The sequence below is a fragment of the Roseibium sp. MMSF_3412 genome (genome assembly GCF_030733265.1).
GTDB lineage: Bacteria > Pseudomonadota > Alphaproteobacteria > Rhizobiales > Stappiaceae > Roseibium.
Map to the genome: position 1 here is coordinate 115,344 of NZ_JASHJI010000008.1, position 57,671 is coordinate 173,014.

A 57,671-nucleotide genomic window follows, 5' to 3' on the forward strand; every position below is an offset into this window, starting at 1 on the left:
GCCGGCATGGTCCAGGGCAATGATGCCATCAAGAACGCAACGTCGATCCTCGACTATGTGTTCCGCGAACTCGCCGTCTCTTATCTCGGCCGTCACGACCTGGCTCACGTTCCGCCGGAAGTCTTCGGCACCACGGGCGAAGGCACGTCTTCCGGCGAAGACCGCGGCCAGAGCGGACAGATCGTTTCCCACGGCCTCGTCCGCGGCCAGACCGAGCGGTTCCGCCTGGTTTCCAGCGCCGGAGAACCGGCCGGTGAAACCACGGAAGCCATCTCGGTCCAGACGGCGAACACGCCGGCGGCTCAGGTCTCGGCTGTTGCAACGGCCTTTGCCCGCGGCACGGAAGCTGCGGCAGCGGTGGAAATCGCAACCACGGCCCCTGCCCCGCAGGTCGCCACGGCTGCCCAGCAGATCGCCCAGGCCCGCATGAAGGGGTATGAGGGAGAAAGCTGCGGCGAATGCGGCAACTTCACCATGGTCCGCAACGGCACCTGCCTGAAATGCGACACCTGCGGCGCGACCAGCGGCTGCAGCTGACGGTTCAGTCGGAAGACCGCCAAGGCCGGCCAACCACCGGCCACAGCGCGGCTTCCGGCGCTCAGACCAAAGGACCCGCCCATCGGAAACGATCGGGCGGGTCTTTCTTTATGTCTGCGTGTTGAGGTCTGCTGTGGGGACGGGAGGGGACTGGCGGGTGTTTGTCGTCGCAACAGTAAAGCGGACATTATCGCTGCGCCTACGTGCGGGCAAAAACGGCCCAGCCCGGTCATTGGTTCGAAGCCTTTTGAACGTCCGAACTGCTTAATCAGGCGACTTTGAGCGCACGGTTTTTCGTGATCAGAAATGAAGCTGTCTGAGTTAAGTGGCATCTTTGGAGTGCCGGGACACTACTCCAAGGAGATCTGGAAAGCGGTCTATCGTTACCGAGCAAGCGGGCCAAACCGCTAATTCGGCGTTCAGTACACGCAGGAAAAACTTCCTGCAGCTGACGAGCAAGTGGCCCTTTTTTGATTAGATCGGACACAAGCGCCGTCTCGTTCTGCAAAACCGTTTTTACAAATTAACCTGCAAGAATTTTCAGGATGCTGTCTTGCCAAAGCCAAGAGCTGACTATCGGGCCGTAAAGAGGATATCTTTAGGCCTTTTACATTGAACAGTTTCCTCAGTGCTGTCCGGCTCTTTTCCCCCCAGATCCCATCGACGGTACCGGCTTTACATCCTGCTCTGTTGAGTTCTTCCTGCAGCCGCCTTGCAAGATCCCGACCGGCGAGGCCGTAATCCGGATCATCCTGCTCCATCGTGAGATCGTAGTCACCGAACGGGTCTTTCTTTGATGCGGTCTGATGTTCTTTGATCAAATCCATGGATGAACCCGGGAGCATCGCCACATCCATATCCACGACACTTCGCGCTTTTCTTGCCTCTTCAAGTTTCTCGATCAACCGTTTGGCTTCCAATTCACGCGCTTTGATCGCCGCCTCCAGGTCCTCGACCTGAGAGTATAAAGCGTCATCCCTGTTCAGTAGCCCCTCCAAGTCCGAGCCCACCGTGCGGTCGGGCGTGCTGGCGGCAACCGGATTGTGATCCTGAGGTATCACTGTCTGACCCTCCAGTTTTGCAATCATGGCCGTGTTTGCTTCGGCCTCCTTCTCGGCGCTCTCAAGAGCCGCCCGATTTGCCGCCGCAAGATTCTCCGTCTCGGTTTGAAGGCGTGCTTTTTCAACTTTCAGGCGCTCGACTTCAGCAGCATTTTCCCGCGAAAGCGCGATTGCCTCTGCAAGGGTCTTCTTTTGCGCTTCGGACAGTTCTTGCGATTGCTGCGCCAACTCGGCCTTTTCCTGTTCTAGCCGAACCAGTTGTTTGAGTTGATCAGCGGCATCTCTTCGAGCGGCCTCCAGAGCATTTTCCTGGAGTGCCAAGGCCGCCTGCGCCTCTTCTTCCAGCAAGGCCTTTTCCCGGTTCAGAAGCGCGATTTGTTCCTCGCGCCGCTTGGCTTCCTCGTTGGCCGCTGCCAATGCGGCGGCCTGTCGTTCGGCATCCTGATTGCGTTCCTCAAGCAGCCTCTGTCTTTCAGCTTCCAGTTCTTCCAAAGCGGAGGCCTGGCGACGCGACCTCTCCTGAAGCTCCTGCAAAAGGTCCACGCGTTCGATTTCCTTCTTGCGAATGGAGGAAATTTTCAGTTTCGCCAAATCTGCAAACTGACCTTGCGGAAATCGTTCCAGATAATTCTCGAAGAAAGACAGATCCTCAGATCCCTGGATGCTCTCCCAGTACGCAAGATCAAATTTGCGCTGTTCGACTATCGGATCTATCTCAGCAGCCCGTAGAACAACCGGGCCTGTCAAAGAAGAGTTGCTCCACGGCACCTGGCGCCCGTCGGTTTCCTGCAAGACCTTCTGGCGCACCTTTCGAAGTATGACGGCAATATCGTCGCCCGGTGCTTCCAGATGTTCCAGCAAGGCACCGGTAAAGGGACTGTGTCTGCCGGTGCCATCATAGGCCACATTGCCCGGTTGGGTCGAATAAGCGACCAGCGTTCCGACCCCGGTCTCTACCGGTGCGAGACCGCGATCGGGTCCGAGCGATCGTGTGCCCATTGTTTGCGCAAGGTTCAAGGTGAGAGGATTGTCTCGGCAGGCATCAAGAAACACAAGATTTGTGCGCCGTTCACGTTCCATCTGCGACATGATCGCTTCCAGACGGATGGTCTCAAATTCGAGGTCGGCTTCGTCGAACAACTCGGTGTCAATCGGTGCCAGATAGTTCTTGCCACGCACCTGAAGGCCATGTCCCGCATAGTAGAGCAACGCGATATCCGCCCCACGGATTGCTCTCGTATACTCCTTGATCTTGGCCACGAAACCGGCGTGATCGAGATCGATCCCGCGAATGACCTTAAAATCCAGTCGTTCGAGCGCATCAGAAATGGCTTCCGCATCATTCTTGGGATTGGGGAGGCCCGGTACGTGTTCGTAAGCCGAATTGCCGATGACAAGTGCCACGCGCTCATCTGCCTGCGCCGGCGAAAACGCCAAAATGAAAAAGGAAACCAATAACCCGCCGAATTGAAGCACATGGGCATGGCACCAGTTGACAATTTTGGCCGTCAGCACAAAGAGCATTTCAATAGCCGTAAGCAAAAAATCTCTCGGCCATCACTATCTTCAGTTTTCATCAACCCGTCAATTTCCGAGGTGTAAATCCTGTTGCTTCAAAATGCTGAATGCAACACATTGGCTCGCCCGCTATTTTCAAGCAATCAAACCTCAAGTTTCGCAAAGTAAGTATGGGCAAGAATGGCCTCGAGCCGCCCTTGATGCCACTTACCGCGAACGTCGGCTCCGAGCCCAGACTTACGAATTTGGCGTCTCGCGCCATGGCCTGAGACGCAGGCAAAACCCGTGGCAACGGATATTCAAACCCACCTTAGCCCGCACAGTTACGAGTGCGGATCATAAGCTCTGACTTGACCTTTTCGCTTTCTTGAACACCTGCAACGTCGTCGAGCAGATCGCGGAAATTGTTCCCGGCGACGTCTTCGAGCGCCGGATTGGCAAGGAGGAGCAAGTCTTTCGCAGGCCAGGGCTCAAGCGGTGTGAAGCTCCAGATTTGTTCTGCCTCTTTGACGTCTATCTCACCTCTAATGGCATCGCTCGTCTCGGTCTCTACACGAAGCGCCTGCGTCAGAAGGTGTCGGTCGAAGGGGCGGTCAAACGTGATGGTCAATGGTTCTCGCACTCCGGCGCAAGGCGAATTGGCTGTCCAGAGGCGTGTGTCTGGACGCGTGCGTAGCGCATCAGAGATTTGGAACGTCTTTCGGAAGGTTGATAGAGCCGACGTTCCGTCGGCGGAGGACCAGCCGGCCTCTACCGTGAGCGCATATTGCTGACCGGCAAGCAAGGCGGGGCCGAGTTCTAAATTTGTCGCGACTTCTCGCTTGATGCGACCGGGATCAATCAAAACCGTCAGCCGCGTCCTGTCTTCATTCCAAAGCTCTTGCTTGAACCGCATGAAGGCGGCCTCATCGACTGCTCCGGACGCATTACGCAGTTTGATATGGTCAAAAGCGACCTGTGGCTGCATCGGCACGGTGAAGTGGATGTAAAATCGGAGTGTGTTCTCGGGCAGCGTGTCCCCGCTTGGATAGATCTCTGTCACCGCAGCGGGAGTTATCTCGGCTTCAGCAGGAATGCGGAACGCGACCTGGGCCTCTTTGCCATTCGTCAATATTTGCGCGACGTAGTCCTGACCCGGTTCAAAGGCGAAAGCAGGGGCAAATGTGAGAGAGCCCCTGTCCGGCGTATAGCGACCCGCAATTGGCGTCTCGGCACCGCGTACATAGACCCTCAGCATCTCTGCATGCGGCGTTTCATCTGTCAGATGCAGCGTCACGGGATCAGTACCCTGTTCCGGAAGTGTCAGATCTTGTGCCTGTGTTATCGGAGCGAGGGTGCTTAGCAATAGGGTCGCCAAAAACGTGGCGACCCCTTTTTTTGTACCCGGAGCCATGACCGTCACTGCATCCGCGACGGATCGGGCTGGTATTGCGGAAAATCCATCTCCGCGAGCATGTCGTGAATGCGGTTCGGAAACCAGGTCGGATTGGTGTCAAGGTTCAGGTCACCCGTATACGGATCCCGCGTGACAGAGGTGAAAAAGCCACCGCCAACAAGGGTCGTATGGAGGGGGACGCCATTAAACATAACGGCTTTCCCGACTGGCCCGTAAGGCATAAGCGGATGCATATCGAGCTTGGGGCCACGTGGAAGCACATCATGCGTCACGACCTGCGCATCCTGCAGCCCACTGATCGGGATGACTTGGGGAGACCGGCTGTCACTGGTGACGAACAGCATTGGCTCCGCATCGCCTCCGAAGGGAGACTGATGGATGAAGGAGATCATGTCGAGCGGCTGCCCATTGCCATAGTCCATCAACGTTCGGGCGGAAATTTTCGCGCCGTCGGTGATCTCGTCCAGCGGGACAAGGACAATCGGGCTGCAGGTATAGGCGGCGACCAGCTGTGGCTTTCCGTCAATCTCCTGCACTGACATAGCCCGGATCGGTGCGCGGCTTTCATATTGGTCATGGGTGATGTGATACATCTCGACGCTGGCGATGCCTTGCGTACCGTCGAACGGGTAAGAGATGCGACGGAGGGAGGACAGGAAGTTGTCATGCGCAACACCGGAGACAAACAACTCGCCCCTGAAATACTCGATATCCATGATCGCCAGCGTGTTCAACGGGATGTCACCCTTCGCGATGTCCCGTGGAAGGGGTGGGAATGGCCCCATGCCGCGCACCCCGAATGTGGGTTCGCCTTCGGGGTAGGCCGTCAGTTCCTGCCTTTGGAAAGGAAGGGCGTCGATATCCAGCAACGCCAGCTGCTGGTCCCGCGAGATGGTGATAATTGCCGGTTGGGAGGCAAGATTACCAATCCGGGTGACCGAGATGTAAATATCGTTGGAGACCGGATGGGCGGCTATGTCGTTGATTTCGATCGCTCCCGCATTGACCCCCAGCAACTCGGCGATTTTGGCGTCGATGTTGGCAATTGAGCTGGGCTTGATTTGCTGATCGTTCGCTTCCTCGGGGATTTCGAACGCAAAGATTGCACCGTTGTGGTTGTCGCCGACGAAAAGCGTGCCATCCTCGGAAAACTCAAGCGCACCTGCGAATTTGATATCGAGCGATGTCTCAGCAAGCGCGGACGTGCCGATTGCGAGCGCGGCGACGACTGAAATGGTCAACTTGGCGCGTTTGAGCATTGAATGGTCTCCCCTTGTTTAAAACGTCAAGTGGCTCGTGTGGTTCGCAGAACGGTGACGAAGGTCGCGTTCTCCAGCTGAGTTGCATCTTTGTCGCCTGTCAATTAAGGTGAATCAAATGAAGAATATTCTCTTTCGATGAATCACATTCACTATGAGTGCCCCGCCCCTTTCCAAGATCGACTTGAACCTTCTGGTCGTGCTTGACGTCCTTCTGCGCGAGAAGAGCGTGGGGCGGACGGCTGATCGGTTGAACCTGACCTCTTCTGCCGTCAGCCATGCGCTCAAACGTTTGCGCCTGCTCTTTGACAATGAACTGCTTGTACGGGACGGGCGGCGCATGGTACCGACCGCGCGAGGGCAAAGCCTCGCCGAAACACTACCTTCACTTCTGGCGCAGGTTGAACACACGCTTGCAGCGCCCGGGCCTTTCGCCCCTGCTTCCTCGACCCGCAGCTTTCGCCTGGCCGCTCCGGACTTTATCTCGCCATTGCTGCCGCACTTACTGAAGGTGATTACAGACGAGGCCCCTGGGGTCAGCGTGGAGCTGGCAGCGTATTCGCCCACCGCCGCTTTGGACATGCACCAAGGTCGCTACGATGCGCTCATTGCGCCGAGCTTCAAGCTGACCGATGATCTGCGCGGCGTCGAATTGGGATCGTGGCCATGGGTAACCTTCGGCCGCAAAGACCACCCTGGCTTCGTCAATTGGTCGCTGGAAACTTGGGCACGGTTTCCGCACCTTCTGGTCAGTGCGTCCTCACCGTCAGGGCGCAATCCAATTGATCTCGCAGCTTCAAAGCTTGGCGCAGCGCGAAACATTGGAGCTGTGGTGCCGCATTTTTCCATGGCCGCACCTATTCTTTCAGGGACCAACATGCTTCTGACGGTGCCGTCTATCGCAATGCACGACAGCGCAGTGGTCTACGGGCTCGTGCAACGTAACCTGCCTTTAGAGATACCTCCGCTCAAGTTATCACTCTTCCACAGTGCACAGAGCGGTGATGAACCCGAAATCCGATGGTTCCGAACCCATATTGCCGATGCTGCCCGAGCACTGGTCAGTTTAGCGTAGCGCCTTCTGTTTCCAGGTGCGTTGGTCATAGCTGGCTTGGTCAACGAACGTCCGCTTCTGCCGGAGACCGCCTTTTGTTGTGCAGGGCTCCTGTGGCAGCTTTGTCCACTCAACCGTCGTTCGTTGATACCTCAGTTTACGTTCGCTTCCAGCCCATCCCTTGAATTCGCTGCGCCTCACATGAATGTCTGCTTTCGAGCGCAGGCTTCAACGCCGTGAACGACCGACTTGGGGGCGCAAAGAAGTCGCAAATGACTCACCATCATCTATCACGATGCGGAGGGAGCCGACCTTTGCAGCATTACCAGCCGATGACATTTTTGATGGTCTGCAAAACAGAGCTAACCGATTCTCGATGAGGCTAAGGTAGAACGGCGCCGGTCAGGCTTACTTTTGTCCGGTTCGGTCGGAAGACCGCCAAGGCCGGCCAACCACCGGCCACGGCGCGGCTTCCGGCGCCCAGACAAAAAGACCCGCCCATAGGAAACGATCGGGCGGGTCTTTCTTGTGACAATCCGAACGCTTGCCAGCCTGAGCAGTGAATGGGGCCGTGTTGCAGCTCAGTTGAAGGCCGGTCAGGACATCGCGACCATCTCAGATCGGCCAGTTTTCAAGATCTTCGGCCAGACCAGCCACCGCCGCCTCGAGAAGCGCCTTGCCGTGCTCTGGCGTTGCCAGCGCGGAGTGAGATCCCACGCGTCCGTCCGGGAAGCTGCGGCGGTGTTCGTCAGGGGGGCCGTGGCGGTCGCCGGCATGGCGCCTGATGTAGTCAGGCGAGAGTTTTCGCGGCGGTTCCGCTGCCGCTCCGGGGGGCAGGATCCGATGCGTCGCCTGGGTTATCGCGACTTCCGACGGCGTCGCATGCATGCCTTCCCAATCACCGTAGAGCTCCTTGCGAAGTGTGCCCACGGCTTCAAAATCCCACCACGACCGGACCCGTATTTCCAGGTTTTTGCGGGCCTCGGCCTCATCGGCGATCTGCAGGACCGGTTCCAGGTTCGCACCGTGACCGTTGAGGAAAAAGATCCTTTGAAATCCCTGGCCATGCAGGCAGGCGACAATCTCCGAAACCATGGCCTTGAATGTCTCCACCGACACTGAAATCGTGCCGGGGAAAGCAGTGTTGAAGGGAGCCGGTGTCAATGCGAGCGTAGGCGCAACTAGGGTCGCGGCGCGCTCTCCGGCAAGCCGGGCAATGGTTTGGGCGCAAAGGGCGTCCGTGCCGATAAGACCCATCGGACCGTGCTGTTCCGTTGAGCCCATCGGCAGAATGATGGTTCTGCTGCGTTTGAGATAGGCTTCGACCTCAAGCCAACTGCAAAGGTCAAGCCTCATTTGGAGGCCATCCAGGTCTTGAGACGGGGTGTGTATTGCAAAAGCTCGGTGCTCACCGCGCCATGTGCGTTCAAACTCTCGAGATAGGCCTGCATGCGCCGGCTCAGGATGGGATCCTTCCGGAAGTGCGTTGTCAATTCACCGATCCAAAGGCAGGTTACCGGCAAACCGCAATCCGCCAGCGTCAAACACCGCGTCGTCTCCGGCAGCAGCGTTTCCATTTGCGTCAGTCTTTCGCTCAAGGTGCTCCATTTCCCGGCAACTGCCTCAGCGTCCCGCTCGCCCCCGATCATCGGAAAGAGCGCACGCAAGGCCGGTTCAAGCCTGGTGTCGTGAAACCGTGAACGCTCTCGAATTCGCGCCCTTTCCAGGCTGTCACCCGGCAGCATGTCGGGTTCGGGCCGCAGCTCGTTGAGATATTCGGCGATAGCCTCGGAATCGCTCAGAAGTTGCCCGTCATGTTCGAGCGCGGGCAGACTGCCGCCCGGTACGAGATCCTTGTAGGTTTCAGAGCCGTAACCGCCCGGAGGCGGCACCTCTTCCCACGTCAGGTTCTTGTGGCGGAGCACGATCCGAAGCTTGGCGCAGTAAAGGCTTACGGGGATCGCATAGAGTTTCATCATCAAGTCGGCGGGGCATCCCTGATCGGGTGCCCCGCTCCTTCCCTGGTCGGTCCGGACCTATTCCTTCAAGCGCCACTTCTTGCCCAGAGCGTCGAAGAACCCGCGCTCTTCTTTGAGCGCGATCCAGGTGTTGACGTAGTTGATCCAGACCTGATCATCCTGCGGCAGCAGCATGGCGATCGGCGTCGGCGCCTTCGGCGCGCTCACCGGCACGATCATCATCTGCGGGTACTTTTCAACGAGCTTGAGCGCTTCAACATTGGACGTGATATGCGCGTCTGCACGTCCTGCCAGCACTTCCTGAAAGTCACGGGCCGGTGCTTCGACGATCTGGTGCGTGGCATCAGGAAAGAAGTCCTTGACCTGCTTTTCCTGCGTCGTGCCAAGCGTTGCCGCGACGGTCACATCGCTCTTGTTGAGGTCGTCCCAATCCTTGAACTTGTCCGCATTCGTTTCCAGGATGAGCGGAACGGTTGCCAGCGAGAAATAGGATGTCGAGTACCCGGCCGCCTTCGCTCTTGCCGGAGAAACGGAGGCGGAACCGGTAATGTGATACTTGCCTGCCGTGACGCCGCTGACCAGCGTTTTCCAATCCGTCGGAACGAACTCGACCTCGACATTGAGGTCCTTGGCCAGCTCGGTCATGACGTCGATGTCGTAACCTGTATAGGTGTTGTTCGCGACGTCCTTCATCGTCATCGGGTTCCAGTCGCCGGTCGTTCCGACCTTCATAACACCGGCGTTCAGAATGTCGTTAAGCGCCGATTGGGCCGATGCGGGAAGGCTGGCAAGTGCCAGGAAGCAAAGCGTGGCTGTTGTCTTGATCAGTTTCATGCCGTTCTCCTCTCAGGATGAGGTGATGGTTCGTTGTGCACCGCAGTTTTGCCGGGTGATAAATTTATTGCACTACACTCAAATACATGACTAACTAATGGTCAAGACTTCCTTTTGAGCAATATCGAATTTGTCTGCGAAGGCCATGATCACAGTCGAGAATGTTTCAAAGACCTTCGGAGATTTCCACGCCCTGAAAAACGTTTCCCTGGAGGTACTTACAGGGGAGAAGGTCGTGGTCTGCGGACCGTCGGGCTCGGGCAAGTCCACGCTGATCCGGTGCATAAACGGTCTTGAACGGCACGATCAGGGCCTGATCGAGGTGGCCGGCAACGCGCTGACCCATACCAACGCCAGCCTGCGTGCAGTGCGGTCATCCGTCGGCATGGTGTTTCAGCAGTTCAACCTGTTTCCGCACCTTACCGTGAAGCAGAACCTGACCCTGGGCCCGCTCAGGACCCGGAAGCTGTCGCAATCGGATGCCGACAAACTGGCGATGTCCTATCTGGACCGCGTGCGCATACCCGAACAGGCCGACAAGTTTCCCCGGCAGCTTTCCGGCGGACAGCAGCAGCGCGTCGCAATCGCGCGGTCCTTGTGCATGGAACCGCAGATCATGCTTTTCGACGAACCCACATCCGCGCTCGACCCGGAAATGATCAATGAGGTCCTCGACGTCATGACCGAGCTCGCCGGTAGCGGCATGACGATGATCTGCGTCACCCACGAAATGGGTTTCGCGAAACGCGTTGCGGACACGATGGTCTTCATGGATCACGGCGAGATTGTCGAAAAAGCACCACCGGAAGACTTCTTCAGCAACCCCGGAACGGAACGGTGCCGGGACTTTCTCTCAAAAATCCTTGCGCACTGAGACAGGGAGAGCCGGATGACATTCTACCGACTTCTGGGCCTTTGCTGCCTCGCCTTGCTGCTCGGCGGCTGTTCCGGCAACTGGGGCTGGTATGTTGTCGACCCGACCGTTCCGGCAGGATGGAACAATCTCAAGTTCCTTCTGAGCGGCCTTTATTACACGCTCCTGCTGTCCTTCACTGCCATCGTGATTTCCATCGTTCTCGGCCTCGCCGTGGCCTTGCCCGGCCTGTCTTCCAACCCAATCCTGAGACGGTTCAACAGGATCTATGTCGAACTGGTCAGGGCCGTGCCTATCCTTGTCCTGATCCTGTGGGTCTACTACGGGCTGCCGCAGATGACGGGGCTCACGATCACGGTTTTCTGGGCCGGTGTGATCGCACTCGCCCTGTCCGACAGTGCCTTTGAAGCGGAGATTTTTCGCGCCGGCATACAATCCATCGACAAGGGCCAGTACGAGGCCGCGCACTCCATCTCCCTCAGCTACTCCGACATGATGATCTATGTGATCCTTCCGCAGGCTGTGCGGCGGATCCTGCCGGCGCTCGGCAACCAGCTTGTCTACATGCTGAAGATGTCGTCGCTCGTCTCCGTGATCGGAATGCAGGAGTTGACCCGCAAGGCAAACGAACTCGTTGTCGTGGAATACAGACCCCTGGAAATCTACACGGTGCTTGTCCTTGAGTACCTGGTGCTGATTTTGATCGTGTCAGCCGGCGTCCGCTGGCTGGAACGGAAACTGCAGTCAGATCAACGTGGTTAGGAAATGAAATGGCAGCCTGGATCGAGATGATCTCCGACGAGGAAGCAGATGCTGAACTGACGGAAGTGCTTCAACTCGCCCGAACGCCGCATGGGACGGTCGACAATGTGATGCGGGTGCATTCCCTGCGACCGAACACCATGCGCGGGCACGTCATCCTCTATCGGGCCGCTCTTCATGATGACGCAAACACGCTCCCCGAATGGCTTCAGGAAACGATTTCCTCATATGTGTCGATCCTGAATGGCTGCCCGTATTCGCTTGCCAATCACTGGGCGAATGCGCGCCATCTCATTGGCGATCAGGCGCGGGCAGATCTGATAGAAAACGCACTCAACGCCCGGCGGCCGCAAGACGCTTTTGCGGGCCTGGAACTGGAATTGCTGCGCTATGCAGAAAAGCTCACGCTTCGTCCCGCCGACATGACCCAATCCGATGTCGACGCTTTGCGAAACGCCGGCGCGGATGACGGTGAGATCCTCGAGGCAAACCAGATCATCGGTTACTTCAACTACGTGAACAGGCATCTCAATGGTCTCGGCGTCACGACGGACGGAGACATTGTCGGATATTACGCGTCAGAATAGTTGCGTGTTGATAAATTATTTGCATAAAATGCAATTCCACGATCCATAGATAGGCAACAAGATGGTCTATGCTGAAGCCAAACCGATGGACTCGAACGAGATCCCGGTGATCGACATCACTGCTCTGCGTGACGGAACCGACCCGCTTGCGGTGGCAAAGGATCTGCATGCGGCCAGCACTGGCCTCGGCTTCATTTACATCAGCGGACACGGTATCCCCGAGCGCAGTATTTCGGCAGCCCGCAACCTTGCCTTCGACTTCTTTCGCAGCCCCACGGAAATGAAGGAAACCGTCCGGGTGTCGTCCAGTCACAGGGGCTGGCTGGCCTCGGGCGGAGCCAGGATGGGCGACAAGTTGAAGTCGGATCTGAAGGAAAGCTTCGTCTGGGGCATGCAGGACGAGAACGGCGACACCGTTGCCGATCATCCGCTCCGTGGACGGAACCAGTGGCCCGAATTCCTGCCGGAACTCGAAGTGGCCGCAATGGACTATTTCCGCCAGGCGCACGAGGTTGCACATCATCTGATGCGGGGGTTCGCGCTCGGCCTCGGACTTGACGAAACCTTTTTCCTCAAAACGGCATCGCGCCCCCTGAGCCGGGCCTCGTTCGTCTACTATCCGGCGCAGCCGGAAGACATGGGCGCCGACCAGTTCGGCGTCGGGCCTCATACCGATTTTGGCGTTCTGACCGTGTTGTGCCAGGACGCGGTCGGCGGACTTCAGGTCGAGGATGTCAACGGTGACTGGCTGCAGGCCCCGCCCATAGAGGGGACATTGGTCGTGAACGTTGCCGACCTGCTTGCCCGATGGACGGACGGTGCCTACAAGTCAACGCCCCACAGGGTCGTCAACAGTTCGGGAAAGGAACGTCTGTCGCTGGTTCTGGCCTTTGACCCCAATCCGGAAACCATGATTGACGCCAACGACATTTTCGGAGTTGATCATGCGCCCGCTGAAGAAGCCATAACCTGTGGCGACTATCTGCAATGGCGCTTCGACCGCGCCTTTGCGTATCGGAAGACCGAGTGAGCATGGAAAATGATATCGACGGCGCGATCGGTGCCGCGCTCAAGGATTTCAGAAACAGGAACGGCTATTCCGCAAGGCATCTGGCCGAGCTGTCCGGCGTCTCGGGCGCAATGATAAGCCGCATCGAAAGCGGTCAGGTGTCACCGTCGATCTCGACACTGAGTGCCCTGGCCGCGGCGTTGAAAATCCCGCTGGTCAGTCTTTTCCGGGAAACGACATCCGATCACACGGACTACACCTATGTCGAAAGCGGTGCCGGGCTCAAGTCGACACGGATCGTGGACGAACATGTGCATGAATTTGAAAATCTGGCCGTGCACCTGCGCCGCGATCTTCAGTTCGGTGCCCGCATCGTGACGCTCAAGCGGCAGGAGGCCGTTCCGCCTGTCTATATCGGCAGCGGCGTCGTCTTTGTGCACGCTCTCGAGGGCGAAGCGGTTTACGGATATGGCAAACAGGAATTTCTTTTGCGGGCGGGAGACAGCATTTGCGTCGACGCTGAGATGCGCCATGGTATTCTCACGGTGAAGACGCCTGAATTCAGGTTTCTCACGGTGCAGGCTGAGGTGCAGCGATGAACGGGCCTCTCAAACCTGAGGACGGTGTCGACAACCTTCTGAAGAAGTGCATGAAGGTGAAGGCGGGTGAGACCGCATTGATCGTGTGCGAAGATCCGGCTCACGGCTGGTACGACACCGCAGCTTCCGGAATTGTCCGCACTGCGCTTGAAAAGCTTGGATGCCAGGTCTCGACTCTTCAGGTCAATGGCCCCGACCAACCGCTCCCCGCTCACTATGAAAGCGATTTGACCGCGCACGATGTAATCGTCTATCTCGCACGAGTGGGCGACCAGGACAGGTTCATCGACAAGCTGCCCGGCAAGAACGTCGCGATGCTCTATGTACGCGATGAGAAATCGCTGACGTCCGCCTACGCGGCGACAGATCACAATGCAATGGTGGCGCTCAAGACATCCGTCGACGCTGTTTCCAGAGCCTCGGAGCGCGTGACCATCAGCTGTCCCATGGGCACCCGTCTGGAAGGGCTGGTCGAGATGGAAGATGACGCCGGTGGTGAAGTCGCGGTCAAACGCTTCCCTCTGTGCGTGCCACAGCCTGTGCTCACGCGCGCGATCAGCGGCCAGGTGGCACTGGTGCGCTGGCTCACCCCCACCGGCTCGCGTTCCTATTCGCCGGCGGCTGCGCGCATAGACGGGATTGTCATGGCCCAGGTCGAACACGGCAGAATTGCCGGGTTCGAGGGCGACGCGAACAGCGTCAGGGCAATCGAACAGCACTACAAAATGGTCTCGGGCCGGTTTGACCTCGACAAGGATGCCATCCACTCGTGGCATGCCGGCATTCACCCGGCCTGCTTTTTCGACGGCAACATCGACGACGACCCAGACCGCTGGTCGAACAATATTTTCGGTAGTCCGCGGTTTCTGCACTTTCACACCTGCGGCAGCTCGCCGCCCGGAGAGATTTGCTGGATGGTGCTGGACCCGACGATCTCATTCGACGGCACACCGTTGTGGCTCGACGGACGCTTGCAGCCGCAAAACTTCGAGCAGACCGACACCGCTGTCCGGCGCTGGCCGGAATTGTCCGCACTTTTGTCGGATGCCCCTCGTCCAGTGGGCCTTTAGCGATACCGCTGCATGGCGCACGCACACGTATCAGCAACCTGCTGCGGTGCCTTCCCGACCGAAACCAGTCAAACGGTCAGGAACTGCCCGGCTGCCTTTGCGGCTCGTCACCTCTGAAGAACAGAGATCAGACGGCGCACCGCGGAAATCAACAAACACCTCAACAAAAAAGAAACTTCAAGACATTCTGGTTGCCTGGCAAAAATCAGAGTAAAAATCTTGCATTTAATGCAAAAAATAAACAAATATCGTGGAAGTTAAAATTTTACCTTGTTATTATTACAATACTTTAATTCTAATTCATAGAAAAAACGCATTTGCGACACGTTTCGCAAAAATTCGTCACCATATCTATTTCATGAAATTCAATATTATTGGAGGATAAAGTGATGAATGCATATTCTCATTCCAATCAGCATAAAGGCCTTAAGAAGCGTTCCGTTTCCAGCCTCGCAAGAACATTCGGAGTATCTGCGATCGCCCTGGCCTTGCTTGCCGGCACTGCTCTTGTCCCGGCAGCGGCAGGAGGAAATACGACCGCCCAGGGAACATCAACACTTTCGCCAGAGGTCAGAAGTTACCTGAAGACCGAGTTGGCGAACGTCGACAACCTGGTCTGGACCGGGCACCTCAACCCGGACACTGATGCCATCGGCGCAAGTCTGATCGCTGCCCATATCTACGGCGGCACACCGGGCAGTGCCGGGCCGCCAAACCCGGAATCGCGTTTTGCCATTGATTTATGCAAGGCCGAAACGCCCGAATTGATTGAGGACTTCACGGGCAAGAGCGTCGGTATCGTCGACTTCAATCAGACCACACAGCTACCGCCGTCAATTGAGGCGGATCAGATTGTTGCAATTGTAGATCATCACGCAATTGCCGGATCACCGGTCAATCTTGCCCATGTGGTCAATCTCGACATCCGACCCTGGGGGTCAACGGCAACAATTCTTGCCGACCGCGCAGACGTGCTCGGCGTCGACATCCCTGCCCCGCTGGCATGCATGGGAATGGCGGCGATCCTGTCCGATACGCTCAATCTCACATCCACGACAACGACCGACTATGACCGCTACTATGCAGGCAGGCTTGCCGAGGTGGCCGGGATCGACGATATGAATGCGTTTGCGGAGAACATGCTGCTGGCCAAGTCGGATCTGAGTTCCATGTCGGCTCTGGACATCGTCCTTCTCGATTACAAGGATTTCGAATTTGGCGGCAAGGATGTCGGCATCGGCGTTGCCGAGACGCTTACGCCGCAAGATCTCATTGACCGGAAGCAGGAACTGAGAACAGCTATTCTCGACCAGAAACAGAAAAGCAATCTCGATCACCTGTTTTTCGCCATCGTCGACGCACGCGACCAGAAGTCTTACCTTCTGTGGGGCGATGATATCGACAAAGACATCGCCATCTCGGCATTCGGCGAGGACGCCAAAGACGATATGCTTGAAGTCGACAACGTGGTCTCCCGCAAGAACCAGATTGCGCCAGCCATCCAGAGTGCGGTGACGAAGACAACCACGCACTGACCGCGAACAGGCGCCCGGCAGTAATACGAGCCCGCGCACGGCAAAAACCGGTGTGGGCTCATGCTGACGATGGAAGACGAAAGACTGGCCCAATTCGGGTCACCGGTGGTCGCGTAACCGTGCTGCCGTCCAAAAAGTTGACGGAACTTACCAGAAAACCAATCGGCCCGGTTCCGTACGCTCCCTTAACTTCAGAAGATATCGGGTTCGGCAACAGGCTTGCCAAAATCGGTTCGCAGAAAATCGAAGTCACAGCCTTTGTCGGCCTGTTCCACGTGTTTGGAGAACATGTGGCCATAACCGCGTTCATAGCGGGGTTCAGGCGCTGTCCACTTGGCTTTGCGCGCAGCAAGAACGTCGTCTGCGAGATCAACGCGGAGCGTTCTGTTCGGCACATCCAGTTCAATCATGTCCCCGGTTTCGATCAGGGCCAAAGGTCCGCCTACGAAAGCTTCCGGTGCAACATGCAGGACACAGGCACCGTAGGACGTCCCGGACATCCGCGCATCGGAGAGCCGCACCATGTCGCGGTGCCCGTCTTTAAGCAGCGCTTGCGGCATCGGGATCATGCCCCACTCCGGCATCCCCGGGCCGCCCTGTGGTCCGGCGTTTCGCAGAACAAGAACATGATCGGGGGACATTGGATAATCCGGATCGTTGATGATCTCCTTAAGCTCCGGATAACTGTCGGCCACGATCGCAGGCCCCCTGTGCCGGTGAAACTTCGGATCACAGGCCGCAGGTTTGATCACCGCGCCATCGGGAGCGAGATTGCCGCGCAGCACGGCGAGCGAGCCTTCATGATAGACAGGGTTGCCCAGTGGCCGGATGACGTCTGGATTGTAGTTTTCGGCAGGTTCAATGTTTTCACCCAGCGTCTTTCCATTCACGGTCAGTGCCGAGAGGTCCAGCTTGCCGGCCATTTCTTTCATCAACGCGGGAAGACCACCTGCGTAGAAAAAATCCTCCATGAGATACTCAGTGCCGGAGGGGCGGATGTTGGCGATGACCGGAACCTCGTGACCAATCCGGTCCAGGTCGTCGAGGCCCCAGTTCACGCCTGCCCGCCGGGCCATGGCGATCAGGTGAATGACGGCATTCGTGGAACAGCCGGTCGCCATCGCGACTGCAGTTGCGTTGGCCGTGGAAACGTCCGTCACGATCTTGTCCGGTGTCAGGTCCTCCCAGACCATCTCAACGGCGCGGCGCCCACAGGCGGCGGCCATGCGCTTGTGCGCGGCATCCGGTGCCGGAATGGACGACGCTCCGGGAAGGGTCAAACCGAACGCCTCGGCAATCGACATCATTGTAGACGCCGTGCCCATTGTCATGCAGGTGCCGTAGCTGCGGGCAATGCCGCCCTGAACACCCACCCATTCATCCTTGCCGATGGTGCCTGCACGTCTTTCGTCCCAGTATTTCCACACATCCGTGCCCGAGCCCAGCTTGCGGCCGGCATAGTTTCCGCGAAGCATGGCTCCCGCAGGCATGAAGATGAACGGAAGCCCCATGCTGAGCGCGCCCATGATCAAGGCCGGTGTGGACTTGTCGCAACCGCCCAAAAGAACAACGCCGTCAATCGGGTGGGATCGGAGCGTCTCCTCCACCTCCATCGCCCCCATGTTTCGGTAAAGCATCGATGTCGGCTTCAGGAACTGCTCGGAAAAGGAATGCACGGGCATTTCGACGGGCATGCCGCCGGCCTGGTAGACGCCTTTCCTGACGAATTCCGCCCGATCGCGCAGGTGATGATGACACGGCGAGAGATCCGACCAGGTGTTGATGATCGCGATCACGGGCTTCCCCTGCCAGTCCGCATGATCGAGACCCATCTGCATCGCGCGCGACCGGTGCCCCATGGAGCGAAGATCATCGGGGGCAAACCAGCGGGCTGAACGAAGATCCTCGGGGCGTTTGGTCATGGGTTATACTCTCTTTCAGGGCGCCGGCACGACAATTGAGGCAAGTGATGGAATGCCTGCTTCCTTTAGCACGGGCTCATTTTCAAAGATGCGGCACAAACTGGTGGGATGCATCTGTATGTGCGCACAAAGACGCGACAACTACCCGAAACGCTGTTCCATCTCGCGCCGGATCCTGACGGCTTCGATGGTCTCGTCAATCTCGACATCCCTCCAGGTGACGATCTGTCCGGCGGCAATCCTGTTCTTCAGGCGTACGCCGTGGGCAAGGCCGATCGGCAACGCGCTGCACTCAAGAGAAGCCTTGGCCGGCAAAAGCTTGCCCCAGACGGTTGCGCCGCCCTCTCCGTCCAGTACTTCACTGGCAGCAAGGTCGCGTTTCGCCGTTGCCGCGACATCGCCCTCAAAAGACCGGGTCGATCCGGTCGGTTTGCCGAGAAGCGCGGCGGACAGGATCGAGATGTTCAATTCCAGCCCGATCAGGTGGAACGGCTTGTACATCGCCGAGTAGCGTCCGGTGGCGTCCGTGTTCATGCCGTATTGCCTGAAGCAGGCAGCTGCGTATGGGTTCGGGGCCTCGATGACCACGTAGACGCCCCAGCGCAGATCGCGGCAGACCGGGCGGCCGTCACGTTCAAGGGAAGACACGACTTCCACCATGCCCTTGCCGGCAAGCTGACCGCCCTCGGCAACAGGCCGCAGAACATGTGCCAGATCGTCCATGCCGGCCGGTGGAAACAGCAGCCCGCTTGCCGGCGGGGTCAGGCCCGTCGCATTGGCGATGGCAGCCATTTCGAGCGCGGACTTGGTGCCATCGAGGAAGCTGTTGAACATCTGGGCGTTCATCCCGGCCTCGGCCGCCTCTTCGGCGGTCAGACCGTAGTGATCCCAGACGGTGTCCGGTGTCGACGCATGGTAGCTGGGCAGGTATTTCGTGCCCTTGCCTGCCGCAACAACGTTGAACCCGCAGGACCGCGCCCATTCCACCATCTCGCAGGTCAAAGCCGGCTGATCACCGTAGGCCATCGAATAGACCACACCCGCCGTACGCGCTTCTTCCGCCAGCAGCGCCCCAGCCAGAACATCGGCCTCGACATTGACCATAACGACGTGCAGGCCCTGCCTGATGGATTCGCGCGCATGAACCAGACCGACGACCGGGTTGCCGGTGGCTTCGACGATCACATCCACGTCGCCCGTCGCCATCATTGACATGGCGTCGTCGGTGAAAGTGACTTCGCTGATCAGGTCCTCGGGCCAGCCGACCTCGGCACAGGCCTTGCGCGCAGCGTCGGGACGCAGATCCGCAATGGCTGAGACCTTCAGGCCAGGCGTTGTCGGGACCTGACTTAAAAACATCGACCCGAACTTGCCGGCGCCGATCAAACCGACCCGTACCGGTTTGTGCGCAGCCGCGCGTGCAAGCAGTTCCTGATAAACGAACATGCACCTCCCCTTTTGGCCTTTGGTCCCCCGGAACCAACCCCTCTTAAGGAGCAGAATTCAAAGATTGTGAAACCGATGTCAACTCGGCCCGGGCAGATCCGGGCTCTCAGTTGCCTTGGCCATGGTCCCGCGGGCGGACGAAAAATTCCGTATGCTTGGCGCAAGTCTGTGCTTCCCTTGACGCCTCTGAACTGTCACGGTGCGCCGATGAGCAGACTGTTTGAGGAACTTGATTACGCACCGACCCCAATCGGTGCGATCTCATTGAGGCGGCGGCATATTTTGTCGCTCAAAACCGATGTTTTTGAAATTCTGCTCGGTGAAGAGCACCTGATGTCGAGCCTCTTCACCGCGTCTGAAATCGCACTCGCCGAAAAAGGCCTCGCTGCCCTGAAGGGCAACAGGCTGGATGTGCTGGTCGGCGGCCTCGGGCTCGGATACACAGCCAGGGCCGTTCTGCAGGACGAGCGCCTGAATGCGCTTGATGTCGTGGACCTTCTCGAACCGGTGATCCGTTGGCACCGGGAGGGTTTGGTGCCAATGAAAACCGAACTCGCGGACGATCCGCGATGCCGGCTTGTGCACGGAGATTTCTTTGCCCTGGCGGCGTCGCAGGATGGGTTCGATCGCGAACGACCCGGACGACGCTATGACGCCGTTCTGATCGACATCGACCACACACCGGAACGGCTTCTCCATGGCGGGTCGAAAGGGTTCTACACACCTCTAGGGTTCGAATCTGTGCAGCGCTTCCTGAAACCCGGCGGGATCATGGGTCTGTGGTCGGATGAAGCGCCGGACGACGCCATCACGGACCTGCTTGCGGGTGCCTTTGACGAGGCCTGGGCGGAACCCGTGGTGTTTCAAAATCCTCTGCAGGATGGGCGTGAGGTCACCCAGGCCGTCTACCTTGGTCGCAAGACCTGACCGTCACGGGATCGCGAAAGTCAGAAGAAGGTTGTTTGCCGGCATCGCATCATTTGCATGCGGGATGAACCCGCAAGCTTCAGCCAGTTCCGAAACGGCCTCGACCGATTTGTACCCGATCGCCGGGTCGCGGGCCTGCAAGGAGGCGTCAAACGAACGATCGCCGTCCGACGCATAGGAAGATCCGCGCAAGAACGGGCCATAGACAATCACCCGGCCACCCTTGCTCAAAGTCGCTCGCGCGCCTTCAAAGAACTGGGAAACAAACGAAACCGGCACGAGATGAAGAAGATTGATGGTTAGGACCGCCTTTGCAAACCCTCGCTCAACCGGCCAGGGTTCCGAAATGTTGATGGCAAGCGGTTCGGCTAGGTTCTTCAAACCGCTTTCCCGCCGCCATGCTGCGATGCTTTGCCTTTGTCCGGGATCAACGTCCGACGGTACCCACTCGAGCGCCGGAAACGCCTGCGCGAACGCGGCCGCGTGCTGGCCTGTTCCGCTTGCGACTTCCAGAACCCGCCCTTCTGCGGGCAACCGGTGCCGGAGCGCGTCGATCAGGGGGCCGGCGTTGCGCAGGGCTGCCGGCGCGGTTCGCCGTCCGTCTGGGGCTTCGTTCGCCTGTTGAATGATGTGTCTTGCCATGGGGCATTGATGCCAGTTGAAGACGGGTGCGTCCAGCCCGCAAAACGCGGTGCCGTGTGTCAGCGAACCGCCCGGTTCATCCCTCCGTCCGACAGAATGTTTTGGCCATTGATGTAGCGCGCTCCCTCGGATGCCAGGAACACACAGGCCTGACCGATCTCTGAAAATGTGGCCGGACGCTGTGCCGGGATGGACGTTCGAGCATGCTCCGACAGGTTCACGTTTTCACAAAAGCCAGGCATCAGATTGTTCATGTTGATGTTGTGGCGGGCATAGCGGTCACCGTAGAGCTTTGCGAAACTGTGCAGCGCGCCGCGCAACATGGTCATGGGATAAGGTGCCCGCGGCTCAACCGCGTTCATGGAGGAGATGTTCACGAAGGAACCCCCACCTTGCTTGATCATGATAGGTGTCACCAGACGCGCCAGCTTCACAACGTTCAGCACATACATGTCGAGGCTTTCGTGCCAAAGCTCATCGGACAGGTCCAGCAAGGGGCCTTCGAAATCCGGATCGAAGCCGACAGTCTTGATTGTGTCCGGTACACTGCCGCCATGCCCCATATTGCTGACGACGGCGTCGATGCGGCCGTATGTGGCCATCGTCTCTGCCACCATCGCCTCCAGATCATTCCCGTTGAGGACCGATCCGCTGCGGCCAAGCCCGCCGAGTTCCTCTGCCAGCTTTTTGGATCTGTCCGAGGGAGACATCAGCGAGACCACATAACCTGCCTTCGCCATTTCAATCGCGCATCCTTTGCCAATGCCCTGTCCTGCACCTGTCATGATTGCTACTTTGGATGTCGACATGATTGCGTTCCTGGACCGGGCAGCCGAACGACAGGGCCGCATTGCTGCTGATGTGAGTTTTCTGGACACTTCGTCAAAGATAGAACTATGTTTCCTTGCGAAAAAGCGAGTTTATCGAACAACGCTGTGAGGAAATCTGATGGCAAAGAGACACCACGTCCGGCACTTGCGTGCGCTGCAGGCGTTCGACGTCGCCGCCAGCCTTTCCAGCGTCAGCAGGGCGGCCGCTGAGCTCGGCGTCACGCATGGTGCGATCAGCCGTCAGATCAAGCAGCTAGAAGATCACCTGGGTGTTGCGGTGTTGCATCGCAGGCCAAACGGCGTGGAAAAGACCGAGCAGGGAGAACGGCTGCACCAGGCGACACGGCAGGCATTTACGGCGTTGCGCGACGGTGTCCGCGAGGTCAGCCGTATCGAAGACACTCAGTCGATCACCATTTCGCTGTCGACGTCTCTGGCAACCAAGTGGCTGGTTCCCAGACTTGCTGCGTTCCGCACCGCCCACCCGAGACTGTCCGTGTTTCTTGATACCAATGACGATATCGTCGATCTGCACACCAGCCAGATTGATGTCGCCTTGCGCTATGGCACACCGGATTGGGGAAATCTCCACTACGAACTGCTCAGCAGCGAAGAGCTGATCGTGGTTGCCGCACCAAAACTCGTCACTGGTCGCGAACTGCCGCTGCCTGCGGAGGCCGTAACAGCGCTTCCGCTGTTGAATGACGAGTTCAATTCCGGCTGGGAACGGTGGGCCGCAGGCCATGGGCTGGACCCGGCTGACCTTTCTGCCCCGGCCGTCAGATTTGCTGATTCCGCAGTCCTCATTACAGCCGCTTGTGATGGCCAGGGCGTTGCCCTCGCACGCCGGCGCCTCGTGGAAGACGATCTGGATGCAGGAAGGCTCGTCCGTCTGGACAGGTCCGCGACCAGGCTGGAAAGAGCGCTCTATTTCGTGTGCAGGCCAATGGACCGTGAGCGCTTGCCCATTCGCCGGTTCAGGACCTGGTTGAAGTCGTTAGATCTCTAGCAACATCGCCATTCCCCTGCTTCGAGAAGCATAAGCCGAGTGTGTGACAATCGTCCGGTCAGTGATACTTCGGTGCGTCTTTCGCTTAGCCATCAGAGTTTGCCTGAGCTTCCACCGGCACTTGACGGTCTTGAACCAAACGCTCTTCTACCCAGGCTCCAGGCATCGGTCCTGCTAAACCGGAAGCTCAGATTCACGCCGCAGAGTGTTCGTGGCAAAGCTGGCCGGCCTGCTCAGGCGAGAGGTCGACCTGCAGCAACGTGCAATACAGCCCACTCTTGTCCGGCCTGTGGTACTTGCAGGTTTTGCACAGTCCGAAGGAACGGAAACCGCGTGCCGCAAGCTGATTCCTGATCAGTTCGGAAAGCGTTTCCTCCAGGCGAACGCCGCTCTCGGTGTCGAGCCTCTCAAGCGCTTCGTCGAGCGAATCCACCCGGTCTGCCGCGTCGAAACCCGCCTGCGTCACATCGTAGGAGATCGTGCGCTTGTCGTCGTCAGATGCAGAACGTTCAATCAACCCTTTTTTCTCCAGCGCCTTCAGTGTCTGGGACGCTGTCCCCCTTGTCGTGCACAGATAATCGGCGACCTGGGAGGGCGAGCGCGAGAACCGGTTCGCACGCACAAGGTATCCCAGGGCACTTCGTTGCGCGGGATTGAGATCATCCGCCCAGTCTTCCGAGGCATTGAGCCTTTGAAGGCGGTCCAACACGGCGCGAACGCGCGATCGAGATTCAGTCTTCATGGCACATAAGTAGCGACTCAAAATTATTCTTGCAATAATAGCGACTCGCTATTATTTAGAATCCATCAAACTGGAAAGGAGTTTATCCATGCGTCTCTCAATCATTTTCCTGACGTCCTGCGCCTTGCTGGCAGTCGGTCCGGCAGTTGCACACGACAAGCACTCTCACGCGGTCAACCAGGAAACCGCGATCCATTCGCCAGCAGACGGGAGCAAGACCGCATCCATGGATATCGTTGCGGCACATATCCACACCGAAGGCAACGTCGTCACGTTTCACATGACCGCCAATGGTGTTGCTGGTGCGGACACGCCGGAGCCGGTTGGTGAAGTCGCAGGAGCAACCGTCTGGTCCTATGTCTGGCCGACCACGCTTGATCCGTCCCTGGTCGGTTTCGAGGAAGGAGCCGGGATTTTGGCAATGGCAGCAACCAATCACCCTGACTTCGACGACACGCCGCTATATGACGAGAACCTTGACGGTGATCTCGGCAATGACGGTGGTGTCTGGCACAGCCACTGGGTGGTTCTCGCCCCGAACGAAGCCTGCGGCCCTGGTGCCCTGGCGGTCAAGGATATTCCGGAGAATACAACCCCCAGACTGCCTGCCACCTGGCCGGGCTTTCCGATACTCCTCGACAGTCCGGGTTTCACGCCGGTGTTTGACGGACCGGAAATCACCATCAGGGCGGCGATCAAGGGCGACGTGGTCGGCGCGTCCTACGATGGTGTGACATCGGCGCTGAAGGTCAACAAAAACATTCACGCACCGCTTTTGTGTGTGACGGACGTTTTTGACGTTGCCTCGGGTGACCTGTCTCTCCCGGGCACGATCGAGTGACCCATTCCATCGGTGGAGAGTATCCCTCTCCACCGCCTCCAGAATTGCCAATCAAGCCTGCCGGGCGACGTCCGCATGCGAGTTTGACCCAGGTCGCGATTGCCCCGGCAAGCCCCCTCCCCAGATTGGGCCACCTGGTCAGGTACATGGCCCGTTGCTCAGGCGCCGTGTTGATTTCGTGGGTGTCGTCTGACCAGTTTTCGGGCATAAACCGGCTTTGACCGTTCGCAATGCATCCGGCTCAAATATATCGCGCAAGACTAGATCGGATACCGCAAGAGTGCTGCAAGTGGCGTGGATCCTGGCAGATCCTTCTGCCGGACGCTCAGAACGTCCCCGCCGGTCTGGATCACGCGGGACGCGATTTCCGAAAGAACATCATAAGTGTCGGGTCCTGCCGTTTCGCTGAAAACAACCTCACCTGTAACACCGTCAATCGTGCCCGGCACGGCCGCTTCCATGTTCACCAGAAGCGTTTCGACAGCACCGAACGTCGCCAGCCGCGCAACTTCGCTCACGCTGTCGCTCGCGCGCCTGTCATTGACGCGGCTGGCATAAGTATCCCGAACCCCGTTCAACAGGTCATCATAGTGTGCATCGATGAGCTGACGCGAAGCGGACGCGATTTCAGCATCACTGCTTTCTTCCGAAACACTTTCCGGCTGGCCGTGCAACACGTTGTCGTAGTTGCAGACAGAAAGGAAAATCGAACGCATCGGTTCGTGGGCGACCAGGACCAGGGGAATGTCCCTGCCTGCCAGGAGCCGGCGCAGCGCCGCGTCGACACGTCTTGAATAGGCTAGCAGATGGACCTTTTGGCCTTCGCTTCCCTGCAGGCGTCCCTTGGGTGCGCGCCCAAGGATACTGCTTTTACCTGCAACGCTCGCAGCATCATCGGGCATGTCCGGTACCTTGACCTCGCCAGCAGGCCGATCCCCGGTAATCTCAATGACACGAACGCTATTTTGGCCGAGTACCAGTGCGAGTGCATTGTGCGGAAACGCGACAGCGCGCAACAGCGGCGTCAGGTGAAATCTGTCTGAAATTTCGACGGTATCGGCCAGATGATTTGGCAACCGGAAGGTCCGGACGTTTTCCGGTGTTGCAAACACGACAAGGCTCTCGGACTGACGTTCCCAGAAAGCGTCATCCTCAACGATGTCGGCGAGATTTGCCTCAAGCTCAGCCACCTCGGCCTTCGTCAACCGGCCGTCGCTTACCTCCTGCACGGCCTGGTGCGCAAGGTTGGCAAACTTCGTGCGGTCTTGCTGTGCGTCCTGCGTGACCGGTGTCGTTCTGAGCGTGAAACTCAAGGAGACCGGATTACGCTTGCGCGCGAGTTTCCTAATGTCCGTAGAAGTCGGGATGTCAACGTAATGCATTGAGCCCTCCACCGATTTGGAAGTTGCAGACCAGCCGACGCTATCCCCCTGCGTTATGTTGCGCAATCATTGCCCTGGCTTTCGACAACATCCGGTGGTTGGGTGCATTGGGCGCATTTCGCCGCGAGCTACGCCTGCGCTATCGGCAACGGCACCTCGTCCACATGGGCAATTTCCTGGCGCGCGAGCATTTCCACAAGCTCCGCGCGTTGCCTTGCATGCGCGGGACTGTCCCAGAGATTGTAAAGCTCGCCCGGATCTTCCCGCAGGTGATAGAGTTCTCCCCAGGCGATGCCGTCAAGGATGGAAAGACGCCAGTCGGGGGTTCGCAGCGTGTGAATACGCGGCCGGCGCCCCAGACCGCGATTGGTTTTCTGGTGATCATATTGAATGAACGCGGCCTCACGCCCTCCGGACAGAAGTGAACGTCCCTGCATGCCCATGGCAGGCTCGATACCGGCACGCTCCAGGATCGTCACCCCGATATCATGGGTTTGACCGATGTCCCGTCTCCGGTTCGGCCCACCGGCCTCCGGATCCGACCAGATGAAAGGAACCCTCGTCAGTTCCTCGTAGGCTGCAGGTCCCTTGAACAGCATCCGGTGGTCCCCAAGGTGATCACCATGATCCGTGGTGAACACGGTTACCGCATCTTTCGCCTTTGACTGCGCGCGCACTTTGCCGATGGCATCGTCAATCATTGAGATCATGCCGCAGGTCAGTGCGCGGGCTTCCCTCACTTCCTGGGCATAGGCACCCAGGACGGCATAGGACCCCGGATTTGCGCGTCCTGTTTCCCGGTCTTCAAGCACGCTCGCCACATGGGCCGGCGGATCCCAGTCATTCGTCTCAAAGACGGCTGGAAGCTGCATGTCTGCAGGATCGTACATGTCCCAGTAGCGTCCCGGCGGGTTGAACGGGTGATGCGGGTCCGGGAAGGACACCATCAAAAAGAAGGGCTGGTCGTCGTCGTTGTTTTCCGAAAGCCACGCCGACGCGCGTTCGGCAATGTAGCTGGTGGAGTAAAGCTCCTCCGGAAGAGCGGTGCGAATGGCCTGCGGGCACACATAATCATGCGGCAACTGGTTTGCAGCACCAAGCAGGCGATCCGCATCCGGGTCGCGCTTCAATAGCCAGTCGCGGTAATTGCCGCCGCAATCGTCCCCGTGCCTTGTGACGAGTTCCACGTGGTCAAAGCCATAGAAGGGCAGCGGCGTATCATAGGAAGTCCGGCCCGGGTCCTCGGCGAGATAGGTCTCCAGATCATGCCGGACCGCTTGCGACAGCGCACCCGAGGCGCGGTGGAACCCGCTGCGGGTCTGCGGCGCGTCGTGCATGGGCGGTTTGCCGGAAAAGGTCTGCAGGTGGCTCTTGCCGATGAGCGCGGTCTTGTAGCCGGCGTCGCGAAGGAGCTCGACGAAGGTGACATTCCTTTTGTCGAGCGGAATACCGTTTGCGCGCACACCGTGACTGGATGGCATGCGGCAAGTCATGAAGCTCGCCCGGTTCGGCATGCACACCGGACTGGCGACATAAAACCGGTCCCAGATCGTTCCGCTGGTGGCAATGGCGTCGATATTTGGCGTTCTCAACACCGGATGACCGCTGCAACCGAGGAAATCCGCCCGGTGCTGATCGGTCATGAACAGGATGAAGTCAGGCCGTTTTTGCATGAGCACCGGACCGGTTGTGCAAGACCATGAGCAGAACAGTTGCGACCGCCGCCCCGATCCAGATCAACTCGAGTTTCATCATCAACAGCACCGCAAGGGCTAGGCGCACGGCAATCTCCCAGGCGGGCAGCGTGCGCCGGTCGAAAGCCGCGAGGGCGGAGGACAGCAAATACAGCGCAACCAGCAAGCGGCCCAGCAATAGCAACAAGGCGCCGATATGCACGTCGCCGTCGTATCCGGGCAGAAAGGCGTTGCCACCGCTCGCCTGCGGGTCAAGCCGTGCTTCGGTGATCAGGAGCAACTCCGGGTAAAAGGCGAAGACAAACGGCACCACGAACATCACGATCCCGGACCGGACAGCGGAGAACGACGTCGCCACCGGTTCCGCCTTGGTGATCGTGGCCGCTGCAAAGGCAGCCAGCGCAACGGGCGGCGTGATCGCGCTGGCGACGGCGAAATAGAAGATGAACATGTGTGAGGTGAACAGCGACAGGCCGAGACCGGCCAGCACCGGCCCCATCAACAGCGCCGCGTTGATATAGGCCGGGACGGCAGGCATGCCCATGCCCAGCAGGACGGCCAGAAACATCGTCAGCAGGAGCGCAACGAACTGGAAGAACATCGACCCGCTGCCTCCCAGGTCCAGACTGTTCAGCCAGGCCAGCACATCGAGCGAAAGGAACACCGGCAGTCCCGTGAAGGACAGGCAGAAATCGATGATCGAAACCGCAAGAAACATCAGGTAAAGGGTCGAGATCAGGATGCCGGCATTCGACAGCGCATCGACGATTTTTCCGGGCCGCGCACGCACTTCCGGATCCAGGAACAACAGGCCCAGCAACAGCATCACCGCCCACCAGCCCGCAGCCCCCGCAGACCCTGCGGAGTTCTGGATTGTCTGCTGGAACCAGCTCAGGCTCTGCACCTGACACCCTGCATCGGTAAAGACACGCTCGGCTCCCAGAAGACCGCCGAAAAGTCCGCAGCCAACGGCATCCTTCGGCGTCAGCAACAACATCAGGATCAAGAGGATAGGCCCGAAGATCATTACGAGATTGAGATAATCCTGGCGTTCCAGCTTCATCTCTTCGGTGATTTTCCCGATCGCCGTGATGTTCTGCTTTCTGGACTGGAAAATGGCCGACAGGAACAGGCAATAGAAATAGGCCAGTGCCGGAATGATGGCGGCCACGATGACGCTGGAATACGGGATTGCGGTGAGAGACGCCAGAATGAAGGCGGCAACCCCCATGACCGGCGGCATGATAGATCCGCCCGACGACGCAGCCGCCTCGACACCGCCGGCAAATACCTTGCTGAAGCCGCGTTTCAGCATCATCGGGATTGTCAGGACGCCGGTCGAGAGGACGTTGACGATCGGTCCGCCGGAAATCGTGCCGAACATCGCGGAAGACACGATGGCTGCGTGCGCCGGCCCGCCGCGCAGGTGCCGGGTCCAGCGGAAGGCCAGTTTGATGAGCGACCGGCCGCCTGCCGAACTTCCAAACAGTGCGCCGAGCACCAGATAGGGAAAAATCGTGTTCAGGACGATGTCCATGAACCGGCCGAGCAGGCCGGAGGAGTTGTTGACCAGAACGTCGTGGACGCGCGGCCGCCCATCGGACAAGAGACGCGGTTCACCGGCCAGCTTGGTCACGAAGTACTTGTTGATGTCGTCCGCGCCGTAGACGTACCAGATCAGCACGGTCAGGATCGTGTAGGCCGAGACCAGGATCGCCACGATCACAAGCGGCAATCCCCAGACCTTCACGTTGTAGGAAAGAAAGACCACGATCGCCAGGCCCACGATCAGCACCAGCCAGCCGCCGGTGGTATTCACGCATTGCGGGTCTTCAACGGTTGTGGGAGCCGGAAGGCCGAGACTTTCGCTGAAGGCAGCCGCGGCTGCCAGGCTTTCCTCGATCAGCCGTGCCCGGTCACCGGTGATGCGGTCCACGAGACAAACGGATTCGATTTCGATGAGGTAGGTCAGCGAAACCGTGAAAGCCATGACCACGAGCGCGAGATCGAGATAGAGGCCCAACCGGCGCTTGATCATGCTCTTGTCGCGCCAGTCGCGCCACAGGGAGTGCTTGAGCACCACGATCAGCATCATCAGCGCGAAGAAGAGCGGGTAGAACCACTCGAACGGAAACTTGCGCAGCTTCGCAGCATCGTCCCCGGAAATGGAAGCAATCAGGGCGTCATAGCCCGGGATGCCGGGCGTCGAATTCACCAACCCCACCAGCACCATAGCCACCGATAGGAAATAGAGCAGCTTGAGTGAAAAACTGCGACGATCCTGCGAGTCGTTTGAACCGGTCACCATGATATGCGTTACCCGCCAGAAACCTGGCCGCCGTCAAACGCGGCCGCCAGGTTCGCCCGGACCTTACTTCGCACAGTCTGGAAGGGTGTAACCGGCTTCTTCCCAGGCGGCGACCGCCCCCGGGTGGTACTTGAGCGGGTTCGGACCGCACATGTCGGTAATCTCGATGGCAGTCTCGCCATGCCAGGTGACCGGCATGAACGGCGCCTTGGCGTGGTAGATCGACTCGATGTTTTCAATGGCGGCCGCAGTCAGCGATTTTGCCAGTTCGAAATCCATGCTCTTGTTGACGATATCCGCACCGACAGTGCCCGGTCCGCGGAAGGTATCGTCTTCGGAGACGATCGTGACACCGTCGCCATAACCCATGTCGGCAACCGGCATCGAAAACTTCACGGTTCCGGGAAGCTTGGCGACGTTCCCGAACGCCTCGCTGTCGTAGACCTCCTTGGAAACGGAATAGATCGTCATGTTTCCGGACGCCAGGCTCGCCGAGACGCGCGGATCGGGGAACGACATGGGAAGAACAAACGCATCGGCAGAGCCGTCCTGCATTGTCTTGACCGCCTGCCCCCAGTTCACCTGGACACCTGTGTAGCCAGATCCTTCCTCAAGACCGGTATTGGTCTTGATGAGAAGCCGGGCATTCGTGAGCGCAGCGCCGCGGGGCGGCCCGTTGAAAATTGTCTTTCCTTCCAGATCGTCCCAGCCGCTGATGTTGGAGCTGTCAAAAGCAAAGAGCCCCTGCACCGAAATCCGGTAGGTGTAAAGGACGGCGAGTTCGTTTGCGAGTTCCGCACCCTTCTCCGCACCAAGACCAGCATAGGGACCGACACCCTTTGACAGGAGAAACGGTAGAATGAAGGGCGCCGCGGCGATATCGGTCTTGCCCTCGGCGACATTTTGGACGGAGTTCGTCAGTGTCTGGCCGGACGTGACCTGAATGTCCGCAACCCCGGCTTTGGCTGCTGCCTCGGACAGTGCAATGATGGAAATTCCCGGCGTCGTGTTTGGCGCAGCCGTTTCGGCGGACAGGATTGTTTGCGCCTGTGCACCAGCCGTCAGGCACAGCACTGCAGCAACGGTTCCAAATATTTTTCGAGACATGGTTTTCCTCCCTGATCGATGTTTCCCCTGCCCTTTACTCCCCGCCACACCTCCTCAGCGGCATGAGAGACGGCATCAAAAAATATCGACATTTTTCTTATTTTGATAGTAATAGAGGTATTATGGAGAGTTTCAATGCCTGAATTTTTGCTTTTTGTCGCCCCGAACACCTGCGCCCGCGTGCCGACAATCGCGCTTGAGGAAATCGGTGTGCCCTTCGAGACGGAACTGGTGCGCACTGCCGCCAACCAGCAGAACTCGCCGGAGTTCCTCAAAATCAATCCGAAGGGCAAGGTCCCGACCCTGCTCGTGGACGGGGTACCGCTAACGGAAAACGTGGCGATCCTGAGCTGGCTGAATGCCGAATTTCCGGAGGCAAATCTGCTGCCGAAAACCTCGGGCACCTTTGAAAGTTCAAAACAGATCGCGGATCTGTCGTTCTTTTCAGCAACCGTCCACCCGATCGTGACCAGGGTGGCGATGCCTCTCAAATTCATTGAGGACAAGGCCTTATCGTTCGAAATCGTGCGCCCGGTCGGTATCGAGGCCATGAACAAGGTTATGAACATGATCGAGACACGCCTTTCCGACGGTCCCTGGTGGTACGGCGGCACGTGGTCCGCGCTGGACGGATATTTGTACTGGGTCTGGGGCCGGATCACCGGCGTCGGCTATCCAGGCGAAAACTACCCGAACATCCGGCGGCATTTCGAACTCAACAACGAGCGTCCGGCGGTTCAACGCGCAATGGCGCGGGAAGCGAAAAACATCGAAATTCTCAAGGCTGAGGGCAACTACATGGCACCCCGTTAGGGATGCGATTGCCGTTCATCCAGGTCTCGGCAAGGTCTGTCCAATAGACGAAACCGGCCTTGCAAGAGCAAACAGCGTAACTTATCCGCGGAAATGTTGGGCATCTGATGAATGTACTTTGGATAATGGCCGATCAGCTGCGCTGGGACTATCTCAGTTGCTACGGCGCAACGCATATCCAGACACCGCACCTCGATCGCCTGGCCGCCAAGGGTGTCCGGTTCAACCGGGCCTATGTCCAGTCGCCGATTTGCGGACCGAGCCGGATGAGTTTCTACACAGGTCGATATGTGCGCAGTCATGGAGCCACCTGGAACGGCTTTCCGTTGCGTGTCGGCGAACCGACGCTTGGCGAACACCTGCGCGAAATCGGTATCACAAGCACCCTGGTCGGCAAGACCCACATGCGTGCTGACGCGGAGGGCATGAAACGCCTCGGGATCGATCCGGAAAGCACCATCGGCGCCCTGGTCAGCGAGTGCGGCTTCGATGTTTTTGTGCGTGATGACGGCACAAACGCTGCGACGGACAAGAACCGTCACGCGGAGGACTACGAGGAATACCTGCGCGCGCACAACATGGGCGGTGAAACGCCTTGGGAGGAATGGGCCAACACGGCGGTCGGCCCGGATGGCGAACTCAAGTCGGGCTGGCTTCTGGAGACGGCACCCCTTCCCGCACGCGTCCCGAAGGAGCACTCGGAGACTGCTTGGCTGACAACGCGCGGCATCGAATTCATGGAAAGCCAAGGAGACCGTCCCTGGCTCTGCCACCTGAGTTACATAAAGCCTCACTGGCCGTATCTTGCCCCTGCCCCCTACAACGACATGTACTCAGCAAGCGACCTTCCCCAGGTCAATCGAAAGGACGGTGAGCACACCCATCCACTCATGAAAGCGTGGAGCGAAACCCGGATTTGCAAAAGCTTCGCCCGCAACAATGTCAGGGATATCGTCGCGCCGGTCTATATGGGTCTCATCAAGGAACTCGACGACAATATGGGCCGGCTGTTCGACTATCTGGAAGAGAGCGGACGAATGCAGGACACCATGGTCGTGTTTTGCTCCGATCACGGTGACAACATGGGTGATCACTGGCTGGGCGAAAAGGACCTTTTCTACGATTGCTCGGCGCGAATCCCACTGATTGTCTATGATCCCCGGCAAGAGGCAGATGCGACGCGCGGGACCTCGACGGAAGCCCTTGTCGAAGGCATCGACCTTGCGCCGACATTCCAGCAATTCCTTGGCGGACCGGCAAAACCACATGTCTTCGAGGGACGCTCACTCGAACCACTGCTTCACGGAAAAGCGGCCGCCTGGCGGGACCACTGCATTTCCGAATACGACTATGCGACCCGTGATGCCCGCCGCGCGGTCGGCGTGGATCAGAACGATGCCCGGCTGGTGATGGTCTTCGACGGACGCTGGAAATACATCCATGTGGAAAATATGCGCCCCATTCTGTTCGACCTGGAAACGGACCCGGATGAACTCGAAGATCTGGGCGGCAATACCGCTTACGGCGGCGAGGTGGATCGCCTGCGGGACCTTCACTTCGCCTGGACGCGCCGCCACCACACCCGCATCACCCGGACGCCCGAAACGATTGAAAAAATGACCGACGCGCGCGAGCCGGAAGGCATTTACATCGCCTATTGGGATCAGGACGAACTTGAGGCCGACGGACTGAAAATGCCGCCGCATATCAAGGAAAACTGACGGAATTTCGTGTTTTTGCTCAAAGCACGTTTTTCAGCTGAGAGGCGACCTCGCCGGTTTTGCCGAGATCTTCACCGCCCACGACTATGTAACGGAACGATCCGTCTTCCCAGGCAGTTGTCGCAAGACCGTGGAGCATTTCAGAAGCCGGTTCATTTGTTTCACCGCGTGGCCCGGCCGTTGTGACGCAAAGGGCAAATGGCGTTCCCTCGCCATCCTGATAGACGATCTGGATCAGCGGCGCGTCGTCAAGACCGAGCACCTGAACCCTTGCCAGCCTGAGTGCGGACGGCGCTTCAAGCGATTGCTGATCCAGAGACCGGCCGAGTTTTTCGCTGGCAACCTCAAGCTGCCGCTCCAGCACATCAGCGCTTGCGACGGTCAGCCTCACCGTATCCGCGACGTAAAGCGACTGATACTGCGCGACCCTGCCCCGCCAGTCATCCGCAGATGGGCTGCCAAGCCACATGGCTCCGCCGCCAAGGACCGCGCCGAGAACGAGGACAGCGGCCAGTTTCATCCACGGGGTACGGTTTCCGCCCCGCTTTCCTCCGTCAAGCGCAACGCGTTCAAGGTCAGCAATGGCCTTCCGCCCGGGCAGAGCCGTCATCGCGCCGCGCACAGGTGCGGCAACCGGGTCGAGCGCCATCACCCGGTGTTCCAACTCGCGGTCCACCCGCATGGTCTGCTCGATCTGTTCCGCACGCCGTGCATCCATTTCACCGTTCAGAAAGGCGAGAAGTTCCTGATCTGAATAGGTCATGTCTTCTCCTTTCTGTTTCCCGCAGCCGGACTTTCAGCAAAGTCTCTCAGCACTTTTCGCGCTGCATGCAAGCGGCTCATGATCGTTCCTATGGGCACATCCAGAATGACGGCGGCCTCGGAATAGGTGAATTGCTGCACGAACACCAGTTCAACGGCGCTGCGCTGTGCATCTGGCAGGGACAACACCTTTGCAACGATTTCCCTGGCAAAGAGATTTTGTTCGATCTCCGGCGCGATATCCGCCACCTGATCGATGTCCACCGTCGCAAACGCCTTGTCCTGGCGCCTTGCCCTGTTTCGCAATTCGTTCAGCCAGATCGACCGGCAGATCCGGAGGCACCAGCCTTCGAAACTTCCCGTTTCCTGAAACTGATCGGCTTTCTCGACGGCCCGCAGACAAGTGGACTGTGCGAGGTCATTTGTCATCTCGATGTCACCCGTCAGGCTGAGCGCAAATCGCCAGATTGACGGTAACGCCTTCGGCAGCATGTCCCTGACAGAGCGAGATTTCATGTTCGACTCCAGCTTGCCGGCGGCGGCACTGCCGCCGGCAGCAATCGAAATCTATTCAACCGTGATGGTAATGACGTCCGAATAGATCGGCGGATCGTGCGGGATGTGGTTGAGGTCACCGAGAACAAGCTGAAGCGTGTGCTCGCCCGAGCCGAGTTCAAGCACGGTCTCGGTCTGCCCACCGCCATAGTGCTTGTGGTTCTCGTCCGCAGGGATGTTGTAGATGAATTCATCTGCGCCGTCCTCTCCCTGGCCGATTGGCGGACGGTTCAGCAGGAGATGGTGATGACCCGTGTTTTCCTTTTCAACACCTGCCGGCGCAACGCCCATTCCGGACAGACCAAAGACGACCGTGACCGGTCCGCTGACCTTGTCTCCGTCGTTCAGATTGACGAAATAGACCTTGGCATCCGGGTTGGCCGGCGTTTCTCCGGCAAAGGCCTGCGTTCCGAGAAGGCTGAGGGCAACAACAGCCGGTGCGACGAAAAATTTCATGACATTTCTCCTCCCGATTTGGTCATGCGATACCCAGTAGACACCGAAAACGAGAATTTATTCATTCCGGCCGGAAAAAAATTTCATCCATCGATCTGGCGGCCGCCAGCATCAGGGAAACACGTCCCTTTGGGCAAATCGAAGGCCTCAGTAAAATGCGGCCCCGCCGGATCTGAGTGTCATGAGCAGGGCGCGCTCGGCCCAGGTTTCCCGGCCTCCTCTTGACCGGATTTCAGCCAACTGATTGCGTGCAGCCTCAATGTCTCCCCTTTCCGCCAGCCCCATACCGAGATAGGAACGTGCCGAAAGGTTGCCCGGATCGGCCGAAAGGGCCCTGTCGTAATAGATAAGCGCCGCTTTCCAATCCCCGGATTTTCGGGCCAGAAAACCGCGATAGGTCAGGACGCGCGTATCGTTCTGATCCGCTATCGCATCAAGCGCCTTCACCGCAGCTCCGAACCTGCCGGCATAGGCAAGTTCTCGCGCCGCCTGCAATCGCTCTGGATCGTCAAAGACGGCCGCATCGACTTTGACGCACTTCCTGGACTGCTCGTCCCACGCTTCGCCATCGGCGCATTTCTTCGAGGTCGGCGTCGGCTCTGGCGGTTTTGTGTCCCAGTCGTCCGGATCAACAGCACCGGCCAGATTGATCATTGCGCCGAATATCAGAACGGCGAGCGCGGATTTGAACAAGCTGAGCTTCATAGCTTCGACCGGACAGATGCGTTGTTTCGGTGCGAGTGTCTGTTTCTCTCCGACGCAAGTCAATCAGCCGATCAACCTGAATTCCTGGTTCGGTCTCGAGTGAGCTCGCATTAGAGGCTCTCGACAACAACGGCAATCCCCTGCCCGCCGCCAATACACATGGTCGCCGCTCCGAGCGCCTTGCCGGTCCGGTGAAGTTCGTGGACCAGTTTTGTCATCAGGATTGCACCGGTTGCCCCGATCGGATGTCCGAGGGCAACCGCGCCGCCATTGGGGTTCACCTTTTCGGGTGCGAGACCCAGAAGATCGTTGACCGCACAAGCCTGAGCGGCGAAGGCTTCGTTCGATTCGACCACGTCCAGATCATCCGCACTCACTCCGGCGCGTTTCATCGCGATCTGCATGGCGGGAACCGGACCAATGCCCATGACCGCCGGGTCGACACCGGCAACGCCATAGGAACGGATGCGCGCAAGTGGCTTTAGTCCGAGTTCGGACGCCTTGTCTGCCGATGCGAGAATGATTGCAGCCGCCCCGTCATTCAGACCGGACGCGTTTCCCGCGGTCACCATGCCTTCCTTCTTGAAGACCGGGCGCAAACCGGACATGTCGTCGAGTTTGGCCTCGTACCGGACATGTTCATCGGTATCGAAGACACGCTCCTTGCCGCGCCGCCCGACCGTCATGGGAATGATCTGGTCCTTGAAACGGCCGTCCCGAATTGCTTCGCTGGCCCGGCGATGGCTCTCAACGGCGAACTGATCCTGCCGCTCGCGGGAAATATCGTAGCGCTCGGCGACATTCTCCGCCGTGATCCCCATATGGCCGATCCCGAACGGGTCGTGCAGGGCGCCGATCATCATGTCGACGATCCCCGTATCGCCCATCTTCTGCCCCCAGCGCGCGCCGGGCAGTTGATACCCCGCACGGCTCATGTTCTCGGCCCCACCCACAAGCGCCGTCTCGCCATCGCCCATGGAGATGGCCTGCACGGCCGAGACGACGGCCTGCAAGCCGCTGCCGCAGAGCCTGTTCATGGTCAGAGCCGGGGCGTGATCGGGAACGCCTGCCTGGCGCGAGGCCACGCGGGACAGGTACATGTCGCGCGGCTCGGTATGGATCACATTGCCGAAGAAGGCCTGCTCGATCTGTTCTGCCTGAAGACCCGCCCGTTCAATTGCTGCTTTGGCCGCAGTTGTCGCAAGATCACAGGGCGGCGTATCCTTCAGCGCGCCGCCGAAACTGCCGACAGCCGTGCGCGCCGCGCTTGCAATCACGATCTCTTTCATGGGTCACTTCCTTCGCGTCATGGCCGGAAAGCACGATTTTGCGCGCTGCCGGCGTCAGATCTGGGTCTTTCAAACAGATTGCCGTGAACGGGCCAGCGACGCAATTCCGCCAAAAGGTCATCTCACAGCGCGACCTCATTCAGATTTTCAGGAGAACGGAGCCGGCGCGATGCCCGCCTGCAATCATGTCATGCGCCTTGGCGCAGTCCTCGAGTGGCAGAATGTCGGATATCTGGAAGCTGAGCGCGTACCGATCGAGCAGATCCGTGAGGTTTGCCAGCGTTGTGCGGCGTTCGGCATCGGACAAAATGTAGACCAGCACCAGATCGATCGTAATCGCCTTGAACATCAGGGGATAAAACGGCAATACCGGCGTCATGTCCTTCGCGGAGCCGAAGGCGGCAATAGTGCCACGTTCGGAAATGATTCTGGTATTGGTCTCCACATTCTTGCCGAACTCCACCTCAACGATCCTGTCGATGGTCCGGCCACCCGTTGTCTCAAGGATGCGGTCTGCGAGACGTTCATCCGTGTAGTCGAACACCTCATCAGCGCCAGCGGCTTTCGCGGTCGCGGCCGCCTTTTCTCCCCGCACCGTTGACAGCACCCGCGCCCCCGAAGCCGCCGCGACCTGTATGGCCAGGCGCCCGACCGTTCCCGCTCCACCGCTGACAAGCACGGTCTGGCCCTCAACGGGTCCGCCGCCCAGCACCGCGTGGCAGGCGGTCAGACCCGGAATTCCAAGAACGGCTCCTTGTTCGAACGACACATGGTCCGGCAAGGCAACCGCCTGCTCGGCAGGCAGGACGATATATTCCGCTGCCGTCCCGAACGCGCGTTGCCACTGGCCGTTCCAGATCCACACACGCTCTCCGACCCGGTTTGACGGCACGCCATCACCCACCGCCTCAATCACACCGGCGCCGTCGCTATGCGGTATGATTTTTGGAAAGGGTGGTTCCGTGACGCCCGGACGTCCCCCCGCTCTCGCGCGGATGTCTGACGGATTGACACCGGACACGTGGAGCCGGACCAGAACTTCGCCGGGAGCCGCGACGGGAGCCGGAATATCGTCAAGTTTCAAAACGTCCGCCGCCGGCCCAAACCGGTCATAGGTGATCGCACGCATGATGTGTCTCCGTTGTTTGAGCAGACTATGCACCGGTCAGATGGATTTCGAAAACGAATTTAATTTATTCAGTTGATGCGGTAAACTAATCCACATGCATGACCTCGACACCGACCTGCTGCGCTGTTTCGTAACCGTTGCCGACGATCGAAACTTCACCGTCGCAGGCGCGCGGCTCGGCCGCTCTCAGTCCGCCATCAGCGTGCGGATCAAGAAACTGGAGGACCTGCTCGGTGGACAACTGCTCCTGCGCAACAATCAGGGTGTTTCGCTGACCGAGAAGGGAAAGGCTCTCTATCCAAGAGCAAAGCAGATCCTGAACGACAGCGAACGGCTATTGGCGGAAATGGCGCGCCCTTCCGTCTCCGGCCGCCTGAGGATCGGTTTTCTGGAATACGTCTCCCCGCACAGGATCCCCGACCTGCTTGCCTCCGTACAGCGTCAGTTGCCGGACGCAGACCTGTCTTTCCGCGTTGGTCTGAGCCGGCCCCTGTTGTCCGCGCTGAAGTCAGGAGAACTCGATCTTGCTCTGGCTTTACATGATCCGGACAGCGAAACGTCAGCACCCATCATCGATGATCCGCTTGTCTGGGTGGGGCCTTCCGAACTTCAGGCGGATGGCGCAGGCGACACGTTGGCGCTTTGCATGATGCAGGCACCCTGCATCTACAGGCAAGCAGCCCTGAAGTCGTTGTCTGATGCGGGCACAGCGTATCGTGAAGTGTTGACCTGCCGCAGCATCCAATCCGTTCGAAGCGCTGTCATGTCGGGACTTGGGGTCAGCGTGCTCGGCAGATCGTGTCTTGGTGAGGGGCTCAAAATCCCGCAGACGCTCCAGCAACTTGGGGAGCTGCCCGTCGCGACCTTGAGCCTTCACGGCAGTGATCCGCGCAAGCCCGAGATTTCTAGAACCCTCAAAGGCGTGTTCCGCGATATTCTGGACTGAAACGAACGCAGATCGCACGCCTCCTCAACCAGGTCTCTTCAGCAAACAAAACCCGCCGGAAAACCGGCGGGTCAAAATATCAGGATTCAGCCGGTATGCTCGGGCCCAGACCCGAGCATAAAATCGGCTTAGTGGCAGTCGGGCCGCTGACCCGGCAGCAGAACCTTGTCAATCACGTGGATCACGCCATTGTCTGCCTTGATGTCTGCAATGATAACGTTGGCGGTGGCTCCGGTACCATCGGCAATGTCCACGCCGCTGCCCGAACGCGTAATGCAGGTCCGCTCACTGGTAAGAAGCGGCTTGAAGTAGTTGGAACCAACCGGGATCTTGTTCGAGGTCAGCTCACGGTCGTCGACGTGATACAGAAGCACGTTGGTGAGCTGGTCCTTGTTTTCCGGCTTCAGGAGCGTTTCGACGGTGCCTTCCGGAAGCGCGGCGAACGCATCATTTACCGGGGCAAACACAGTGAAAGGACCCGGCCCCTGCAACGCATCAGCCAGTCCCGCTGCTTGTACTGCAGCAACCAAAGTACTGAACCGCTCATCACCTGCTGCGATATCTACGATTGTATTTGCGTTTGCCTGACCGGCAAAAAGACACACTGCTCCCGCAAGGGCCATAAGGCTCTTTTTCATGACAACTACTCCTGGTGTCGATTGAATTACAGGGACATTACGCCGCATTGACTGGAGTAGATCTTTTGGCTCCGGAAAAAATCGATATTAATTATTGCCGAAAACGCATGATGCCAGATACCGGCCCGGGACGCGGATGCGATTGACCTCACCAGTCAAACCGTTTCCGGTCGCGGAAAAAGCCACCTGTTGGCCCGTCCTGGTCAAGTGTTGCAAGCCAGATGGCCGTGTCGGCTCCCTCCTCTGGAGATCTTGTAGCTGCCGCTCCGCCCATGCGCGTGCGCACCCAGCCCGGACACATGGCATTTACCTTGACGTTTTCCGGCAACGTTCTGGCTGACGCCACCGTCAGGGCATTCAGGGCAGCCTTGGCAACCCCGTAAGCAGCCGGGCCTGAAACACCGTCCGAAAAAGCGCCCCATCCGGACGAGACATTCACGATCCTGCCGTAGCGATTGCGCACCATCGCCGGCGCGAGCAAATGCATCAGCCTGTAAGGTCCATGCACCATGACGGACATGGATCGTTCAAAATCCTCCGGATCATCAAGCAGATTGCCCGAGCCCAGGACGCCGGCATTGTTGACGAGAATGTCGACTGTTCCGATCGCGTCGACGGCACGTGAGATGCTGTCCTGGTTCGAAACGTCAAGCTCAACAGCCTGCGCGTCAAAAGCGTGCGCGACCTTCTTCGCCACCGTCAGATCACGCGCGCCCAGGAAGACGTGGCAATCCATGACAGCAAGGCCTTTCGCTATGGCCAGGCCGATCCCCCTGTTCGCGCCTGTGACAAGCGCACGCCTTCCGCTCATTGCGCCAACCTCTCCGGCACGGGTGCCAGTTGGTACTGCGACCAGAAAAACGTGTTCGCCGCGTCCTGATCAGCGCTCAGATTGGTGGCTTCGACAATCTTGCCGTTTTCAATCCGGTAGACGAGTGCCCAGGTCGTATCGACATTCGGCTTTCCTTCCGCATTGGACCAGCCCCTGTGAATGTCGACAACATGGGATTCATCCGCCCCGAAATAGATCGGTTCGGCCTTGAAGCCTGCAACACCCAACTCCGAAAAGAAGGCGAGCACCTCATCGCGGCCGTGTTTTGTGCCGGACAGGGGATGACGGCCTGGAATGTGCCAGGTGACATCGTCGTCCATGACGGCGGCAATCCCCTCAAGGTCCCCTTCGCCATAGGCTTTGAAAAAGTCCTGCACCACCTTGATGTTCTCTTCCGGGGACGCCGCCACCACCTGACCTCCTGCAAACAGCACCGCAGCAAAAACGGTGCATTGAATGACTGCCTTCATCGTTCCTCTCCTTTGAGACACTGAAACCTATGCCGATCGAATTCTCTCTGGCGCGATGCCGCTGGAGTGCAGCTCAAATCGTGCAAGAGCATCTTTCGAAGGAACATGCGACAGTTATAGGATGCTGCATGCCAGATGATAATTACCTCTGATTCCACTATATTAGTGTAGAAAAACGAACAATAGGCCCAAGAGGATCAGCTCCGTGCGACTGCCGCTCACGACCCTTGAAGTCTTCACTGCGATTGCAAACCATGGATCGCTCAGGGCGGCCGCACAGGCACTGGGGACCAAGCCCTCGACCGTCAGCCACCAGTTGAAAAACCTGGAAGACAGGATTGGAACCGCGCTTTTCATCAGAACAACGCGCTCCATCAACCTGACCGAGGCCGGCCGTGCCCTGCTGCGCGGTACTTCGCCTGCATTCGAGCAGATCGCGGAAGCCGTCGAGAGCGCGCGCACCACCGGTCATGCCGCTAGAGGCAGTCTGAAACTTGCGCTGCCCGAGTACGCTTATGACCTTGTTGTCGCAAGAGTGCTGCCCTCGTTCCGCAGCGCCTATCCGGAGATAAACGTCGAGCTCTCGCTCACGGACGCTTTTGAGGACATTCGGGAAGCCGGACTGCATGCCGGGATTCGGCTGGGCGATTTGATCGCACAGGATATGATCGCAATCAGACTGACAAAACCGCTGCGGCTTGCTGTCCTTGGTTCACCAGCATATTTCGAAAAAGCGGGTGTTCCGCGCGTACCGGCGGATCTTCTGGCGCACGAGTGTATCCGCTACAGGTTTCACAGTTCCGGTGCCTTCGCACCATGGGAAGTCGAGCAACCGGAGGGTCTTTCGCAAGTTGCAGTCAAGGGCTCACTGGTGGTGAACTCGCTGTCCGTGGCAGTGGATGCAGCACGGCGCGGCGAAGGTCTGATCTACCTCTTGCACGATTATGTCGCGGAGGATGTTCGTCATGGAAGCCTCGTTCCGGCTCTGACAGAGTTCATGCCGCACGTACCCGGTTTATTCCTGTATTTCCCGCGTGCTTATCGCGAGATGGTCCCGCTGAGACTGTTTGTCGACCACATGCGCCAACACGGAGGCAACTAAAAGGCGCGGCTTTCCGCCAACGAAAAACCGCGCCTTTGCCGCTCTCTGTTGCATTCATTTTTTGCAGGGAAAGTCCTGTTTCATGGTTTCCATGAGCGCCTCACCTGCCATCATGGCCTTGCGCTTGGTGAAATCGCTGTGCACCCAGCGCATGAACGCCCAGCGCACTTCGTCCGGTATGTTCTGTTCCGGCAGACAAATATCCTTGCCGTCACCGACAGCGCCGGTCACTTCAAGGGCATCGACGAAACCGATTATGTACTGTTCACACTCGATTTCAGCGGCCTGCCCCCACCGTGCATCGTTGTCGGCTTCCTGGCAGGGAGACAGGAGCTCTTCGGCCGTATAGTTCGAGTGGATGAGCAGAACCGACCCGGGGGCCGCTGCTGCTGGTGCAGCCAAAAGCGAGGCTGCAATGAGGGAAATCAGGCTGAAACGCATTGGTTCGCTCCAAGGATAGGCCGGAATGTCTCCCGCACGATGAGGCGCGGGAGACGGTTGCGCATCATTGCGCGCTCTTCTTCTCGCCAAGAGCATGGACCGCCTGATCCATGACGTCCTGGTGTTCCTCGTTGCTGAGGAATGCCGGGCTGTTGACCTTGTTCCAAAGGTCCTCGTCCGTCATGTTCTGGTGACAGCCCATGCACAGTCCGGTGCGCTCCATCTTTTCACGCATCTCCTGCGGCAGCGGGCCGGTCAGCGGCCAGTGAGAACCGACCGTGACCAGCTGCTTGCCGTCCTCCGTCACGATCCGGCTGAGGTCATGATCGAGGCTCGGAATGGCCTGCGACTGCATCTGGGTCTGGTTCGGGATGATTTCGCCCGTTGCCGTTTCCAGATCGACCACGAAGCCCTTGTCGTAGCCCTTCATGAAACGGCCACCAGAGATACCGTAACCCAATGCTTTCGGATTGTTGTGGCAGCTCTCGCATGTCCGCGCTTCGCGACCGGCGGTGTGTGGCTGCACGGCGGCATGATCGAGACCCTTCGTGCCACCGGCATCGGGCGTGATCCAGGTCTCGTTATGCGCGACCGTGTTGCCGTCCTTGTCGATGACCGTGGTGATCACCTGACAGCCGGGCATCAGCGGGCTGACGCGGCCTTCACCGTTGATACCGAGGGTCGGTTCTTCCCAACGCAGGTAGGAGCGGGTCTCCGCGACCTTGCCCGGGCTGGTCAGACCATTGGTGCCCATTGCATTGTCGGCGGTCAGGCCATCCTCGCCGCGCGAGTTGGCATTGTTGATCCAGTCGACATCGGTCTTGCCTTCCGAATAGTCCACGGTGATATGGCAGCCGTAGCATTGCGGTGCCCAGTCGGCATGACAGGCATAGCATTCCATGCTTTCCATGTGCTTGCCGACGCTCATCATCGCGACTTCCGCATTTGGCGACTTCCAGTTCCCGTCGAGAGCAAGCTGGCGCAGGACCGGCACCTCGAAGTCGAGACCGGAGGCGGAGTGCAGGATGACCTTGTCACCGCGGCGGATCACATTGCCAAGCGGGTTGCCGCGTGCGCTGAGCAGATATCCGTCTTCGGGCTCATAAACCTCCGCCATGTACTGCTCGGCTGTCACGTCGTCGGCCAGGCCGCGCGCCGTGTCGCCGATATCGGTGGCGTGTTCCTCACCATAGCCCAGCGGCAGTTCCCACGGGAACTTCGAGACGGTTCCGTGACAGTCCTCGCACTCGATTTCCACCTGGGCCAGTGTCGTGCCCGGCAGGTTTCCGTCACCGTGCATGTCGATCGAGGTATGACAGTCCTGGCAGAGCATGCCGCCCGCCGGGTTGCCGTCCCGCGATTCGATGGAATGGTGCAGATCGTCTTTCACGTAGACATAGTTCTTGGTGTGCAGCTTCGGTTGCTTGCCGCCCTTTTCAGTGTAGGGCGACCCGTAAGGGAACTCCATGATGCCCTGATAGCTCACCCCGATCCGCTTGCCGCGGTTATGGCATGAGTTGCAGGTTTCTGACGGGATGCCGGAATACTCGACCTCGCCGACTTTCACCTTGGACTTGCGCGTCCCCTGCATCTGGTGGGTCAGGAGCTTGCCCGGCTGGTCTTTTGCGATCGTCGGGTCACCGCCCTCGTAGAAGCCGTCATTCGAATAGGGAACATGGCAGGACGAACACCCGGCCCCGCGGAAGTCACCGCGTTTTTCGCGTCCGGTCACACCGACATGGCAACGCTGACACTGCTGCCGCGAATACGTGATACCTGCCAGGTTCGGATGCTCTGAGATCGCATTCACATCAACTTCAGGCACCTGCTCCATGGAACTTGGCATCTGGTCCGGATGGGCCTCGATGAACGCGACCATATAGTCCTTGTAGGCATCGGTACCGACAGACGGGACATTGCCGTCCTCGTCGACCAGGTCATAGTTGCCGTAGACCGAGCGATGGGTATCGATCACGCCCCAGGACCACAGATTGCCCTGCAGCTTGCCGGCTTCCGTGTTCATGAGCGACTTGGTCAGACGCTCGGCATAACCGTCGTGGCACTGTCCGCAAGACTTGTCGGCGATCCACAACGCTCCCGGATCAGGATAAAACGTGTGCGGACCTCCGGCATCGGCCAGATCGGCCGGCGTGCCCTTGTGGGCCTCTTCGGCGGTCAGTCCCTGGGGATTACCGCCATGGCAGACCACGCAGCCGGCTGGATCTTCCAGATCGGGACCCATGGCTTCGATGGACTCCATCATCGCACCTGAGGTAAATTTTTCGATCCCCTCATGGCAGGACATGCAGCCCTTTTCCGCAGCAACGGCCTGATCGACCGTTTCGGGAACCTCTTGTGCATGGGCCGCCCCGCACAGCAGAAGGCCCATTGCCAGAATGAATGATCTCACAGACCCGACTCCTCTTGAGCTTAGTCGTAGCCTTGAGACGGTAGGACGGGACGCAGAACCCGTTCTCTGACAATTCGCAGGAAAGTCCGATTACCCCGCCATAAGTTTCAATTGCGAATATTCACAATCACGAAATGATCTAGGTCATGGCCCGCCTGAACGGGCTTTCCTAACCTCCGCACAAGCTGAGTGACTGGCCGGTGGGAGAGACCGCGCCGCACTCGGGAGCGGGGCGCGTATGAACAGTCACGACATCTTAATGGGTGGCAAGCTGGCATGCAGTGAAGCCATGTGCCGATCCAGGCTTTGCCAGCACGTCACGGGTGGTCACCTGGACAAGAAGCACAAGGTACTGCAACGCGGTGACCGGCTTAGTCTCGGCGACGGAGCCTGCCGGAAAGTCTGGATCATCCTCTACGGCATGGCCGCGATCTGTTTCGGCCTGTCCGATGGCCGCCGGCAGATTCTCGGGCTGGAAACAAGCGGCCACATCATGTGCGGCATGAACAACGGCAGCCAGAGCGGCTCGTGGATCGAAGCCCTCACAGAAACGGTTCTATGCGAAATAGATCTGTCCAGCCTTGTGTCTCCGGCAAATGCAGGAGGACCGTGCGGAGATGGACAACGACTGGTCACCGAACTTTTCACCGTCATTCATCAGCGGCTTGAAACCTGCTCGGCCCATCTCGTCACCCTTGGACGGCTGGACAGCACGGAACGGGTAACGCTGTTCCTTGTTGACATTGCCAGGCGCCTGGGACGCCCGGTCGGACAATCGCTCTACCTTGAACTGCCGATGACGCGCGAGGACATCGCTGACTATCTTGGCCTTAACACGGAAACCATCAGCCGCGTCTTCTCCCGCCTGAAGAAGAACAGGCTGGTTCAGTTCCCCTCGCGCAATGCAATCGCCATTCCGGACCCGAAGGCGCTTGAACGGCGTCTGCCTGTCGACATTCCCGACCTTTCTTCAACCAGCCATGTCAGCAGCTTCCTGACAGCGGTCAATGCGCCTTCCCTTGCGCGTGACGGAGCACTCCCATGATCATTGAATTCGGACACTTCTGTCTCGTTCTGGCCCTGATCGTGGCGGTCTTGCAGTCCATCGTGCCCATTTGGGGCGTTCGAACCGACAACGCAGCGGCAATGCGCTTTGCCGACCACGCCGCCGAGATCCAGTTTCTGGCAACGGCAACGGCGTTCGCCGTCCTGACCTACGCTTATATCGTGTCCGACTTTTCGGTTCTGAACGTTGCGCTCAACAGCCACTCGGCCAAACCCATGCTCTACAAGGTCACCGGTGTTTGGGCGAACCACGAGGGCTCCATGCTGCTATGGGTGTTGATCCTGACGCTCTTCAGCGTGCTGATCGCCTTTTTCGGCAAAGGCATTCCGGTCAGCATGCGCTCCATCGTCCTGGCGGTACAGGCGATGATCGGCGTCGGGTTTCTGGCGTTCATCCTTCTGACGTCCAATCCGTTCGAGCGCGTTGCCAACCCGCCACTGGACGGCCAGGGCATGAACCCGCTGTTGCAGGACCCCGGTGTCGCCTTGCACCCGCCGCTGCTTTATCTCGGCTATGTCGGCTTTTCCACGGCGTTCTCCTTCGCGATCGCCGCCCTTGTGCGCGGTCAGGTTGACCCGAGTTGGGCGCGCTGGATGCGGCCCTGGGTGCTTCTGGCCTGGTCGGGACTGACGGCGGGTATCGCGCTCGGAAGCTGGTGGGCCTACTACGAGCTTGGCTGGGGCGGTTTCTGGTTCTGGGACCCGGTTGAAAATGCGTCTTTCATGCCCTGGCTGCTCGGGACAGCCCTGCTTCATTCGGCACTCGTTGTCGAAAAGCGTGCAGCGCTCCTGAGCTGGACAATCCTGCTTGCGATCCTGACATTCGCGCTCAGCCTGATCGGAACCTTCCTGGTGCGCTCCGGCATCCTGTCCTCGGTTCATGCCTTCGCAAACGACCCCGAGCGTGGCGTCTTTATTCTATTTCTTCTGGCCCTTGCGATCGGCGGTGCCTTGACGCTGTTCGCCCTTCGGGCGTCCGAAATCAGGGAGGGCGGTACGTTCGCCACCGTTTCGCGCGAAACCGGGCTGCTCATGAACAATGTTCTCTTGAGCGCCTGCACGGTGACGGTCTTTGTCGGAACCCTGTTCCCGCTCTTTCTGGACATTGTCACCGGCGACAAGATCACTGTGGGCGCGCCTTACTTCAACCGGACCTTCCTTCCCATCTTTGCCGGTGTCGTTCTTCTGGCGGCCATTGGTCCATTCCTCTCCTGGAAACGGGCAAAAACCCGAAAGTTGCGCAAGGACGTGCTTGTCACAAGCCTGATCACGGCCCTGCTCGGCATCATGCTCCTCATTGTGTTCGGGACACCCAATCCGGTCAGCGTCTTTGGTGTTGCAATCGCGATCTTCCTGGGCGTCGCAACACTGCTGGACCTTGCGCGGCGCGCCGGTATCGGCACGGCCAGGTGGACCAGTCTTCCCCGCAGGCTCGCCGGTCTACCGCTTTCGGCGTGGGGCCTGTGCCTCGGTCATCTGGGACTGGCTGTTGCCTCTGCTGGCGTTGTTGCCGCGTCACTTTGGAGCATCGAGAAAATTCAGACTGTGACACCTGGTACGCCCGTGAATGTCGGCGCCTACCAGTACACGCTCGTCGGCGTGGAAAACGGCATGGGGCCGAACTACCGCACATCCGTCGCGACGGTGTCGGTCAGCCGGAACGGCGAAACGATCACCGCTCTTCACCCGGAACGCCGCTGGTATCCGGTCGAGCAGAAACCGACCACGGAGGCCGGTATCGAAACGCGCTGGCATGGCGATTTCTATGCCGTTCTTGGCGACCCGGCAGCGAACGGACAATTCGTCACGAGATTCTACTACAATCCAGGCGTCCCGTGGATGTGGCTGGGGGCGTTTCTGATATCGATCTCCGGTCTCGTCTCCCTCGCCGACAGACGCTTGCGGGTTGGTGTTCCAGCCCCGTCGCGCTCGGCTTCCGCACTTCCCCAACCAGCAGAATAGGAGATGAGGATGCGCATGTTTCTTGGTCATCTTCTGATTGGATTGCTGAGTGTACTGGCTGTCGTGTCGGTGCTATCCGGTCCTGCCCTTGCTGTGGACGGCGACGAGATGTTTGCCGATCCGGCCAGGGAAGCCCGTGCGCGGGACGTCGGTCGCCAGCTGCGATGCCTCGTCTGCCAGAACCAGTCGATCTTCGACTCCAATTCGGGTCTCGCCAAGGACCTTCGCGTTCTCGTCAGAACGCGCATGAGCGAGGGCGACTCGGATACCGAAATCCTGACCTATATCGCCGACAGGTATGGCGATTACGTGCTTTTGCAGCCGCGACTTTCGGTCAGGAATGCGGTCCTCTGGGCTGCGCCGGCACTCGCCCTGCTGCTCGGTCTGGCGATTGTGGCGCTTTATCTGAAATCCCGGAGCCCGGACCGAACGGAAGTCCGGCTGACCGAAGACGAGCGCGAAGCGGCGCGCAAACTTCTGCAGGAGGGACGGCCATGACCATCTTCTGGATACTTTGTTCAACTGCTCTCTTCGTGTGCGCCGCATGGCTGGCCTACCCGTTTCTGCGCAAGACAGAGATCGAACGCGACGAAACCGACGCGGCTTTGTCGATCTACAGAGACCAGGCCGACGAAATCCAGCGCGACCTGGAATCCGGTCTCATTTCACGGCGGGAGTTCGATGCAGCCCAGCGCGAAATTGAAGCCAGGACCCTAAAAGCTGCCCGCCATTCTGCCGGCGGCATGTCGGTGACACGCAAATCGCCGCTTGCTGCCGTCATTGTCGCCGGCGCTCTTGTTGCCGGTTCCGCCGCCGGATATGCCTGGCTTGGCACAGCAGGAGCAGAAGATCGTCCGCTGGCAGCCCGGAAAACAGAAGCGCTCGTCCAGAAAGCCCAGGCCGGCGACATCGGCAGCAGGATTGAGCTCCTCGTCGAAACGGTGAAGAAAAACCCCGAATCCTTTGAAGACTGGTGGTTGCTTGCCAGAAGCTACGCCGCGACGGGCGACAACGCCTCTGCGGCCGATGCGTACCGCCGCGCCGCTGAGCTTTCCGGCAACGACCCGGGCGTTCTGTCCGCCTATGCGGAGGCCATGACGCTGGCCAACGGCAACAAGGTCCCGCAGGCGGCGAAGATCCTCTTTCAGCAGATCCGCGCCGAAACGGGCGATCCGCGCGCGCGCTACTATCTGGCGCTCGCCAGGGCGCAGGCGCAGGATTTTGAGGGCGCGCTTCAGGACTGGGCCGCCCTTGCCGCTGAATCGGACCCCAATGCACCCTGGATGCCCCTCGTGCGGCGCGACATTGTCAACATGGCCCGCTTTACCGAAAGCGATGTTTCAAGATACCTGCCTGACGCCAGCCGCGTGGAACTCAACAAGGCAGGCGGAAAACAAACGGATGAAGACCAGTTCGCTCCATTGCGCCGGGCCTCCGTCTTGGAAGAGCAGCTGAAATCTGATCCGTCCGACTACAAGGGATGGCAGGAGCTTGCCCGGATCAGGGCTGCACTTGGTGACACCGGCAAAGCCAAGGCGACATTGGAAGCAGCCAGGGAGCGGTTCTCCGCAGCCCCCTTCATCCTTTCAAAGCTCAATGCAACGGCCGCCGATCTGGGACTCGACCTTGTTGCAGGGCCGGCGACAAGCAGTGGACCAAGTCAGGAAGACCTCGCAGCTGCCGCGAGCCTGTCAGCGGAAGAACAGGCCAGGATGATCGAGGGCATGGTTGCCGGCCTCGCAGCCAAGCTGGAAGAAAATCCCGACAACCCCGATGGTTGGGTCATGCTTGTGCGCTCTTACAGCCATTTGGGAGAAAGCGCCAAGGCGTCCGACGCTCTGGCCAGGGCAAGTGCGCATTACTCGGAAAATCCTGAAATCCTGGACAGGATCAGGGAGAACGTCGAAAGCTTGGTGGAATAAAAGCTAGCCCTAAGTCAGACACACAAACAAACCGGTCTCGGAAACGGGATCGGTTTGCCTATATATAGGTCCGACAAACGCACATCGCGCTGCCCTCGTTCCGGAACATCCAAATGAATGCCACTCCGCCGCTCTTTCAATTCGACAATTCCTACGCCCGGGACCTGGAAGGGTTTTACGTCGCGTGGGAGGGTGACAAGGTTCCGGAGCCCCAGATCGTTCTGTTCAACCAGGAACTTGCCGAAGAACTCGGACTGGATCCGGCAGCGCTGCAAACACCCTATGGTGCGAAGGTGTTTGCCGGTATCGAAAGCCCGGAGGGTGCGTCCCCGCTCGCACAGGTCTATGCCGGTCATCAGTTCGGCGGGTTTTCACCCCAGCTTGGCGACGGCCGCGCACTCTTGCTCGGCGAAGTTATCGACAAGAAAGGCAAGCGGCGCGACCTTCAGCTGAAGGGCTCAGGCCCGACCCCGTTTTCGCGCGGCGGTGACGGCAAGGCGGTGATCGGCCCGGTTCTGCGTGAATATGTGATCGGCGAGGCCATGCATGCACTCGGCATTCCAACGACGCGGGCGCTGGCTGCCGTGACCACGGGTGAAACCATCTACCGCGAAGGCCCCAAGCCGGGCGCCGTCCTGACCCGCGTTGCCGGCAGCCATCTTCGTGTCGGTACGTTTCAGTTTTTCGCAGCGCGCGGCGAGACCGAGAAGGTCCGCCAGCTAGCGGACTATGCCATTTCCCGGCACGACCCGGATCTGGCGGGCACAGACGACCGCTATCTGAAACTCTTTGCCAGCGTCATGCAACGCCAGGCCGAACTGATCGCACGGTGGGTCCTTGTCGGTTTCGTGCACGGGGTCATGAACACGGACAACACGACAATCTCCGGCGAGACCATCGACTATGGCCCCTGTGCCTTTATCGATGCCTATGACCCGGCGGCCGTGTTCAGTTCGATTGATCACGGCGGGCGCTACGCCTTTGGCCGCCAGCCCATGATCGCGCAATGGAACCTTGCCCGTCTCGCCGAGACGCTGCTCGCTCTCATCGACCCGGACGATCTGGACAAGGCCGTCGAACGGGTCAGCGAGGAACTCGGCCGTTTTCCGGACCTTTACAAATCAGCCTGGCTGGACGGCATGCGTAACAAGCTCGGCCTTCTCACCGAGTCCGAGGATGATCAGGACCTTGCAGACGCTCTTCTGGCGCAGATGCAGGAGCACGGGATCGACTACACCCTGCTGTTCCGGAAGCTGTCAGACGCAGCTGCTGGCGACACCGGTCCCGTCCTGGGCCTTTTTCCGGAAGAGCACGGCATGGAAACCTGGCTTTCCCGCTGGAGGCAGAGGCTTGAATCGGAAGGGGGCAGCGCCGGAGAGACCAAGGCAAGGATGGACGCCGTGAACCCCCTCTACATTCCGCGAAACCACAAGGTCGAAGAAGCACTCGGAGCGGCAGAATCCGGCGACTACGAGCCGGTCAACAAGCTGCTGAGCGTGCTTGCGGAGCCGTTCGTCGAACGTGATGGTCTTGAGGCCTACGCCGCGCCGGCCCCTGCCGAACTGGGCCCTTATCGCACATTTTGCGGGACCTGAACCAGGCTTCTCGCCAGGTTGAAAAAGAGCCTCGCTCAAATGATCAGAATTTGGCTGAAAAAAAAGCTCTAGCGTCCCGCCAGCCGTTCGACAAGAAACATCATTTCGCTGTCTAGTGTTTCCGTCGTTAATCCGACGAAGCGATCCTCAAGGCTGATTGCAACGAGGCCATGGAGTGCAGCGAAACAGGTGCGCGTGCGCGCGGCAAGCGCTTCCGCGTCAAGACCATCCTCAAGCTGGCGCAAGGGCTCAGCGATAAAACCCAGAAGGTCGACAAGTTCCTGCACATGAATATCCGGTGTCGGAGCCCCCTCCGCCATTTTGAGAGCAAACAGTGTTTGCCACAGATTGCGGTGTTCCTGCGCAAACGCAAGATACGCCCGCGCGAGCGCCTTCAACTGTTCCAGCGGATCTGAAACCCCCTCCACCGCCTGTGCCATCGCCGTCTTGATCCGTGCCAGCGTGACCGTATCAACAGCTGTCACCAGGGCGTCCTGGTCTGCATAGTGCTTGTAGACGGAGCCGACCGAATACCCCGCATCGGCAGCAATCCTTCGGATCTGAAGTGCTTCAAACCCGCCTCGCTCAACAGCCTTGACCGCAGCCTCCAGAACGCGCCGCTGCGTTTCTTCGCTTTTTGCCTTTTGAATACCCGCCATTCACCACACCCGTCGATTAAAAATGAACTCAGTTCATTTTTTTCTTGACCTATCCTGGCTCGTGTGGTTTTGTCAAATAGTGAACATTGTTCATTTTTTGACAAGCCTGCTCGAAGGCGCAAGGACGGAAAAGCAGCCGAAGGGCATCAGCAGGCCGGAATGGACGCCACACCACTGGAGAGAACACAAGACATGCGCACCCCCCTGATCACGTCAAAGCGGTTCGCTCCGCTCTTCTGGACCCAGTTCCTGTCTGCGTTCAATGACAACTTCCTCAAGAACATTCTGGTCTTTCTGGTGCTGTTCCAGGTTGCCGCGACGGGTGCCGAAACCGGCAATACCGGTGCTTTGATCGCACTGGCAGGCGCGGTTTTCATTGCTCCTTATCTGTTTTTGTCCGCGCTTGGCGGTGAGCTGGCCGACAAATACGACAAATCCATCCTGGCCAGACGAACAAAGGCCATCGAGATCGCCGGTGCGGGCATTGCCGTCGTCGGCATGCTGACAGCGTCCCTGCCTGTCCTGTTTGCCGCGCTGTTTCTTTTCGGCTCGATGTCCGCGCTCTTCAGTCCGGTCAAATACGGCCTGTTGCCGGAACACCTTGAGAGCGATGAACTGCCCCGGGCGAACGCCTGGATCGAGGCCGGTACCTTTCTCGCCATCCTGACCGGAACGATCTCCGCCGGGCTGGTGTTCGCCGCTGGTGCCCCGTCCCTGATCTTCGCGCCCGCCATGCTGCTTCTTGCCTTCGCCTGCTACGGCATGAGCCGGCAGATCCCGCAATCGACCGCCGCGTCACCGGACCTGAAGGTGGACTGGAACCTGCTGACTTCGACATGGCGCATTCTCAGCGATCTGGCCGGCAACAGGCGCCTGTTTCGCGTTGCATTGATGAACGCCTGGTTCTGGCTCGTCGGCTCGATCGTGCTCGCTGTTCTTCCGTTGATTGTCAAGGACATCCTGGGCGGCGATGAAAGCGCCGTCACTTATTTCCTGACCGTTTTCGCAATCTCCATCGGCATCGGGTCCGCACTCGCCGCATGGCTGGCCGCCGGCCGCGTGGTACTTCTGCCGGCGCCTGTTGGCACCTTGCTGATCGCACTTTTCAGCGCCGACATCGCCTGGACCCTCTCGTCCTTGCCCCGGGACGTCCCCACCGCTGGCCTGCTTGAACTCCTGGGCCGCGAAGGCACACTGCGCCTGACTTTCGACATGGCAGGACTGGCGATTTCCGGTGCGCTTCTGGCGGTTCCCACGTTCACAGCCCTTCAGGCATGGGCGAACCCGGCGACCCGTGCACGCCGCATTGCCGGCTCCAATGCCCTTGGTGCCGCGCTTATGGCTCTTGGAGGACTTGCGCTTGCCGGTGCCCAGAGAGCCGGTGTTTCCGTATCGGCCATCATGGGATTGCTCAGCGCATTGAACGGGCTGGTTGCGGTCCTGATGCTGAAAGCCCTGCCCACCAATGCGATGCGCGATGCGATTTCCATTCTCTATCGCGCCATATTCCGCGTCGACATCAAGGGACTGGAAAACCTTGAAAAGGCGGGCGAAGCCCCCATCCTGGCCCTCAACCACGTGTCTTATCTGGACGCGGGTCTCGCCCTGACCCTGACCGATCGCAGCCCCACCTTTGCGATCGACTACAACATCGCTCAGCGCTGGTGGGTGCGCCCGTTCCTGAAGCTGGCCAATGCCCTGCCTGTCAACCCGGCCAAACCGCTCGCCACACGGTCGCTGATCAAGGTCGTGAAGTCCGGTGAACCCATGGTGATCTTCCCCGAAGGCCGGCTGACCGTCACCGGTTCGCTGATGAAAGTCTATGACGGGGCCGCCATGGTCGCCGACAAGACCGGAGCGATGATCGTGCCGATCCGCATCGATGGACTGGAAAAGACGCCATTTTCCTATCTCAACCCGAACCAGATCCGAAAACGCCTGTTTCCCAAAGTAAAGGTGACCATCATGGAACCCAAACGCCTGGAATTGCCGGAAGACCTGAAGGGACGCAAACGCCGCGCCGCAGCAGGCAGCTCCCTCTACCAGATCATGTCGGAGTTGATGTTCGAAACCAATCTGGCCGAAGACAAGACCATTCTGGATCAGGTGATTGCAACCGCCAAGGAGCGCGGAGCCTCGCAGACTGCACTGGAAGATCCGCTTTCCGGTCCCCTGAGCTATGGCAAGCTGCTGACCGGTGCCTCCGTCCTCGCCCGCAAGATCCTGGCCTGCACAAAAGACGAAGAGACAGTCGGCATCATGTTGCCCAACGCCAACGGTTCGGCAGTAACGCTCCTGGCCGCCATGTCGGCGGGCAAGGTGCCCGCCATGCTGAACTTCACCGCAGGTCCGGAAAGTGTCTTGTCGGCCTGCCGCACGGCCGAGGTCAAGACGGTGCTGACCTCCCGCACCTTCGTGCGCCAGGCAAAGCTGGAAGGTCTGACCGACAAGCTTGCCCCGCATGTGAAACTTGTCTGGCTTGACGAACTTCGCAAGGAAATCGGCCTGTTCGACAAATTGCGCGGCGCACTGACCCGCAACCGTCCGCTGGTGGAGCGCAGCGGCAGCGACACCGCCGTTGTCCTGTTCACGTCCGGCTCGGAAGGAACGCCGAAGGGCGTCGTGCTGACGCACAAGAACATTCTGGCAAACGCAAACCAGGCGGCTTCGCGGATCGACTTTTCCGCCTCCGACAAGGTGTTCAACGTGCTGCCGATGTTCCATTCCTTCGGCCTGACGGCAGGCACGATCCTGCCGCTCGTCTCCGGTGTGCCGACATTCCTGTATCCGTCGCCCCTGCACTACCGGATCATTCCGGAGCTGATCTACAGCTCCAACGCGACAGTCCTGTTCGGCACGGACACGTTCCTGAACGGCTATGCGCGCGTGGCCCACGCCTATGACTTCCGCTCACTGCGCTATTGCTTCGCGGGTGCGGAGCCGGTGAAACAGTCAACCCGCCAGATCTATATGGACCGGTTCGGTGTCCGCGTTCTGGAAGGCTATGGCGTCACCGAGACCGCTCCGGTCATTGCGCTAAACACGCCGATGTTCAGCAAGCCGGGAACGGTCGGCAAACTCATGCCGGGCATGCAGGCGCGCCTGGAACCGGTACCGGGTGTCGAAGAAGGTGGACGCCTGCTTGTGTCCGGTCCGAACGTGATGGTCGGCTACCTGAAGGCAGACAAGCCGGGCGTCATCCAGCCGCTGGCGGATGGCTGGCATGACACGGGCGATATCGTCGCCATTGACGAGGAAGGCTATATCACCATCAAGGGGCGGGCCAAGCGCTTCGCCAAGATCGGCGGTGAAATGGTCTCCCTGGCCGCTGTTGAAGCAATTGCGGCCCAGGTCTGGCCGGACAACCTGTCGACGGTTGCCGCCGTGAAGGATGCGCGCAAGGGCGAGAAGCTGGTTCTCATCACCGACTGCACCGAGGCAACCCGGGACGATTTCCTGAAGGCCGCAAAGGCGCGCGGCGCTCAGGATCTCATGATCCCGGCCGAGGTTCGCACCGTCGACAAGGTGCCTTTGCTCGGCACAGGAAAGATCGATTTCGCGGGTGTCACGCGACTGGTAACCGGCGAAGACCCGGTGTCGGACGCCGCCTGACGCCAACAGCAGCGACAGGTGCCACAATGCCATGTGTCCCGGCCTGAATCGGGGCACATGTCTGTTTCCTCATCGAAACGCTTGGTGAGGCCGGGCCTTGAAAGCCAGGCAGCGTCACAACCGGTATCCCGTCAAATCCGGTCACGCCCTGGCGGTCTTCACTATCAGCGCAAGACGTGATGTGCGCCTTGCAACCAACGAGGCAGCAAACCTCACCCGTGAATTTTCGACGTGAACTGAAATTCACTTGCAATTTCCCTTCCTGCAACTTCATTATGAAAAGGGGACACCTTTTGCGCGCGCTTTTTTCGTACCGGACTGAAAATGCGCACTTTCATATTTGCTGGATTGCTCTTTTTCAGTCTCGCAACAACGTCTTCTCTTGCGCGAGAAGCCCTCGATCTTGATGCACCATTCGACCCGAGGGCGTGGACCTCCTCGGAACTGGCATTCATCCAGGCCGCGCTTGCTCTTAATCTGGACTACTACAGCGATGCCGATGGAATCTGGGGAAAACGAAGCAGAAAAGCTCTTCGGGACTATTTTGAAAGAGATGAGAAAAGCAAATACCTCGACAAAATAACCAATCTGTTTGCACTAGGCATTGTCATCGATACAGAAATTATGTTCCGCTCCTCCAACTGGAAAAACGTTTATTTCGAAGAACTTGACGTTACACTGTTTCTGCCTGATGCAGACTACGAGACAACTGATGGATTTATCGATGTATACATCGGAGCGAAGGAAAACTACGTATTCGAGAAATTCACCGGTCCCAAGTCGGCAATGCAAAAGTACTTGTGGACCCAATCAAAGCACTTCGAAATTCTCAAGGACCGGCGGGAAAAAGGCGTTTGGCTCACGTTTCTAAAGAGCGAACGAAGGTCTGGTTATGTCATCTCAAGATCCCTGAACCGGACCTGGAACACGGTCGCGGTCTATGTCAGCAACGAAGATCTGGGCATTCTGAACCTTCTCCTGGCGACAATGACATTGGGCGAGCATCCAAACATGATCGAACTCTCGCCGCGTATGATGGAGGTCACTGATGAATTTCTCCGACAGTGGCGCGCGGCAGAGCAAGAAAGGGACGACTATCTGAACAGCGAAGCCGGTAACCGCCAGAACCAGTCGGAAAAAGAACCTGATCAGGAGACAAAGCGCCCGGACGCTGAAGAAGGAAAAAACAGCGATGCTCCAAAACTTGGAGCAGGAACCGGCTTTGTCGTGACAGGCAAGGGACACGTTTTGACGAATGCCCATGTCGTAAAGGATTGCGATAAGCTGGATGTGAACGGGTATGAAAGCGAATTGCTGGCAATGGACGAGCAATTCGACCTTGCTCTCCTCCTTGCTCCGGAGATGCCTGTAACAAGGGTCGCGACATTTGCGAATGCCCCTGCGCGATTGAATTCCGACGTGACAATCGCCGGGTATCCGCTTCACGGCCTTCTGGGAGGTCTCAACATCACACGCGGCGCAGTTGCTGCACATAAGGGAATTGGCGGCAACGGCATCAACATGCAGATAACGGCACCGGTTCAACCGGGCAATTCCGGCGGACCTGCGGTCGATGCAGCCGGAAATGTTGTCGGTGTCGTCGTGGCAAAACTCAACACCGTCGCGGCTCTCGAGCTGCTCGGCGATATTCCCCAGAATATCA

General features: G+C 58.8%; 50 protein-coding genes (2 of these 50 cut by a window edge). 23 read left to right on the plus strand and 27 right to left on the minus strand.

What is annotated here, in order from left to right; all coding sequences use genetic code 11:
* Positions 1–537: the end of a vitamin B12-dependent ribonucleotide reductase gene (locus tag RBB49_RS15620; protein ID WP_306143781.1), read on the plus strand. It extends 3,150 nt beyond the left edge of the window; 537 of the gene's 3,687 nt are visible here — the last part of the coding sequence; its start codon lies beyond the left edge, outside the window; it ends in the stop codon at positions 535–537.
* 419 nt (positions 538–956) lie between these two features.
* Here the strand turns inward: RBB49_RS15620 and RBB49_RS15625 are convergent, their stop codons facing one another.
* The 3 genes from RBB49_RS15625 to RBB49_RS15635 form a co-directional block, all read right to left on the minus strand.
* Positions 957–3,140, minus strand: coding sequence for a caspase family protein (locus RBB49_RS15625; protein ID WP_306143782.1), 2,184 nt, complete (start codon positions 3,138–3,140; stop codon positions 957–959).
* 286 nt (positions 3,141–3,426) lie between these two features.
* Positions 3,427–4,392: a hypothetical protein gene (locus RBB49_RS15630; protein WP_306143783.1), complete on the minus strand. Its 966-nt coding sequence runs from the start codon at positions 4,390–4,392 to the stop codon at positions 3,427–3,429.
* Positions 4,393–4,514: 122 nt separating this feature from the next.
* Complete coding sequence (locus RBB49_RS15635) at positions 4,515–5,771, minus strand: hypothetical protein (RefSeq protein ID WP_306143784.1); 1,257 nt, start codon at positions 5,769–5,771, stop codon at positions 4,515–4,517.
* A gap of 184 nt (positions 5,772–5,955) precedes the next feature.
* Between RBB49_RS15635 and RBB49_RS15640 the strand changes: the two genes are divergently transcribed.
* Positions 5,956–6,846, plus strand: coding sequence for a LysR family transcriptional regulator (locus RBB49_RS15640; RefSeq protein WP_306143785.1), 891 nt, complete (start codon positions 5,956–5,958; stop codon positions 6,844–6,846).
* A gap of 594 nt (positions 6,847–7,440) precedes the next feature.
* On the opposite strand, the gene RBB49_RS15645 is transcribed toward RBB49_RS15640, so the two are convergent.
* From RBB49_RS15645 to RBB49_RS15655, 3 genes are read right to left on the minus strand one after another with little or no spacing between them, the layout of a single operon-like run.
* Positions 7,441–8,181, minus strand: a complete 741-nt coding sequence (locus tag RBB49_RS15645; protein ID WP_306143786.1) for a creatininase family protein — start codon at positions 8,179–8,181, stop codon at positions 7,441–7,443.
* A complete protein-coding gene (locus RBB49_RS15650) occupies positions 8,178–8,804 on the minus strand; it encodes a glutathione S-transferase family protein (RefSeq protein ID WP_306143787.1) in 627 nt (208 codons plus the stop codon). The genes RBB49_RS15645 and RBB49_RS15650 overlap by 4 nt, the downstream gene beginning before the upstream one ends.
* Before the next feature lie 57 nt (positions 8,805–8,861).
* A complete protein-coding gene (locus RBB49_RS15655) occupies positions 8,862–9,638 on the minus strand; it encodes a transporter substrate-binding domain-containing protein (RefSeq protein WP_306143788.1) in 777 nt (258 codons plus the stop codon).
* Positions 9,639–9,783: 145 nt separating this feature from the next.
* Between RBB49_RS15655 and RBB49_RS15660 the strand changes: the two genes are divergently transcribed.
* The 7 genes from RBB49_RS15660 (at position 9,784) to RBB49_RS15690 (ending at position 16,074) form a co-directional block, all read left to right on the plus strand.
* Positions 9,784–10,512 carry an amino acid ABC transporter ATP-binding protein gene (locus RBB49_RS15660; protein WP_306143789.1) on the plus strand — a complete coding sequence of 243 codons (729 nt, stop codon included), beginning with the start codon at positions 9,784–9,786 and terminating at the stop codon, positions 10,510–10,512.
* Between the two features lie 15 nt (positions 10,513–10,527).
* The gene (locus RBB49_RS15665) at positions 10,528–11,274 is read left to right on the plus strand and encodes an amino acid ABC transporter permease (protein WP_306143790.1); all 747 of its coding nucleotides are present in this window, start codon (positions 10,528–10,530) and stop codon (positions 11,272–11,274) included.
* A gap of 8 nt (positions 11,275–11,282) precedes the next feature.
* Positions 11,283–11,861, plus strand: a complete 579-nt coding sequence (locus RBB49_RS15670) for a carboxymuconolactone decarboxylase family protein (protein WP_306143791.1) — start codon at positions 11,283–11,285, stop codon at positions 11,859–11,861.
* Positions 11,862–11,922: 61 nt separating this feature from the next.
* Entirely contained in the window at positions 11,923–12,891 is a 969-nt protein-coding gene (locus RBB49_RS15675) for an isopenicillin N synthase family oxygenase (protein ID WP_306143792.1), read from the plus strand.
* Between the two features lie 2 nt (positions 12,892–12,893).
* Positions 12,894–13,469, plus strand: a complete 576-nt coding sequence (locus RBB49_RS15680) for a helix-turn-helix domain-containing protein (RefSeq protein ID WP_306143916.1) — start codon at positions 12,894–12,896, stop codon at positions 13,467–13,469.
* Positions 13,466–14,539: a hypothetical protein gene (locus RBB49_RS15685; RefSeq protein ID WP_306143793.1), complete on the plus strand. Its 1,074-nt coding sequence runs from the start codon at positions 13,466–13,468 to the stop codon at positions 14,537–14,539. The genes RBB49_RS15680 and RBB49_RS15685 overlap by 4 nt, the downstream gene beginning before the upstream one ends.
* A 389-nt stretch (positions 14,540–14,928) precedes the next feature.
* Positions 14,929–16,074: a manganese-dependent inorganic pyrophosphatase gene (locus RBB49_RS15690; protein WP_306143794.1), complete on the plus strand. Its 1,146-nt coding sequence runs from the start codon at positions 14,929–14,931 to the stop codon at positions 16,072–16,074.
* Positions 16,075–16,265: 191 nt separating this feature from the next.
* Here the strand turns inward: RBB49_RS15690 and araD are convergent, their stop codons facing one another.
* Both araD and RBB49_RS15700 read right to left on the minus strand, forming a co-directional pair.
* A complete protein-coding gene (araD, locus tag RBB49_RS15695; RefSeq protein WP_306143796.1) occupies positions 16,266–17,996 on the minus strand; it encodes an L-arabinonate dehydratase in 1,731 nt (576 codons plus the stop codon).
* A 141-nt stretch (positions 17,997–18,137) separates the two neighbouring features.
* Entirely contained in the window at positions 18,138–19,442 is a 1,305-nt protein-coding gene (locus RBB49_RS15700) for an NAD(P)H-dependent oxidoreductase (protein ID WP_306143797.1), read from the minus strand.
* Positions 19,443–19,649: 207 nt separating this feature from the next.
* Between RBB49_RS15700 and RBB49_RS15705 the strand changes: the two genes are divergently transcribed.
* A complete protein-coding gene (locus RBB49_RS15705) occupies positions 19,650–20,369 on the plus strand; it encodes a spermidine synthase (RefSeq protein WP_306143798.1) in 720 nt (239 codons plus the stop codon).
* Between the two features lie 3 nt (positions 20,370–20,372).
* On the opposite strand, the gene RBB49_RS15710 is transcribed toward RBB49_RS15705, so the two are convergent.
* Both RBB49_RS15710 and RBB49_RS15715 read right to left on the minus strand, forming a co-directional pair.
* On the minus strand, positions 20,373–21,011 hold the full coding sequence (locus RBB49_RS15710; protein WP_306143799.1) for a DUF938 domain-containing protein: 639 nt from the start codon (positions 21,009–21,011) through the stop codon (positions 20,373–20,375).
* A 59-nt stretch (positions 21,012–21,070) separates the two neighbouring features.
* Positions 21,071–21,820 carry an SDR family oxidoreductase gene (locus RBB49_RS15715; protein ID WP_306143800.1) on the minus strand — a complete coding sequence of 250 codons (750 nt, stop codon included), beginning with the start codon at positions 21,818–21,820 and terminating at the stop codon, positions 21,071–21,073.
* A gap of 139 nt (positions 21,821–21,959) precedes the next feature.
* Between RBB49_RS15715 and RBB49_RS15720 the strand changes: the two genes are divergently transcribed.
* Positions 21,960–22,850, plus strand: a complete 891-nt coding sequence (locus RBB49_RS15720; protein ID WP_306143801.1) for a LysR substrate-binding domain-containing protein — start codon at positions 21,960–21,962, stop codon at positions 22,848–22,850.
* Positions 22,851–23,043: 193 nt separating this feature from the next.
* On the opposite strand, the gene RBB49_RS15725 is transcribed toward RBB49_RS15720, so the two are convergent.
* Positions 23,044–23,592, minus strand: coding sequence for a MarR family winged helix-turn-helix transcriptional regulator (locus RBB49_RS15725; protein ID WP_306143802.1), 549 nt, complete (start codon positions 23,590–23,592; stop codon positions 23,044–23,046).
* 88 nt (positions 23,593–23,680) lie between these two features.
* On the opposite strand from RBB49_RS15725, the gene RBB49_RS15730 reads away from it, so the two are divergent.
* A complete protein-coding gene (locus tag RBB49_RS15730) occupies positions 23,681–24,433 on the plus strand; it encodes a hypothetical protein (RefSeq protein WP_306143803.1) in 753 nt (250 codons plus the stop codon).
* A gap of 260 nt (positions 24,434–24,693) precedes the next feature.
* Here RBB49_RS15730 and RBB49_RS15735 read toward each other — a convergent pair whose 3' ends face one another.
* The 4 genes from RBB49_RS15735 to RBB49_RS15750 form a co-directional block, all read right to left on the minus strand.
* Complete coding sequence (locus RBB49_RS15735; protein ID WP_306143804.1) at positions 24,694–25,815, minus strand: hypothetical protein; 1,122 nt, start codon at positions 25,813–25,815, stop codon at positions 24,694–24,696.
* Positions 25,816–25,943: 128 nt separating this feature from the next.
* Positions 25,944–27,488 (minus strand): sulfatase, encoded by a 1,545-nt coding sequence (locus RBB49_RS15740; RefSeq protein WP_306143805.1) that lies wholly within the window; start codon positions 27,486–27,488, stop codon positions 25,944–25,946.
* Complete coding sequence (locus RBB49_RS15745) at positions 27,472–29,817, minus strand: TRAP transporter fused permease subunit (protein ID WP_306143806.1); 2,346 nt, start codon at positions 29,815–29,817, stop codon at positions 27,472–27,474. Before RBB49_RS15745 ends, RBB49_RS15740 begins: the two co-directional genes overlap by 17 nt.
* 63 nt (positions 29,818–29,880) lie before the next feature.
* A complete protein-coding gene (locus RBB49_RS15750) occupies positions 29,881–30,924 on the minus strand; it encodes a TAXI family TRAP transporter solute-binding subunit (RefSeq protein WP_306143807.1) in 1,044 nt (347 codons plus the stop codon).
* A gap of 135 nt (positions 30,925–31,059) precedes the next feature.
* On the opposite strand from RBB49_RS15750, the gene RBB49_RS15755 reads away from it, so the two are divergent.
* Together RBB49_RS15755 and RBB49_RS15760 are read left to right on the plus strand one after the other, a co-directional pair.
* Positions 31,060–31,737, plus strand: a complete 678-nt coding sequence (locus RBB49_RS15755; protein WP_306143808.1) for a glutathione S-transferase family protein — start codon at positions 31,060–31,062, stop codon at positions 31,735–31,737.
* Positions 31,738–31,844: 107 nt separating this feature from the next.
* Positions 31,845–33,458, plus strand: coding sequence for an alkaline phosphatase family protein (locus RBB49_RS15760; protein WP_306143809.1), 1,614 nt, complete (start codon positions 31,845–31,847; stop codon positions 33,456–33,458).
* A 19-nt stretch (positions 33,459–33,477) separates the two neighbouring features.
* On the opposite strand, the gene RBB49_RS15765 is transcribed toward RBB49_RS15760, so the two are convergent.
* The 6 genes from RBB49_RS15765 to RBB49_RS15790 form a co-directional block, all read right to left on the minus strand.
* Positions 33,478–34,221, minus strand: coding sequence for a hypothetical protein (locus tag RBB49_RS15765; RefSeq protein ID WP_306143810.1), 744 nt, complete (start codon positions 34,219–34,221; stop codon positions 33,478–33,480).
* The gene (locus RBB49_RS15770; RefSeq protein WP_306143811.1) at positions 34,218–34,736 is read right to left on the minus strand and encodes an RNA polymerase sigma factor; all 519 of its coding nucleotides are present in this window, start codon (positions 34,734–34,736) and stop codon (positions 34,218–34,220) included. Before RBB49_RS15770 ends, RBB49_RS15765 begins: the two co-directional genes overlap by 4 nt.
* A 51-nt stretch (positions 34,737–34,787) precedes the next feature.
* The gene (locus tag RBB49_RS15775; RefSeq protein ID WP_306143812.1) at positions 34,788–35,231 is read right to left on the minus strand and encodes a DUF4399 domain-containing protein; all 444 of its coding nucleotides are present in this window, start codon (positions 35,229–35,231) and stop codon (positions 34,788–34,790) included.
* Positions 35,232–35,378: 147 nt separating this feature from the next.
* Entirely contained in the window at positions 35,379–35,936 is a 558-nt protein-coding gene (locus tag RBB49_RS15780) for a tetratricopeptide repeat protein (RefSeq protein WP_306143813.1), read from the minus strand.
* Positions 35,937–36,046: 110 nt separating this feature from the next.
* Positions 36,047–37,225 (minus strand): beta-ketothiolase BktB, encoded by a 1,179-nt coding sequence (bktB, locus tag RBB49_RS15785; protein ID WP_306143814.1) that lies wholly within the window; start codon positions 37,223–37,225, stop codon positions 36,047–36,049.
* Between the two features lie 139 nt (positions 37,226–37,364).
* Positions 37,365–38,354, minus strand: coding sequence for an NADPH:quinone reductase (locus RBB49_RS15790; RefSeq protein ID WP_306143815.1), 990 nt, complete (start codon positions 38,352–38,354; stop codon positions 37,365–37,367).
* 94 nt (positions 38,355–38,448) lie between these two features.
* On the opposite strand from RBB49_RS15790, the gene RBB49_RS15795 reads away from it, so the two are divergent.
* Positions 38,449–39,300 (plus strand): LysR family transcriptional regulator, encoded by an 852-nt coding sequence (locus RBB49_RS15795; protein ID WP_306143816.1) that lies wholly within the window; start codon positions 38,449–38,451, stop codon positions 39,298–39,300.
* Positions 39,301–39,428: 128 nt separating this feature from the next.
* Here RBB49_RS15795 and RBB49_RS15800 read toward each other — a convergent pair whose 3' ends face one another.
* From RBB49_RS15800 to RBB49_RS15810, 3 genes are all read right to left on the minus strand, one after another.
* Positions 39,429–39,938: a fasciclin domain-containing protein gene (locus RBB49_RS15800; RefSeq protein WP_306143817.1), complete on the minus strand. Its 510-nt coding sequence runs from the start codon at positions 39,936–39,938 to the stop codon at positions 39,429–39,431.
* 148 nt (positions 39,939–40,086) lie between these two features.
* Positions 40,087–40,749 carry an SDR family NAD(P)-dependent oxidoreductase gene (locus tag RBB49_RS15805; RefSeq protein ID WP_306143818.1) on the minus strand — a complete coding sequence of 221 codons (663 nt, stop codon included), beginning with the start codon at positions 40,747–40,749 and terminating at the stop codon, positions 40,087–40,089.
* Positions 40,746–41,240, minus strand: a complete 495-nt coding sequence (locus RBB49_RS15810) for a nuclear transport factor 2 family protein (protein ID WP_306143819.1) — start codon at positions 41,238–41,240, stop codon at positions 40,746–40,748. The genes RBB49_RS15805 and RBB49_RS15810 overlap by 4 nt, the downstream gene beginning before the upstream one ends.
* Before the next feature lie 205 nt (positions 41,241–41,445).
* On the opposite strand from RBB49_RS15810, the gene RBB49_RS15815 reads away from it, so the two are divergent.
* The gene (locus tag RBB49_RS15815) at positions 41,446–42,342 is read left to right on the plus strand and encodes a LysR family transcriptional regulator (RefSeq protein ID WP_306143820.1); all 897 of its coding nucleotides are present in this window, start codon (positions 41,446–41,448) and stop codon (positions 42,340–42,342) included.
* A gap of 54 nt (positions 42,343–42,396) precedes the next feature.
* Here the strand turns inward: RBB49_RS15815 and RBB49_RS15820 are convergent, their stop codons facing one another.
* Both RBB49_RS15820 and RBB49_RS15825 read right to left on the minus strand, forming a co-directional pair.
* Positions 42,397–42,783, minus strand: coding sequence for a Rap1a/Tai family immunity protein (locus RBB49_RS15820; protein WP_306143821.1), 387 nt, complete (start codon positions 42,781–42,783; stop codon positions 42,397–42,399).
* A 64-nt stretch (positions 42,784–42,847) separates the two neighbouring features.
* Positions 42,848–45,193, minus strand: coding sequence for a hypothetical protein (locus tag RBB49_RS15825; RefSeq protein ID WP_306143822.1), 2,346 nt, complete (start codon positions 45,191–45,193; stop codon positions 42,848–42,850).
* 238 nt (positions 45,194–45,431) lie between these two features.
* On the opposite strand from RBB49_RS15825, the gene RBB49_RS15830 reads away from it, so the two are divergent.
* The 5 genes from RBB49_RS15830 to RBB49_RS15850 all read left to right on the plus strand — a co-directional run bounded on the left by RBB49_RS15830 (position 45,432) and on the right by RBB49_RS15850 (position 51,737).
* Entirely contained in the window at positions 45,432–46,238 is an 807-nt protein-coding gene (locus tag RBB49_RS15830) for a Crp/Fnr family transcriptional regulator (protein ID WP_306143823.1), read from the plus strand.
* Positions 46,235–48,220, plus strand: a complete 1,986-nt coding sequence (locus RBB49_RS15835) for a heme lyase CcmF/NrfE family subunit (RefSeq protein ID WP_306143824.1) — start codon at positions 46,235–46,237, stop codon at positions 48,218–48,220. The genes RBB49_RS15830 and RBB49_RS15835 overlap by 4 nt, the downstream gene beginning before the upstream one ends.
* A 9-nt stretch (positions 48,221–48,229) precedes the next feature.
* Positions 48,230–48,718, plus strand: a complete 489-nt coding sequence (locus RBB49_RS15840; protein WP_306143825.1) for a cytochrome c-type biogenesis protein — start codon at positions 48,230–48,232, stop codon at positions 48,716–48,718.
* Positions 48,715–50,142 carry a c-type cytochrome biogenesis protein CcmI gene (gene ccmI / locus RBB49_RS15845; RefSeq protein ID WP_306143826.1) on the plus strand — a complete coding sequence of 476 codons (1,428 nt, stop codon included), beginning with the start codon at positions 48,715–48,717 and terminating at the stop codon, positions 50,140–50,142. The genes RBB49_RS15840 and ccmI overlap by 4 nt, the downstream gene beginning before the upstream one ends.
* Before the next feature lie 113 nt (positions 50,143–50,255).
* Positions 50,256–51,737, plus strand: coding sequence for a YdiU family protein (locus RBB49_RS15850; protein ID WP_306143827.1), 1,482 nt, complete (start codon positions 50,256–50,258; stop codon positions 51,735–51,737).
* 68 nt (positions 51,738–51,805) lie between these two features.
* On the opposite strand, the gene RBB49_RS15855 is transcribed toward RBB49_RS15850, so the two are convergent.
* Positions 51,806–52,396: a TetR/AcrR family transcriptional regulator gene (locus RBB49_RS15855; protein WP_306143828.1), complete on the minus strand. Its 591-nt coding sequence runs from the start codon at positions 52,394–52,396 to the stop codon at positions 51,806–51,808.
* A gap of 192 nt (positions 52,397–52,588) precedes the next feature.
* Between RBB49_RS15855 and RBB49_RS15860 the strand changes: the two genes are divergently transcribed.
* Together RBB49_RS15860 and RBB49_RS15865 are read left to right on the plus strand one after the other, a co-directional pair.
* The gene (locus RBB49_RS15860) at positions 52,589–56,008 is read left to right on the plus strand and encodes an acyl-[ACP]--phospholipid O-acyltransferase (protein WP_306143917.1); all 3,420 of its coding nucleotides are present in this window, start codon (positions 52,589–52,591) and stop codon (positions 56,006–56,008) included.
* Between the two features lie 324 nt (positions 56,009–56,332).
* Positions 56,333–57,671: the 5' portion of a serine protease gene (locus RBB49_RS15865; protein ID WP_306143829.1), read on the plus strand. The gene runs 149 nt beyond the window's last position; 1,339 of the gene's 1,488 nt are visible here — the first part of the coding sequence; the start codon lies at positions 56,333–56,335; the stop codon falls past the right edge of the window.

Excerpts from the sequence above, each read along its gene's own strand:
- RBB49_RS15820 (WP_306143821.1), bottom strand. The coding sequence starts at position 42,783 with ATGCGTTTCAGCCTGATTTCCCTCATTGCAGCCTCGCTTTTGGCTGCA.
- RBB49_RS15635 (WP_306143784.1), bottom strand. The coding sequence starts at position 5,771 with ATGCTCAAACGCGCCAAGTTGACCATTTCAGTCGTCGCCGCGCTCGCA.
- RBB49_RS15735 (WP_306143804.1), bottom strand. The coding sequence starts at position 25,815 with ATGCATTACGTTGACATCCCGACTTCTACGGACATTAGGAAACTCGCG.
- RBB49_RS15655 (WP_306143788.1), bottom strand. The coding sequence starts at position 9,638 with ATGAAACTGATCAAGACAACAGCCACGCTTTGCTTCCTGGCACTTGCC.
- RBB49_RS15780 (WP_306143813.1), bottom strand. The coding sequence starts at position 35,936 with ATGAAGCTCAGCTTGTTCAAATCCGCGCTCGCCGTTCTGATATTCGGC.
- RBB49_RS15665 (WP_306143790.1), top strand. The coding sequence starts at position 10,528 with ATGACATTCTACCGACTTCTGGGCCTTTGCTGCCTCGCCTTGCTGCTC.
- RBB49_RS15715 (WP_306143800.1), bottom strand. The coding sequence starts at position 21,820 with ATGTCGACATCCAAAGTAGCAATCATGACAGGTGCAGGACAGGGCATT.
- araD (WP_306143796.1), bottom strand. The coding sequence starts at position 17,996 with ATGACCAAACGCCCCGAGGATCTTCGTTCAGCCCGCTGGTTTGCCCCC.
- RBB49_RS15810 (WP_306143819.1), bottom strand. The coding sequence starts at position 41,240 with ATGAAGGCAGTCATTCAATGCACCGTTTTTGCTGCGGTGCTGTTTGCA.
- RBB49_RS15725 (WP_306143802.1), bottom strand. The coding sequence starts at position 23,592 with ATGAAGACTGAATCTCGATCGCGCGTTCGCGCCGTGTTGGACCGCCTT.
- RBB49_RS15795 (WP_306143816.1), top strand. The coding sequence starts at position 38,449 with ATGCATGACCTCGACACCGACCTGCTGCGCTGTTTCGTAACCGTTGCC.
- RBB49_RS15710 (WP_306143799.1), bottom strand. The coding sequence starts at position 21,011 with ATGGCAAGACACATCATTCAACAGGCGAACGAAGCCCCAGACGGACGG.
- RBB49_RS15790 (WP_306143815.1), bottom strand. The coding sequence starts at position 38,354 with ATGCGTGCGATCACCTATGACCGGTTTGGGCCGGCGGCGGACGTTTTG.
- RBB49_RS15835 (WP_306143824.1), top strand. The coding sequence starts at position 46,235 with ATGATCATTGAATTCGGACACTTCTGTCTCGTTCTGGCCCTGATCGTG.
- RBB49_RS15775 (WP_306143812.1), bottom strand. The coding sequence starts at position 35,231 with ATGAAATTTTTCGTCGCACCGGCTGTTGTTGCCCTCAGCCTTCTCGGA.
- RBB49_RS15750 (WP_306143807.1), bottom strand. The coding sequence starts at position 30,924 with ATGTCTCGAAAAATATTTGGAACCGTTGCTGCAGTGCTGTGCCTGACG.
- RBB49_RS15720 (WP_306143801.1), top strand. The coding sequence starts at position 21,960 with ATGGCAAAGAGACACCACGTCCGGCACTTGCGTGCGCTGCAGGCGTTC.
- RBB49_RS15700 (WP_306143797.1), bottom strand. The coding sequence starts at position 19,442 with ATGTTCGTTTATCAGGAACTGCTTGCACGCGCGGCTGCGCACAAACCG.
- RBB49_RS15840 (WP_306143825.1), top strand. The coding sequence starts at position 48,230 with ATGCGCATGTTTCTTGGTCATCTTCTGATTGGATTGCTGAGTGTACTG.
- RBB49_RS15660 (WP_306143789.1), top strand. The coding sequence starts at position 9,784 with ATGATCACAGTCGAGAATGTTTCAAAGACCTTCGGAGATTTCCACGCC.
- RBB49_RS15645 (WP_306143786.1), bottom strand. The coding sequence starts at position 8,181 with ATGAGGCTTGACCTTTGCAGTTGGCTTGAGGTCGAAGCCTATCTCAAA.
- RBB49_RS15770 (WP_306143811.1), bottom strand. The coding sequence starts at position 34,736 with ATGAAATCTCGCTCTGTCAGGGACATGCTGCCGAAGGCGTTACCGTCA.
- RBB49_RS15800 (WP_306143817.1), bottom strand. The coding sequence starts at position 39,938 with ATGAAAAAGAGCCTTATGGCCCTTGCGGGAGCAGTGTGTCTTTTTGCC.
- RBB49_RS15675 (WP_306143792.1), top strand. The coding sequence starts at position 11,923 with ATGGTCTATGCTGAAGCCAAACCGATGGACTCGAACGAGATCCCGGTG.
- RBB49_RS15745 (WP_306143806.1), bottom strand. The coding sequence starts at position 29,817 with ATGGTGACCGGTTCAAACGACTCGCAGGATCGTCGCAGTTTTTCACTC.
- RBB49_RS15855 (WP_306143828.1), bottom strand. The coding sequence starts at position 52,396 with ATGGCGGGTATTCAAAAGGCAAAAAGCGAAGAAACGCAGCGGCGCGTT.
- RBB49_RS15730 (WP_306143803.1), top strand. The coding sequence starts at position 23,681 with ATGCGTCTCTCAATCATTTTCCTGACGTCCTGCGCCTTGCTGGCAGTC.
- ccmI (WP_306143826.1), top strand. The coding sequence starts at position 48,715 with ATGACCATCTTCTGGATACTTTGTTCAACTGCTCTCTTCGTGTGCGCC.
- RBB49_RS15850 (WP_306143827.1), top strand. The coding sequence starts at position 50,256 with ATGAATGCCACTCCGCCGCTCTTTCAATTCGACAATTCCTACGCCCGG.
- RBB49_RS15680 (WP_306143916.1), top strand. The coding sequence starts at position 12,894 with ATGGAAAATGATATCGACGGCGCGATCGGTGCCGCGCTCAAGGATTTC.
- RBB49_RS15805 (WP_306143818.1), bottom strand. The coding sequence starts at position 40,749 with ATGAGCGGAAGGCGTGCGCTTGTCACAGGCGCGAACAGGGGGATCGGC.
- RBB49_RS15650 (WP_306143787.1), bottom strand. The coding sequence starts at position 8,804 with ATGATGAAACTCTATGCGATCCCCGTAAGCCTTTACTGCGCCAAGCTT.
- RBB49_RS15860 (WP_306143917.1), top strand. The coding sequence starts at position 52,589 with ATGCGCACCCCCCTGATCACGTCAAAGCGGTTCGCTCCGCTCTTCTGG.
- bktB (WP_306143814.1), bottom strand. The coding sequence starts at position 37,225 with ATGAAAGAGATCGTGATTGCAAGCGCGGCGCGCACGGCTGTCGGCAGT.
- RBB49_RS15740 (WP_306143805.1), bottom strand. The coding sequence starts at position 27,488 with ATGCAAAAACGGCCTGACTTCATCCTGTTCATGACCGATCAGCACCGG.
- RBB49_RS15755 (WP_306143808.1), top strand. The coding sequence starts at position 31,060 with ATGCCTGAATTTTTGCTTTTTGTCGCCCCGAACACCTGCGCCCGCGTG.
- RBB49_RS15830 (WP_306143823.1), top strand. The coding sequence starts at position 45,432 with ATGAACAGTCACGACATCTTAATGGGTGGCAAGCTGGCATGCAGTGAA.
- RBB49_RS15690 (WP_306143794.1), top strand. The coding sequence starts at position 14,929 with ATGAATGCATATTCTCATTCCAATCAGCATAAAGGCCTTAAGAAGCGT.
- RBB49_RS15705 (WP_306143798.1), top strand. The coding sequence starts at position 19,650 with ATGAGCAGACTGTTTGAGGAACTTGATTACGCACCGACCCCAATCGGT.
- RBB49_RS15760 (WP_306143809.1), top strand. The coding sequence starts at position 31,845 with ATGAATGTACTTTGGATAATGGCCGATCAGCTGCGCTGGGACTATCTC.
- RBB49_RS15685 (WP_306143793.1), top strand. The coding sequence starts at position 13,466 with ATGAACGGGCCTCTCAAACCTGAGGACGGTGTCGACAACCTTCTGAAG.
- RBB49_RS15765 (WP_306143810.1), bottom strand. The coding sequence starts at position 34,221 with ATGACCTATTCAGATCAGGAACTTCTCGCCTTTCTGAACGGTGAAATG.
- RBB49_RS15670 (WP_306143791.1), top strand. The coding sequence starts at position 11,283 with ATGGCAGCCTGGATCGAGATGATCTCCGACGAGGAAGCAGATGCTGAA.